Below are 57,671 nucleotides of genomic sequence, written 5' to 3'. Positions count from 1 at the left end.
CATCCGGTGGGGATACATTCCAATGGATTATTCCATCAAATTTTGCCTCAATAGAATCAGGGCAAGGTACAGGACACATTTCAATTTTAATAAATTATGATATAAGTAATCCACCTAAAGTTTTTACTATTTCGCTTAAAATTACAAGTAGCACAGGGATAGTAAAGCTTATTAATTACAATATTACGGCAATAAGAGGAAGAGGTTAGATTAATTTGAAAAGAGATTGTAATTCTATTAATTTTTGCAAAAAAATGTGATTTAGTAATAATTATTGAATAGTCCTAAGATGGATTAGGTATATATTAAAAAAATCCTTGTTGGTTTCAACAAGGATTTTTTTTCATGATACATATGTTGATTATTATTTCTTAACACGACGAACAAAACCCATCCAGAAATGTTAGAATATTAAACATGTAGTATGGCCAATATATTCTCTTCCCTAAAAAATGCCTATCAACTTTTTAAAAATGTAGACATCGGCAAACTAAACGAACTTTCAAAAAAAGTAGACTTGCCAAAGCTATTGAATGACGCAACACATTTAGATGAACAGCAATGGCAAGGTTTAATGAAATTGATGTCGTCAAAAGGTAAAAGCAAACCTTTACCCGCTATAGAAGGAGACTTTTACCATCTGGGTGATGAGGCCTTAAAAGATGAAGACAGAGCCTTACAGTTAAAAGTTAGGGCGTTTTTAGAAAAAGAATTGAAACCAATTGTTAATCAATACTGGTTGAAAGCTGAATTTCCTTTTGAATTAATCCCGAAAATTGCCGAATTGAATATTTGCGGATTGACCTACCAGGGTTATGGTTGCGCAGGTAAATCTAATTTAATGGAAGGGATTTTAGCCATGGAAATGGCTAGAATTGATACATCCATTTCTACATTTTTTGGTGTGCAGAGTGGTTTGGCTATGGGTTCTATTTATTTGCTGGGCTCTGAGGCCCAGAAACAACAATGGCTGCCTACTATGCAACAATTTAAAACCATTGGCGCATTTGGCTTAACCGAACCAGAAGTTGGCTCTGGGGCAGCTGGAGGGCTCGGTACAACTGCTAAAAGGAAAGGTGACCGATGGGTGTTAAATGGTCAGAAGAAATGGATCGGAAATGCACCATTTGCAGATGTAACCATTATTTGGGCAAGAGACTTGGACGATAACCAAGTAAAAGGCTTTTTGGTACGGAAGGGGACCAAAGGTTTTGCAGTAGAAAAAATGCACGATAAAATGGCCTTAAGAATTGTACAGAATGGATTGATCACTTTAACAAATTGTGAAGTAGAAGAAGCAGACCGTTTACAAAATGCCAATTCATTTAAAGATACGGCAAAGGTTTTACAGATGACCAGGGCAGGAGTAGCCTGGCAAGCTGTTGGTTGCGCAAGAGGAGCGTACGAAGCTGCATTGAAATATACACAGACCCGTAAGCAATTTGGTAGGCCGATTGCATCTTTTCAATTGATCCAGAATCATTTGGTTGAAATGTTATCGAACTTAACAGCCATGCAAACTTTGTGCTTTCGCTTGTCTCAATTGCAAGATCAGGGCTTGTTAACCGACGAACATGCCTCGTTGGCTAAGGTATTCTGTTCTATGCGAACACGCGATGTAGTAAGTAGGGCCAGAGAAGTAATGGGTGGTAATGGGATTTTGCTTGAATATGATGTAGCTAGGTTTGTAGCAGATGCCGAAGCCATTTACTCTTACGAAGGAACCAAAGAAATTAATACGCTGATTGTGGGCAGGGCAATAACTGGGTTTTCTGCTTTTGTTTAGCTATTTGAAAGGATTTCTGATTAATCCAAAATTGCCCATTGCCCCTTTTTCATACATCGCAAAACACGAAGCATTGTATTGCTGATCGAAATTTTCTGCCCCAGCGAATAATTTTGTAGGGGTATTTTTACCTTCTAAAAAGAAATAGACCTTGGTATTGCCATACTTGGTATGTGGCATTAAATTGCCATATTTTACTAATTCGGCTCCGGTGGTATCTTTAACAGTTACCGCATAAACTCTTTGGATAGGGCCAGTGTTATTGTCATTTCTATAGGTGGCTTTTTGTGTAAAACCGCCTTTTAGATCTTCAATGCCCGATTGCGTAAAAGTATCTTTTAGAATCCAGCCAACCAACACAAGTACAAGTAGGGCAAATATAATTTTGGTGGTTTTATGCTGCATAAAGAATAGTTGATGTAGATAAAATTTGAGGTCGAGGTTAGAGACCTAGACCTTAAAGGGTTGTCAGTCTGAGCTTGTCGAAGCATTTTTTACATTGGTCTTCGACAAGCTCAGACTGACATTCTATTTATTGTAACAGTTGGTCGGGATTTCAAATCCCGACCAACATTTGTATAATTATATCGTTGGCAAAATCTTTTCCATAGCTTCCATACCTTGGTCTATATGTTTTTTCTCGATACATAAAGCCGGACGGAAACGAATGGTCTGATTACCACAGCCTAAAAACATCACATTGTGCTCCATTCCTTTTTGGATAAAATCATTGCGCATTTCCTTGGTTGGAAAATCGAAAGCACACAATAAGCCACGACCACGTACATTGCTCATTTTGCTATGTTTTTGAGCCAATTGTGCTAAATTTTGTTTAAGGTATTCGCCAACTTCTGTTGCATTTTGACAAAGTTGATCTTCGTGCAGGATGTTTAAGATCTGTGTAGAACGTACCATATCTACTAAATTACCACCCCAAGTCGAATTGATACGCGAAGGCACCTTAAATACATTGCCTTCAACTTCTTCTACTTTTTTACCCACCAAGATACCACAAACTTGCATTTTTTTACCAAAAGCAACAATATCTGGTTGTGCCTGCTCGCTAAAGTGTTGGTGGCACCAGAATTTCCCTGTTAAACCTACACCTGTTTGCACTTCATCAAAGATCAAAAAGGCTTCATTTTCATCGGCCAATTGACGAAGTTTAATTAAAAATTCTTCGCGTAAGTGGTTGTCTCCACCTTCAGATTGGATGGGCTCTACCAATATGGCACAGATTTCATCTTTATTTTCTGCAAAGGCTTTTTTAATTTGTGCAATAGAGGCAATTTCTGTTTCTTCAGCTGTTGCTAAATTGGCATCAATTAATGGGAATTTAACCTGTGGTACAGTTACTCTAGGCCAGTCGAATTTGGCAAACCACTTGGTTTTATCTGGTAAGGTATTGGTTAAACTTAAGGTATAGCCCGAACGACCATGGAATGCTTTTTCGAAATGCAATACCTTGAAGCCTTTTTCTTCTTTATATCCTTTTGCGAAATTCTTTTGTACTTTCCAGTCCATAGCCACTTTAAGGGCATTTTCTACTGCTAAAGCTCCACCTGCAATAAAGAAAGCGTGTGGTAGGTACGAAGGAATACCAACTTTAGAGAAAGTAGCTACAAACTCTGCATATTGTTGTGTATATACATCAGAGTTTGATGGGTTAGCTAAAGCTGCTAAAAGCAAGTTGTGTTTAAAAGCTTCATCATTGATCATTTTTGGGTGGTTATAACCCAATGGTACTGATGCAAAACAAGTAAAGAAGTCTAACAGTTGGCGGTTATATTTTGAGTCATAAATATAAGCACCATTACTTTTTTCCATATCATAGGTAAGGTCGAAACCATCTGCTAAAATATGTTGCTGTAAAGTTTGGTTTACCTGATCTGGTGCTACACTAAGTTTGTACATAAATTTTATATTTTGGTATTTTCAAAAGTAGTAAAATGTGCCTAATTATCAAATTTAAGCACTATTTGAGCTTTTTAGGTAAAAACTAGGTTTAAACGATTTAAAGTTACTTTTTGTTAAAAAGATGTGTAGTTTTTAAGAATTGTGGAAAAATAAAAACATTAAAAACTGTCAGATTTCTTCTTTTGGGCTCATTTTATTTTAAAAAATCCCCAATAAATAATGCCTACCTTACCCTACATTTAAAAAACAGGATGATGAGATATGGAGTAGTAATTAGTTTCAATTCTATTAAAGGAATAGGAAACATTAAGGATAGTAGTACGAATATAGAATACGGTTTTTTAAAGGCAGATTGCCCTCACGAAGTAGAAATTTTAGATGAGGTAGCGTTTGAGGTGGTGACAGAAAATCATAAAATGAGAGCTACTAAGGTAAAGTTATCTTAAAACTGCATTCAATTGATCTTGCATTCCCAAAATCCCCAGCAATCCACCAGTGTGGATGGCTAAAATTTTTACGTCTTTTTTGAAATGGCCTTTTTGAGTTAAATCTGTAAGGGCATAAAACATTTTTGCAGTATAAACAGGATCAATTAGCATTCCCGTTTCGGCGGTGAATTTTTTAATAAACTGAAGCAGTTCTGGTGTTGTTTTGGCATAACCTCCAAAATGATAATCGGTGTGGAGTGTTAACTTGGTTGTATTGTTTTCGTAGGTAAGAATTTCGTCTTTGATGAAACTCCCCCCTTTTAAAACTGGCACAACATGAAGTTGGGTAGCCAAACTTTGAGCATTGATGCCTTTCAATAAGCCTGCAGCAGTAGTGCCAGTTCCGGCGGCACAAAAGATATGATCGAAATGTGTGGGCAGTTCTTCTATCACTTCTGCACAACCCAGTACAGCAGCTGCACTTGCCCCACCTTCATCAATAAAATAGGCTTCTTGGGCTGAACCAAAATGGGTATCGAAGAGTGCTTGTTTATTTTTGTATTGCTCGCGATCTGTAAAAATCAAATTCATGCCAAATAAGCGGCAGATCAATAACATTTCATTGGTTACATTTTCACCACGTACAAATGCTGTAGCTGTTAAATTGTTTCTTGCAGCTGCAGCAGCGGTAGCTACCAAATGGTTAGAATAGGCACCACCAAAGGTAACCAAATGTGTTTTGCCTTTTGCTTTTACATCTGCTAAAATGTACTTGAGCTTACGCCATTTATTGCCCGAAATATAAGGGTCTATCAGGTCGTCTCTTTTTACAAAAACTTCATTTAATGGAGTGAAGTGAACCTGATGGATGGGACTAAAAATTTGCATCTATAAAAAAAGCTTCCCCAAAGAGAAGCTTTTTAAATGAAGTTTTAAAATATTATTTACCGAACCCAAATCCTATTCCAGCATTTGCGTAGCTGTATTTTGAAACAGTGTAAGAGCCATATAATTTAAAAAATGCAAATTGAAGCTGAAAACCTAAAGCGGCTTTCATTCCCCCTACATCAGTTTGTTTAATGCTTACCGGGTCTACATAAGTTTTCTTTCCAGTTGGTGTGGTAGGGGTAACTGGAACATCAAACTCATAACTGCCCAAAGCCTTTAAGCTAGAGGTTGAAGAGTTGTAACCAATGCTAGCAAAAGGAGTAAAGAACAAAATCTTTTTAGATACGATTGCCTCAGCACTAAAACCATTCAATTCGATATCGACATGTTGGTTAGAAGTAGATTGATTGTTAATATCTAATGGAATATTATATTTTACCTTGGTGTAACCGAAAGCCACAGCAAGATCTATGGGGTTAATTGTCGGCTTTTTACCCATAAACAGGGGAATTAACTCTACTTTTGCGCCCACCCCAAAAAGGTTTAAACTACCAGCATCATCACCTAACTTAATTTTTGGAACATACCTAAATGCAACATCTACATTGTTTAAAATACCAACGGTTAATTGTACTTGTGGAGATGGAACAAAATTAAGACCAGAACCTTTTGGTAATCTAAAGCTTCCACTAGAGATACCATTGCTATAAAATTCCATTTCTGCACCTTCTTGATCTTTACCAAAAGCAGTAGGACCCGTGCTTTCAAATTTGTTTACAGGTCTAATGTCTTTTAAGCCAAGCTGGTTTACATCATAAGAACGATCGGAAGTAGGCACAAATGCTGCGGTAGCTGTAATTCTTAAATCGAATCTTAAAGGACCTTTTGTTTTCGCAGTATTGGTCCACCCAGAATTTAAACCAACACCCAAACCTTTAAAAAGTGGATTAACATAAGCAGAAACTAGCTTTGTGGCATCCTCAGGGCCAGATTTGAACAAATCTCCTATATCATTTTGAGCAAATAAGGAAAGGGGTAATACAAAAAAACTCAGAATCAATGAAGACCTGAGTATAGCTGATTTTATTTTCATTTTCTTATATCTGTTTGGTTATCAATGACGAAAGTATATCTTTCTGATCAGATAAGGAAAAAAATTGAATAAAATTTTAATGTTTTGAGTAAGGTTTTTCATGGGTAGATAGATTAGAACCACCACATTGCAAAAAAGGGGCCAATTTCTTTTTTTTTAAATTATCAATTTGTTAATCCTATTTTTGCAGCATGGAAAACAATATTATAGAGCAGGAAGAAGAGCAGGATTTATTTGAACATTTTAATATTGTCGTAGATAAAGGACAGTCGCTATTAAGAATCGACAAGTTTTTAATGCACCGTATAGTAAATGCTTCACGAAACCGAATCCAGAATGCAATTGACGCAGGGAATGTTTTGGTAAACAAAGCGACTATAAAAGCGAGTTATAAGGTAAAACCTTTTGATGAGATTTCTATTGTTTTTGCGCATCCACCTCGTGATACTGAAGTTTATCCAGAAAATATTCCATTGAGCATTGTCTATGAAGATGCCGATCTGTTAGTGGTGAATAAGCCTGCTGGTATGGTTGTGCATCCTGGTTTTAATAACTACACTGGTACATTAGTTAACGCCTTGGCTTACCATTTTGAACAATTGCCAACTTTACCAGGTAATGATGGTAGACCTGGCTTGGTACATCGAATTGACAAGGATACTTCTGGTCTTTTGCTGATCAGTAAAAACGAAATTACGATGACCAAGCTGGCCAAACAGTTTTTTGACCATAGCATTACCAGAAAATACGTTGCATTGGCTTGGGGCGATATAGAAAAAGATGGTAGGGTAGAAGGTTACATTGGTAGAAGTTTAAAGAACCGTATTGTAATGGATGTTTATGATGATGAAGAGAAAGGCAAGTGGTCTGCAACCAATTATACGGTATTGGAGCGTTTGGGCTATGTAACCTTAATCAGTTGTCAATTAGAAACAGGTAGAACCCATCAGATTAGGGCGCATATGCAACATATTGGTCATCCGCTTTTTAGCGATGCCAATTATGGTGGAGATAAGATTTTAAAGGGCACAACATTTACCAAGTACAAACAATTTGTAAGTAATTGTTTTGAATTAATGCCACGTCAGGCATTACATGCACAAACTTTAGGTTTTATTCATCCAACAACTAAAGAATATATGGAGTTTCAAGCGCCATTACCTACAGATTTTGATGCTGTTTTAACGAAATGGAGAAATTATTCATCACAACCGCAATAATTTATGCCGCAATATATTTTATTAAATGATGAATTTTTTGCTGCAGATGAAGCAGTAATTAAGGCAAGCAACCGTAGTTTTAAATTTGGCGATGGTTTGTTTGAATCGATGCGGATGTGTAATGGGAAATTGCAATTTGCCGAGCAACATGCCGATCGGCTGCGTGCGGGAATGAAAGCCTTGAAAATGGAGGGTTATGCATTGCTCGATGAATATTTTTTAAGACAAAAAACAGCCGAACTTTTTAAGAAGAACAGGTTGAATGGGAATGTCCGTTTCCGATTAACTATTTATCGTGATGGAGAAGGATTATATACTCCACAAAGTAATAAGGTTGGTTATTTGTTGGAGGCTATGCAATTGGAACATGCTGAATACGAATTGAATCAAAAAGGATTGATCATTGATGTTTACGACGAAATCACTAAACCGATTAATAAACTATCAAATTATAAAACCAGCAATGCCTTATTGTATATCATGGCAGGGTTGTACCAAAAACAACACCGCTTGGATGAGGCTTTGATCTTAAATCAAAATGGGTTTTTGTGCGAAAGTACCAGTTCGAATGTTTTTGTTGTTTATCAGAAACAGATTTATACACCAGCACTTTCAGAGGGCTGTGTAGCTGGAGTAATGAGAAATGTAGTTTTGAAATTGGCTAAAACACATCATATTCCTTTAATAGAGGCACAAATCAATCCAGAAATCTTAAATGAAGCCGAAGAGGTTTTTGTAACCAATGCCAGTAGCGGAATTAGATGGGTAATGGGTTACGGTAGAAAACGTTATTTCAATGAAGTAGCTAAAACTTTAAATGCCAAACTGAACGCCTTGTAGGGGTTGTGGGTTGCGAGGGTTGAAGGTTATGGGTTGTGAGTTACGAGTTATGGGCTATAAGCTATAGGTTGCATACTAGGTGCCTTAGGCTTTTAGCATTAAGCTTTCCGCTTTAAGCCTTGGGCTTTCTACTTTCTGCTTTGAACTTTCTACTTATAACTTTCAACTCCTTACCCTCCCAATTGTATTTTATTACTTACAAAAGACTTTAGGAATGAAATTTGTGTGTTATTGCGTACACACAAATGTAAATCGATATGAAAAAATTATTCCTCATCGTTATGGCTTGCTATGCCCTTAACGCTCGTTCGCAAGAGAACGAATCCAGAAACTTTCTGTACCTCTATTCAGACTCTACCATCTATGCACAAAAGGTTAGGCTGCGGCCCGATGTGATGGGGTCTTGGACACTGAGAGCCGATTCTCGAAGAGTATCTACTCAAAAGGTTAAGTTCTTTAATAATGAAGATGGTTTCTATGCCAATACACGAAAATTGAACTTTTTGGGAGAAGTATCTTTTGCCGAAAGAATTATAGATGGAAAGATCAATCTTTATCAAGAAGTAACTTACAACCCTATTCCTTATGAGATAGATTATTACAGGTTTAGTGACAGAAGAAGGCAAGCTGTTGATACGCGGATGTTTTATAACAAAGGCTTATCTGACCTTAAAAAGGTAAGTTACAAAAACCTAAGTAAAGATATGGCCGACAATCAGGAGAGTTTGGATCTGTTAAAGAGTTATCGGAAAAGTAGAACAACAGGCACCATTATGTATGTAGCGGCTGGAGCTTCAATTATTGCCAGTGCAATAACGCTTCTTTCGGGTAGTGGACTTAAGCAAAATGGCTTTACCCCATATGGACACATGCCCAACTATGAAACGACGAACGATACTGGGAGTTTTGTGTTAATGGGGCTTGGTGCTGGTTTAGGGCTTGGTGGTTATTTAATTCAAAGCTCTGGCTCAAGAAAAATAGAAAGAGCTGTTGAAGCCTATAATCGTAGATAGGTCATTTAATGAAATAACAGGCAGTGCTGTAATGGCCTGCCTGTTTGTAGTAACTTATAAACGCATTCCTCTCAGAAATTCATCAATCAACATTCTTTTCTTCCCTTCAAATTGTACATCTATCAGCTTGATGAAACCATCTTTCGCGGCAAATTTTAAATAAGTTTTACCATCGGTTAAAAAAGCACCTGTAGAAATTCCAGGTTCTCTATCTTCAAGCTCTGCTTTGAATATTTTTAAACTTTTATCATTTAAAGTGCAAAATGCAGTAGGGTATGGGCTTAAACCACGAATAAGGTTGTAGATCACTTGGCTAGGTTGGTTCCAATCAACTTTGCAGAAATCCTTAAATATTTTCGGTGCAGTTTTTAATTCATCGCTCTGGGGCTGTGGTACTTCATTATAGTCATCGGCTTCAATGGCCTTCACTGTTTTTACCAGTAGATTTGCACCAACAACCATTAATTTGTCGTGTAGGGTACCAGCAGTTTCATCATCGGTAATTTCTATGGCATCAGAAAAGATGATGTCGCCAGTATCAATTTCCTGTTTTAAGAAAAATGTAGTTACGCCACTTTCTTTTTCTCCGTTGATAATGACATGATTGATGGGAGCAGCACCACGGTATTGGGGCAATAAAGAACCATGAAGATTAATGGTACCTTTTGGTGGCATGTTCCATACTATTTCTGGCAACATTCTAAAAGCAACTACAACAAAAAGATCAGCTTTTAACGATCTCAGTTCGTCAATAAATGCAGTATCTTTTAATTTAAGGGGTTGTAAAACCTTTATACCCTGCTCAACAGCATATTTTTTTACGGCGCTTTCGTTCAGTTTCTGACCACGTCCGGCAGGCTTATCTGCGGCAGTTACTACGCCAACAATATCTAAACCTGCTTGTTTTAAGGCGCTTAAAGAAGCTACAGCAAAATCGGGCGTACCCATAAAAACTATTTTCATGTGATGTTGTTTTAAAGAACAAAATAACTAAAAATTTCACTGATATTTTTCCTTAAATAGAGATGGTTCCAGTTGCAGAAGTGATCAATTCGAGTAGTTTAGTATATGTTCATCCGGCTATGCCAGGAATTTATAGAAAAGGAAAGCCAGGCAATTTCTATTATGTGGATAGCAAAAGCGAGCGAATAAAAAGCAATACAGATTTAGAGCGGATCAAGAAGTTGGTATTGCCGCCAGTATGGCAAGATGTTTGGATTTCGCCTAAGAAAAATGGTTACCTGCAGGCCATAGGTATTGATGCGGCAGGTAGAAAGCAATACCGTTACCACGAAGAGTGGACTGCAAGAAGAGCTGACCATAAATATTTTAGGTTGTTAGAATTTGGAAAAGCATTGCCAGCTGCCAGAAAACAGATTGCAAAAGATTTAAAAAGGAAAGCACTCGACGAAAGAAAGGTATTGGCCATTTGTATGCAGGTAATGCAACAAACGTTAATCAGAATTGGCAATGAAACTTACAAAACAACTTATGGCAGCTATGGCTTAAGTACATTAAAAGATCAACATTTTAAACAATTGGAAGGCCAATCTATTTTAAGTTTTGTAGGTAAAAAAGGTGTAAAACAAGAGGTTAAATTGAATGATAGAAATTTAACCAGATTGGTTAAAAAATGTAAAGATATTCCTGGTCAAGAACTGTTTCAATTTTATACCAAGGGCAGGGAGCATAAAGCGGTTGACTCTGGTATGATTAACAACTACATTAGAGAAATAACAGCTTGCGATTTTACAGCAAAGGATTTTAGGACATGGGGCGGTACTTTAGAAGCACTGAGGCAGTTGGCCTATTGTGCCCACCAAAATCTTGATGAACCTAAAAAAAAGGTTATTGTAAAAGTTTTAGACTGTGTAGCCAATAAATTGGGCAATACCAGGGCAGTTTGTAAAAGTGCTTATGTGTTTCCGGCACTATTAGAAAGTTACGAAAATGATGAATTGCACAATTATTTAAAGAAAGTAGCTACGGCAAATGTAAATAGTTTTACCGCTTTGCAAAATGACGAAAAGGTTTTACTGTCTTTTTTAAAACGAATGAAGTCGAAAAAGTAACTTACTTTTTGAGTAGCTGTTGATAGGCTTGCCTAAATAATGGAATAGCTAAACCTAATGCATCAGACTCTTTTACCACATAACCTGTTAATGAACTAAGTTCTGTTTTGGACTTTTGGTGACTGAAATCGCGATGCATGGAAGATGTAGCATCGTAGGGTAAGGTTTCATAATGTGCCATGGCTTTGGCCTTGATTTCAGGATCGACTTTAATTTCTTTCTTTAAGGCCAATGCAGTAACCTCATCAAGTAAAGTTGTTAAGGTATTGCGATCTTCTGCTAGCAATTGCCCAACACTTTTATCGAAGTAAGAAGTTGCTGTGGCAATACAAGAAAGAAAGATGAATTTTTCCCACACCACTGGTAAAATATTTTGAGCGTAGGTAGCTTGTATGTTCGCCGCTGTTAATAGTTTTTCAAGTTGTACCAAACGTTCATCATCGGCATGATCTAATCCGAAATGGATTTCTTGCCGATTACCCATATTGGCAATTATACCAGGTTCTTGCAAAACAGAAACGATGTAGGCACAACCATAAGCAACTAAATTATTGGGCAGGTGAGTTTTGATCTTTTCAACGGCTTCTACACCGTTTAATAAAGGGATGATTACTGTTTGCCGATCAATGCAGGGTTTCAATTGATCTAGAATTTCTTCTAGGTCATAGTTTTTGGTACAAACAATAATGTAATTGGCTATGCCAACTTCATTTGGATCATTGGTAGCGAGATGTGGTTTTGCAATAAAGAAATCTTCGCCCTTAATAACTTTTAGGCCATGCTCTTGGATGTGCTTTAAATGTGCACCTCTGGCAATGAAGTGAATGGCTACTTCCTTGCTATTTTGGTATGTCTTTGCTAACAATCCGCCGAAATAGCCTCCAACACCACCAATTCCGGCAATAACGATTTTTGTTTGATCAGCCATTAAATTTTTGATATGTGCATCATTCATTAATCAGTAGGCTCCTTTTTTATCGGATGAACAGGTTGCTCACTTTCTTCCCTGCGCTTTGCAGGGTTTGGGTCTTTGATAATAGCAGGATCTTTTTTATAGCGTTTATCTTCAGCTTTTTTAACAGCTTTATCTCCTTTGTCAACTTTCCCTTTTGGCTGAGGTTCTAAATAATTACTGGCGGGTTTTTCGCTTTTTTTATTTTCTTCCTTGTTCATACGTATCCATATTATGGATAGAGCAAATACTTTTTACGCATTTGTTTGTACTGGCTCAATCCTGGTTCCCAGCTGGCACGAATCTCTTTTTCAGATTTTCCGTCAATTACCTGCTGTCTAAATGTATCTACGCCGACTAACTTTTCAATGCTACCCATTTCTTTGCTCAACTTAGAGTTAAAGAAATCTTCTTTTTTAGGAGAAGCTTTGTACAATTCGAGTAACCAGCTTAAGTTTAACGTTTTTGTCTTCCTAAAGTTTGAAGTATCGTAATTTCTTAAGTCTAAACCATAACAAACTTGGTCTTGGAACAAAGGTGTTTCAGACATGCCCTTAATGCTTTTGGGTACGTAAGAGAAATCAAATTTGCCTTTTAAATACGGGGCACCCACTAAGGTAAATGCAAATTGAGTACCACGACCGTGATTTAAATAAGTGCCTTCAAACAGACAGGTAGTTGGATACAATAGAATTGATTGTGCCGTATTTAGGTTTGGCGATGGCTTTACCGGTAAAACGTAAGGCATGTCATGCGTATAGTTGGCATTTTTGATCACAGTGATCTTACACTTTAACTTATCTTTTAACCAGCCCTGTCCATTTAACATTTGGGCATACTCGCCAACCGTTAAACCATGTACAATTGGAATAGGTTGTACACCAATACCTGATTTAAATCGAGGGTCTAAAATTGGTCCATCTATATAAAAACCATTCGGATTTGGTCTATCCAAGATCATTACTTCTTTGTTGTTTTCTGCACAAGCTTCCATTACACGTTGCAAAGTGTTGATATAAGTATAAAAACGAACACCAACATCCTGGATATCAAATATCATAATATCAACATCGGCTAGGTCTTCTTTGGTTGGTGTACTGTGCTTACCATATAAAGAAATAGCCTTGATGCCTGTTTTAGCATCTACCGCATCATCTACATGTACACCAGCACTTGCATCGCCTCTAAAACCATGCTCTGGTCCAAAAATCTTAACAATGTTTACCCCTCGTTTTAACAAACTATCTACAACAGTTTGGTTACCAATAATTGAAGTTGGATTAACCACCATGCCAATTCTTTTTCCTTTCAATAAAGGCAGGTACTTTTCTGTTTGCTCGGCACCAGTCATCAATTTGGCTACGCGGGCATTAATTTTGGCTTTAGCTTTGGTCTTAGTTCCTTGCCCACAAGCATTCAGGGCAAAAAAAATAAGTAAGGTCTTAATCACAACTAGGGATTTGTTCATGGTTAGGTTTTTTAAAAGTATTATGTGTTAAATCGAAATCGAATTAGCATTTTTGCTAAGTTACAATTTATTGCAAAATTTGAATATAGAATATTTCATAGCGGGGCGGATAGCCATCAAATCTGAGCGAACATTTTCTAAGCTCATTGTGCGGATTGCCATTGCGGGTGTAATGTTGAGCCTAGCTGTGATGATCCTTTCTATAGCCATCATTAAAGGTTTCAAAACAGAAATACAAGATAAGGTTCGAGGCTTTATTGGCGATGTACAAGTGTATCGGTATGATTTGAATGGATCTTTTGAAAAAGCACCATTTGTACCTAACGATACCACCATTAACGGTTTTAAGAGTAACCCCAATATCAAGTCTTACTATCCATTTGCCTCCATACCAGCCATTATTTCTGCAAATAACGAAGTAGAAGGCATCAATTTTAAAGGGATAGACAAAACCTACGATTGGGATTTCATTAAAAAACATTTGCTTGCTGGGCGAATTATCAATTTTGCAGATAGCACCAAAGCAGCTCAAGAGATCTTAATATCTGATTTTACGGCTAAACGTTTACAACTTAAGGTTGGAGATAGTTTTTTAATGCATTTTATCAAAAACCCACCAAAGCGAAGAAAGCTGCATATTGTTGGTATTTATAGTGTAGGTATAGAAAACATAGATAAAAGTTTTGTGCTGGGAAGTATTGACCTGATTAGAAGTTTAAACAATTGGCAGCCCAATCAGGTTGGAGGGATAGAAATTAGAATCAATGATTTTCCGAATCTTAAGCCAATTGCAGATCATATTTATGCCAATTTAGAACTCAAATTGCGCTCTAGGTCTGTAATGGAAAGCACCCCTGAAATTTTTACTTGGCTTTCTTTATTAGATGTAAATACAAGGGTATTGTTAGTTTTAATGATGATAGTTGGGGTAATTAATATGATTACAGCCCTAATGATTATGATATTGGAACGGACCACCATGATTGGCATGTTAAAGGCACTAGGCATATCGAACCTGAGTGTAATGAAAATTTTCCTTTATAACGCCATTTATTTGGTAGGTATTGGTTTGGTTTTAGGAAACATACTTGGCCTAGGTTTAGGCTATCTACAACAATATACGCAGGTTTTTAAATTAGATCAGACCAATTATTACCTGTCATACGTACCTATAGAAATCCATTTCTTTGATGTGCTGTTGTTAAATATTGCCACCATTGTGGTCTGCTTTGTGGTACTCATTATTCCCTCTATGTTGGTGAGTAGGATTAGCCCGTTAAAAGCGATTAGGTTTAAGTAGCCTGAAAGTTCAAAGTTAAAGGTTAAAGGTTGAAAGTGTGGAATATCTAAAGTTTGAAGTAAAAAATTGAAAGTGTGGAACGCAGAAACTTTGCAATTATCAGCTCAGCTTTTTAACTGATATGATTAAAGTTTAAAAGATACTCGACACTCTGATGAGCAATTAACCAGTTAAACAATTCATCAATTAACCTATTCCCTATACTAAGTCACTAGCTATTCATCAATTAACCAGTTAAACAATTGAACGATTAACCTATTTTCTATTTCCTATTCTCCATTTCCTAATAATAGACCAACAGTTAACCAGTTAAACAATTGAACAATTAACCTATTCTCTATTTCCTATTAACTATTCACCTAATTAGATCTCTATCCAATCTTTTTGTTGAAGGCCAGAAAACTCCGTTCTCAAAGGTAAATTTAAATAAGGGTAGGTTACCTTAGAAAGGTACAGGCCAGTAGGGTGGGCAATTTCTAACATGCCGGGGGTGGCTTTGGTAATGAGCAGATTTTCAAATTCATCAACGCTCATGTTGCCAGTTCCAATTTTTAAAAGATTTCCGGTAATGATCCTAATCATCTTCCCTAAAAAACGGTTAGATACAATATGGAAACGGTAATGATCGCCATTGGCAGAGGTATACAAACGAGCATCCATTACATTGCAAATGGTGTGTTCATTTTTATCTGGCGAGGTACAAAAAGCACGGTAATCTTTATATTTTGGCAATAAGGCAACGGCTTTTTTCATTTCTCCCAAATTCAATTCGCCGAGTGCATAATAAGAGCTCAATTGGTTTAGAAAAGGATTTTTGTAAGTATGCAGGTAATAATCGTATTTCCGCTGTACCGCATCAAAGCGGGCATGCTGTTTTCCATCCATAGGGATGATGTCAAAAACAGCAATGTTATGTGGCAATACTTTATTGAGCCTAAACAAAAGATCAAAATCCCATGGCTGTTCAATATCAACATGAAAGAAGAACTGGCTAGCATGTACGCCAGAGTCAGTCCTTCCACAGCCGTTAATGGCAATGGGGGTTTTAAAAATCTGACTGAGCTTTACTTCGATTACTTCTTGCACACTGTTTACCTTGGGCTGTCGCTGCCAGCCACTGTAGGTATGTCCGTTGTAACCAATATGAAAGAAATATCTCAAAAGAATGGGTTTTAGCCCGCAAAGGTAATCGTTTCTAGCCTTCTTTTAAGCATTCAGTTTCACCAGTTTCTTTAAACCTAAACTACAGCCATAATGTAAACCATCATGCGATACGATAAAGGTAATGGCATCTTGTACGTTTTCTAATTTTAAACCGGGGTAAGTAGAGATGGTATAGGGTGTGTAATTGTCGAATATACCTTTGCTCAAATCAATTTCCAGTTGATCTATGGTACTTAATAGATAACCTTTCATTTGATCTATCTCTGCCTCTGTAAAAGCCCTTTCAGGTTTAGAACCATTTTTGTACAAGTCAATCAACCCTTCTTCTATGATAAATGGATTGCCCGATAAGCGGTAGCATAAAATTTGTTGGCTAACTACCAAATGCCCAATTTGCCAGGCTAGGTTATTACTAAAGCCAGTTGGGATATAGTTTAATTCTTCTGTTGTAAGTTCTGCTACTAAACTGAGTAATTTGTTTCTAGAGGCTTTGATTACCTCGATGATTTTTTTCATGAGTTATATTAGTTATTAAGCATGGGTTTAAAACGGTTATCTTTATTTCTGAGGTCTAAGCCACCTTCGTATACTGATTTAAGATTGATCAAATAAAATGACCAACCATTGTGGCAACCTAAACGGATATTTCTTTTGCTATCATCGTCTGTAGGGATGTTACTTTGGGTCAGTGTAACCACAGTATGTTCATGTTCTTCGCTGAGCTTAACAGTTACCACGCAATTGCCTGCAAAGGTAAAAGCAAAAGTGTTTTTGCCATTGGCTTCGGTTATTTTGCCAGATTCTGTTTCAGCATATAAAAACCAACGCCAGAAATAGGTGTCGTTTAACGAAGCTAATTGGTTGTTGTCAATCTTATTTCCAGTGGTATCCTGGTAATCAGCTTCGCTCAAAAACCATTTTTCTATAGCGCCCGTGGTGGCCCAAGCTTGATATAAATCTTCAATATTGGCTTTTACCGCAATCTTAATCGTAAAAGAAGTCCAATCAAAATTTTCCATTCTAAGTTATTTTTTAATGTTCTTTTTATTGTTTCCCAACCATAACAGCCCATCGATAATCATTTTATTCTGTTGCTCATTCTCAAAAGTCTGAGACAGAGAGGTAGTTGTCTTTCCATATTTATGCTCATAGTCCATATCGTTATGGCCCATATTTACATAAATCATTTTGTATTTTTTATTGCTCCAAACCACAGGATAATAGCCACTGTGCCAAATCTCGTGAGCCTTTGGTCCAGTACCCAGCGGGAAACTGGTAGAATCTATGGACAATAAAATATCAATATCTGGATTTTTTCTGAGATCTTTTTCCCATCTATACCATTCGTTTGGTTGTGATTTAAAAGTGCCAGGCAAGTTTTTTGTAGCAGGATGCTTTTGATTGACTCTTAAAATGGCAGAAGTAGGTCGCCAAGTATTGCTGCCATATTGCCCAGCGCCTAAAAACTGATGATGGTACCAATCCCAATTTTGTGGATAAGCAGAATTTTCCAAAGCAAAAGCTACAAAATGGAAACCCATCCAAGCCCCACCATTTTTCATATAAGTTTCAAAGGCAACCCTTTGCTCGGGCTGTTCTGGTCTGGTATCTAAAAACAGTACCACTTGATATTTTGCTAAATATGCAGCATTTAGATTGCTCCAATTGGAAGTAGAATCGTAACTAAAGCCATGCTGTTTGGCCATTTTAGGAAACCATTGATTGGCTTCGTGTACATAACTTACATGGGCCTGATCGTTCTTACCCGTATAAAAAGCAATTACCTTAAACTTTGGTGTTTTTTGAGCATAGCTGATGTGAGCCATAGCAATCATCACCATTAAGATTAGAGCCAGCTTTTTATTGAAATGGAACATTAGTTTGAATAGGGTTTAAACAAAGATAGCAGTTCAAGTGCTGAACTGCTATCAATTTATAAGCTAAATATTTTTTTATTTTGCTACTGTTGGTTTAGCATTTTTTACATAAGTATTTAACCAAGTATTCATTTCCCAAAGCATGTGCAAAATGTTTTCTTTTGCTCTGTAACCATGGGCCTCGTAAGGAAGGAAAACAAAACGACTAGTACCACCGTTACCTTTTATCGCATTGAACAAACGCTCGCTATTGATAGGGAAAGTACCTTGGTTATCATCCATTTCTCCGTGGATCAATAAAATTGGGGTTTTAATTTTATCTGCATAGCTAAATGGACTCATCTCGTAATACAATTGAGGTGCTTGCCAATAAGTACGGTCTTCGTTCTGGAAACCAAAAGGAGTAAGGGTTCTGTTGTAAGCACCACTACGAGCAATACCAGCTTTGAACAAGTTGGTGTGCGCCAATAAGTTTGCGGTCATAAAAGCACCATAGCTATGGCCACCAACTGCCATACGGTTTCTATCGCCCACACCCATATCACTTAATTTGTTGATTGCGGCTTCTGCGTTTAATTTCAATTGTTCAACAAAAGTGTCGTTTGGTTTTTTACCTTCTTTAGCAACGATAGGCATTTCAGCATTATCTAAAACAGCATAACCTTGCGTTACAAAAAATAATGGACCACCAGAACTAATGGTTGTAAATTTATCTTGAGAGCCTCTAATCTGAGCCGCATCGGCAGCAGAGTTAAACTCACGTGGATAAGCCCAGATCAATACAGGTAATGGACCGTCTTTTTCTTTGTTGTAACCTTTTGGTAAATATAAATCGCCAGTTAAATCAATTCCATCAGCACGTTTGTAAGAGATTTTTTCTTTTTTAACGCCTTCTAATTGTGTAAATGGATTGGTAAAGTTGGTAATCTGTACATCAGCTACACGCAATACCAAGTTCTTGATAAAGTAGTTTGGTACATCTTTTTGGCTTTCTTTACGGGTTAAAAGCACTAATTTTTGTGGGTCTAAAACATCAGTTACCATTTCGAATGAACCTTCTTTACTGCGCCATAAAATCTCAGATTTTTTGGTATTCAGGTCAAACTTAGCCAAGAAAGGCAAATCGCCTTTGGCAGAAGCTCCAGTAGTGTTGTTCAGTAATAATTTGGTGCCATTGTCTGTAGTTAAGATCACCTCTCTGCCAAACTTGTTTTTTTCTGTTAACGGATTTCCCGGATTGTTGTAAGCATCTGTTGTATTCAACTCGTATAAGGTTTCCAATGAACCAGATGTAGGGTTGTAACGGCTCAATTTAGAAGTTTGGTTAATTCTTGAGTTTTCTCTTACCAAAGCCAATGTAGCATTACCCCAACTTGTGCCACCGTAACGCATTTTGGTTTTGAAAAGTTCTTTTGGCTGTCCACTAAAAGGAGCAGCTAATTCTAAAACTTCATCATGAAACTCAACATTCTTTTTGATCAATCCACTATCTAATGGTTTTGCCCAAACTACAGTAGCAGGCATATCATCACGCCAGTCGAAACCTCTAGGTACATTTTGTACGTTATCATAACCAGAAGGTCTAACCTCTGTTGAAGGTAGGTCTGCCAACATTTTTACTACTTTACCTGCTCTATCTGTAATGTTTAAAACCGAAGGGAAACCACCTGCAGATACTAGATAAGAAAATGGTTTTTTAATGGTACGAACCATCATGTAGTTTTTATCTGGAGATAAAGCTACACTACTATAAATAGCTGGTTTACCAATTGGTGTTTCTACACCACCTTTATTTTGTACCAATTGAGAAGTTGCAAAAAACTCGAATAATTGCTCATCATATGGCGATTTGATCAAATCCTGTAAAGTTGCACTTGGTGCAGTTTTACCTAAACTTTGCTGAATAGTTGGTCCTTTTGGTGCCAATGGGCGAGGAGGGGCTGCACTAGCTGGTTTGGTAGCTACACGGTACAATAGGGTATTGTCGTCTACCCAAGTTGCGCCACCACCCATAATTGCATTGAGAGGTTGTTTATTAATTTTGGTTGCCTTACCTGTAGCAATATCAATTACATAAAGGTCAACTCTGTTTTGTGTAGTTTGGGTAAAAGCAATTTTGGTTTCGCTAGGGCTGCGGCTTACACTACCTGCATATAAAGGACTTGGCAAACCAGTTACCGGTAACACCTTGCCCGTTTTAATATTCTTTAAGCTAAAGTTATTGATAAAAGTTTGGCGACTTGGCGAATAGTTGTTAGGATTGATACGCATACCAGCAATACGGTATTCTGGCATTGCCAACTCTTCTACCGAAGGGTAAGAATTTCTTTCGCTAAATAACATCCATTCTGCTTTGCTATCTATACTTACACCCGGTGTAGGTTTGGCTAACAAAAGATCTGCAATTGCCTTTGGAGGCATTTGGTAATTTACTGCATCTTGAGCGAAAACACTGCCGCTAAGCGCAATTAAAAAGAGGTTTAAGACGATTTTTTTCATTTGATTAGGTTATAAATTTTCCCGTAGGGATAAACTTACACATACTTTAAATGAATTTTTCGTTTGTATCAAAAATTTGATAGACTAAGGGCCAACTCTAGTTACTGTGATCTGTAGTTTTGGAGATCCTGTTGCTTTTTCTGCGCTGATCACATCCGTTAGTTTTATATTATACCTAACGTCATTTATGGTAATGATGTCTTGTGGAGGTATTGAAGAAATGGTACAGGCACCTATACAAAGTTGTAGCTCCTGCTCTTTGGTTGCATCTTTAAATTTGATTTTCACTTTTGAGTAACCTCCAGATATACAATTTACATTTGGAGGGCATGTTACAATTTCGAAGTTTGTAGCAGTCAGCTCTACCTGTTTGTTATATGCTGTCACCTTTTTAACCAGGTCTTTTTTCAATAAATGGGTGCCAATCAGATCTAAATTTTCATTGTCACGCTCATTTTTTTTGCAAGCCTGAATAAACAATAAGATCGTTAAAAGTACAATTAAACCTAAGAGTAAGCTTTTAGTAGTTTTGATGGCCATGATATTTTAGTTAATTCTTTTCAAGCGATATTGGTAATAATTATATTCGGGTAAGGCTAAAGGACCGCTAGGGGGGTATTTGGTTAAGATCAAACTATCTCCCTTAACTTCAGTTGTATAGGTTCCGTTTAAAAGTACATTCCAATTAAAATCTGCCGTCCACATATTTTGGTCTGTAAAAGATAATTCACTTGTTTTGCTTCTTTGATAGGACCCGCTCCCTTTTTTATCGCCTTTGGTTACCTTAAACTGTTTAGATTGTAAGGAAACATCAAAATCGCTCATTACTAATTTTCCATTAACAAGGGTTCTAAAAGAGCCACTGTAATTGCCAATTAAGTCTTTGGTGTCGTCTTTTTTGCAGGCAAAAAATAGGCTGGCCAATAAAGAGAGGTAAATCAGGTTTTTCATGCAACTTGGTTTATACTAATACGTAAGCAAGGCCTCAAACGTTACAACTACCATTAAAAAATAATATTTAAGCCACTATTAGTGATGGATTTACCCTAGTCCCTTATATTTTCCGTAAATTTGCAACATTATCCATTAAGAAAGAGAAAAGTGTCTTTAGAACAATTAAAATTAAGCAAACCTTTGGTGTCTGCCATGACAGCGGCGGGTTACCTCAGTCCGAAAGAAATTCAAGCTAGAACAATGTCACGCATTTTAGGCGGACAAGATATTATTGCAGTAGGCCCAGAAGGAAGTGGAAAAACTACAACATATGTTTTAGGAGTTTTGATGCGCTTAAAATATGGTTTTGAAGAAGCACCGAGAGCACTTATTCTTGTGCCTACCAAAGAACGCGTTTTAGAGGTAATAGAACAGTTTAACTTGCTCAATAGAAACAATACCATTCGTATTGTTGGCATACATGCCGACGGAGGAATGGAAGCTCAGATTAATGAGCTGACCGATGGTGTTGATATTGTTGTAGCTGTACCAGCAAGGGCAAGAGCTGTTTATTTGAAACTGGGTTTAAACACCAATAAAATTCAAATGTTTATTGTTGATGATGCCGCCGAAATGGTGAAATTGGGTATGCAATTGCCAATTAACGAACTGGCAAACAGTATCCAGAAATGCCAGCACCTCATTTTTACAGATGTGCTGCACGATCGATTGTCGTTAATGATCGAACCTTTTATGAAATTACCTACGCTAATAGAAGTAGAAGATTTGGGCGAAGGACAGACCGAAACGTACACGCAGCTTTTGTACCATGTACCCAATTTTAGAACTAAGCTTAACCTGCTCAACCTGTTGTTAAAAGATGCAGAAGTTTTTGATAAGGTGGTTGTTTTTGTAAATACCAGATTAACGGCACAAACTTTATCTAAAGATCTGTTTGATGGAAAGGCAGATGATATTTTTGTATTTAAACCTTTGTTTTTTGATGAGGCAGGATTTGATGATATTGAAGATTTTAAAGCGGTAGACGAGGCAAGGGTTTTAATTGTTGCCAACGAAGGTTTAACCAATATGAACCTTGAGGGTATTCCATTTATTTTCCACTTTGAGCTGCCTGTACAAAAAGAAACGTATTTAAATCGTGTCATTAAACAAGGTGATGAAGATGTAGTAGCCATTACATTTACTACCGACTTAGAATTGCCACAAGTACGCAAGATTGAACAAGCTATTGGTCAAAAAATAGAAATGGCAGAGCTACCTGAAGATTTATTGGTAGAGCAAGTAACCAAAGCTGCATTGCAAAAAAGTAAACTGGCAAAAGAGCAGGCAGAAGAAGAAGCCTATCAAGATGCAGCCTTTCATAAACGAAAAGAAAGTAATGCCAAAACAACCAATTATGGCATTGGTCAGAAGGCAATTATGAACAAGAAGAAAAAACATGGCTAACCTGTAATTTATGCCAATCAGTAACTGATATAATTAATTTGTCTAATGGAAAATATAGAAGAACCAATTCAAGAAGATCAACAACCTACACTTGTGGTTACCGAAGCCATGAGAAGTTATTTTTATGATATGGCTAAATGGGCTAATTTTTTGGCTATTGTAGGTTTTGTATTTACAGTGTTTATGATTATCGGAGCCTTTACAGTTGGCTCAGCTATCGGTACAAATCCAGAAATGGCTAAGCTGGCAGGTTCGTTAGGTACATTAGGTAGTTTTGGTTTTACAGCCATTTGCCTAGTTTATGCCTTTGCCATATTCTATCCTAGTATATTGTTGTTCAAATATTCTACCAGGGCTAAAATTGGTATTTTGTATGGTGAACAAGCCAGTTTGGATGAAGCCCTTAGCAAACTTAGGTCTCTTTTTAAGTACTGGGGGGTAATTGTCATTATTTTCATCAGCTTGTATGTGTTTGCGCTCTTATCCACGGTGATGATACCAGTGAAAAACTAAACTCATTAATTGTATTTTTCCATCCCAGCTGCCGGTTGCCAATTAGATCGGGGCTCAAAATATTGCCATAACATTTTACTGAGTTTACGAATCAAGACATAACCTTCGTTATTGCTTTGCCATGAAGTATCTTTTTGGTTATTGGTGGCAATGCAGAATACATAATCACCATGTGGTGCATTCACCAGAACAACTTCGGACCTAGCTGCATTTACAGCACCAGATTTTGAGGCTGCCTGTATATAGGGTGGGATTTGGGAAAGGGCTTCGTGGTCAAAATAGATCCTAATCAGGTTACGGTAAATGCGTTCTGAAGCCGCGGGGTTGATCATTTTTCCATCACGGATTAAAGTAAGCAGTGTGGCCATTTCTCGTGGAGTAGTTTGCCCCCAGCCATATTGTTTCTGGTTGGCTTGTCTGCCCGGCGTTCGCGAATTTACACGGGTATATTTTAATCCATTTTGTTCCATCAATTCGTTAATGGCAGTTCCGGTACCCGCTAAACTCTGGCTCCATAAACTAGCGGTATTGTCGCTGGTAGTAATCATGAGCATTAAAACTTTACTGAGCCAGATTTTCTCTCCACTTTTAAAAGAACCTAAAATATCTTCACCTGCATATAACAAGCTATCCTTATAGGTAAGTTGGGCATGGTAATCCAGTTCGCCCTTCTCAATTTTATTAAAAATACCACAAGTAATGGGCACTTTAACCATGCTGGCCGTAGGAAAAATACTATCAGCGTTGAGACTTGCCACTTTACCAGTTTTTAACGATTTTACATAAATACCTACATCTCCATTAAACCCTTTGGTTAACTCAGTAAGCATTTTAGTAAGTTTAATATCTACTTTTTCTTCTTGTGCAAATAGATGTGCACTTATGGTGATCAGTAATAAAATTAAACGAAATGTTTTCATGGTTAAGGTATTAAGGTTAACTAAGATATCAAAAGGGAAGTAGGTTTTTTAAAAATAGGGCATAAAAAAAAGTCCCCTAAGTGGCTCAGGGGACTTGGTATGCTGTCAATTCTTTAGAAAGAAAAATCGTCGCTATCAGCTTTAGGGCTATGATTGTATTCTGCATTTTCAGAATACTCGTAACGTTTTTCTACTACTTCTTGATGAGATTTAATGTATTCTACAGTTTCAGTTAAGCCTTCTGTAAATTTCTCAAAATCTTCTTTGTATAAAAAGATTTTATGTTTTACAAATACACCATCTTCTAATCTTTTTTTACTTTCCGTTAGGGTAAGGTAGTAATCGCCTGAACGTGTTGCTTTTACATCAAAAAAATAAGTACGCTTACCAGCCCTTACTTTTTTAGAAAAAACCTCTTCTCTCTCTTTGTTGTCAAAATCTCCCATTGTTGTGTGTAGTATTAGTTTAAGGTTGGGGTAAATATAAAGCAATAATTATTAAAGTTCAAAATAGAAAATACGAACATTTTCCATTCAATTAAAATGTATTCGTATATTTTGGGTTAAAATGATGGATTAAGGTAGGCTTAATTATCTGTTTTCTTCTTCTAGTAATTGGTTGTCGTACATTTCTGCATAAGCACCGCCATTATTTAACAATTCTTGATGGGTGCCTTGCTCAATCACTTTGCCATCATCTAAAACAATAATTTTATCTGCGTTTTTGATGGTAGAAATGCGGTGTGCAATCAGAATGCTGGTTTTGCCATTCATAATCTCGCCCAAATTGCCCAATATCTCTTCCTCCGTTTTGGTGTCGACAGCAGAGAGGCAATCATCAAATATTAAAATCTTTGGTTCTTTAATTAGGGCTCTCGCAATAGAAACACGTTGTTTTTGTCCACCAGAAAGCGTAATGCCACGTTCGCCCAACATTGTTTCAAACTTGAGGTCAAAATCTATAATGTTGTGATAAACTGCGGCATTTTTGGCAGCTTTTTCAACCTGACCGGGTTGAACTTCACTTAAACCAAAGGCAATGTTGTTCTTAATCGTATCAGAAAAAAGGAAAACCTCTTGTGGTACAAATCCAATCTGATTTCTATAATTGTTAAGGTTTAGGTTTCTGAGTTCTTTGCCATCAATTTCAATCTGCCCCTTATCTGCATCGTACATGCGCATAATGAGATTGGCCAAGGTAGATTTACCAGAGCCAGTGCGCCCTATAATGGCCAAAAACTGTCCTCTTTCAATTTCAAAGCTCACGTCTTTTAAGGCAGCTATTCCAGTATCTGGATAAGTAAAACTTACATTTTTAAAGCTAATCTTTCCATCTAGAACAGGTTCTTCGGTATTTGTAGATTTGATATCTGGTTGCAACTGTAAAAATTCGTTGATCCTTTTTTGCGAGGCTGCGGCTCTTTGAATCAATGTAGTTACCCAACCCAACATGGTAACAGGAAAGGTCAATTGGTTAACATAAACAATAAATTCGGCAATGTTACCAGGGGTAATGGCACCCTCCATTACCTGTTTACCACCAATGTAAACCGTTAATATGGTGCTTAAACCCACCAAAAGCAACATAGAAGGGTAAAACAGGGCTTGAACCTTAACCAAACCCATCGCATTGTTTTTATAAGCAATACTTTCTTCGGCAAAAACACCTTGGGTCTGTTTTTCTCTTACATAAGATTTGATAACCCTAATGCCAGAAAATCGCTCTTGCACAAAACTCGATAACCTTGATAATTGCTCCTGAATTTTTTCGCTTTTTTGATTGATGATGGTATTTACGTAATAGATGGTAACGACCAATATCGGCAAAGGCAATAAACAATAAATGGCTAACGTGGCATTAACCGAAAACATAAAATAAATGATCAATAAGAATAAAATAGCCGTATTAATGGTGTACATAATGGCGGGACCAACATACATCCTTACCCTATTTACGTCTTCGGTAGCGCGATTCATTAAATCTCCCGTATTGTTTCGGCGGTAAAAACCTAAGCTTAATCTCTGGTAGTGGGCATAGATTTCATTTTTCATATCGTACTCAATATGCCTCGACATGAGAATAATCGTTTGTCGCATAAAGAATAAAAACAAACCCCTAAGTAGGTACAGTACAAGAATCAATGCGCCAAAAAAGAAGAGGCTGTAACTGAAAATATCGTAGATCACCTGTTGACGATCAAAACCATTAAAGAGCTGGTAGATTAAGATGTTTTCGGTAATTAGATTAAAGGCATGGCCAACAACTTGAGCGGGTACCACACCAAAAATATTGGAAATAATTACGAAAATAATCCCTGGAATAATCCACCATTTATATTTATAAAAGTATTTGTTTAAAAATAGGAGGTGCTTCATCTTTGGTAAAGTTAGCCAAAAGAGTTTCTTTTTTAATAAAAACAAAGTAAAATAATGGTTTTTTTATCTTAATTTTGCAGTATTATTTCAACAAATTTATATGTCTGGTAATAGTTCTCTCGTCACTTCTGTTTTAGATCAATTAAGTGCATCAGGCCATAAAAAAGTGGTTTTTTGCAACGACCCCGATACTGGATTAAAAGCAATCATCGCCATTCATGATACCACATTAGGGCCTGCTTTAGGTGGAACTCGCATGTGGAACTACAATTCTGAAGCCGAAGCTTTGGAAGATGTGTTGCGTTTATCTAAAGGTATGACCTATAAATCGGCCATTACTGGGTTGAATTTAGGGGGAGGAAAAGCGGTAATTATTGGTGATTCTAGAAAAATGAAAACTGAAGCACTAATGCGCAGTTATGGTCGTTTTATCAAGAACCTGAATGGAGAGTTTATTACAGCCGAAGATATGGGCACAACCACCAGAGACATGGAGTTTATCCGTATGGAAACACAACATGTAACAGGTGTTCCTGAGTCTTTGGGTGGTGCAGGTAATCCGGCTCCATATACAGCTAAAGGTGTGTTTTTAGGTATTAAAGCTTGTGTTAAAGAAGTTTTTGGTACGGATATGTTAGCCGGAAAGTCTGTAGTGGTACAAGGCATTGGAAATGTTGGAGAGCATTTGGTTGAATTGTTGAGACATGAAAATGTAGAGGTTTACATTAGCGATATTAACCAAGACCGTTTGCAAGAAGTGGCACGCAAATACAAGGCAAAACCAATTGATGCAGATAAAATATTTACGATTGGTGCAGATATTTATGCCCCTTGTGCTTTAGGTGCAACCGTAAATGATAAAACAATTAAAAACATGAAATTCTCTATCATTGCTGGTTCTGCTAATAACCAGCTGGCAGATGAGGAAATTCATGGACAATTGTTGTTAGACAAAGGAATTTTATATGCGCCAGATTATTTAATCAATGCTGGTGGTTTAATTAATTGCTACTCTGAATTAACTGGTTTTGGTAAAAAAAGAACCATGCAGCTAACAGAGCATATCTACGATGCCACACGTGAAGTAATCAAATTATCTAAAACAGAAAAAATACCAACCAATATGGCTGCTGCCCGTATTGCAGAAAAAAGAATAAGCGATATCAAGAAAATAAAATCATCATATTAAATCATTTATAAACGGTATAATTACCAATCGTTCTTACATTCATGTTAAATAGAAGGCACCTAAGAATCAAAGCTTTGCAAAATATTTTTGCTTGGCACATGACAGAAAAAAAAGATACAGTAAGCAGTCAAAAAACTTTGATGCAAAGTATTGACAATGTTTACGAAATGTATATCCGCATGCTTGCCTTATTGGTAGATGTAACTGAATATACCGCAAACGACGCCATAGAAAGAGCAAATAAATACTTGCCAACAGCTGAGGATTTAAGCCCAAATCAAAAATTATTGCACAATAAATTTGCCGAAGTTTTAAAGCAAAATCCAGAATATAGTGCTGCAGTAAACAAATACCAGGTTAACTGGCATTCAGATCCAGAATTGGTAAAGTCGATTTTTATCAAACTAAAGGATACTAAGGAATATGCCACTTATTTAGCTGAAGAAGAAGAAACCTTAGAAAGTTCTAAAGAGATCATCAAATTCATTTTCCGTAAAATCTTACTTAAAAACTTGAACATCATTCAGGCATTTGAAGATCGGTTTATCAATTGGCCAGTAGATAGAGAAGTAATGCAAGGGATGATTGCCAAAACATTGAAAAATTTCACTTCAGAAGATCCTTTCAAAAACAAGCTAACACCAATTAGTGCTGATTGGGTAGAAGACAGCAAATTTGTGAAAGATTTGTTCGTTTATACTTTAAAAAACGATGATGCTTATCAAGAACTGATTGCTGAACGTACCAAGAACTGGGAGTCGGAAAGGATTGCCTTAATGGATACTATTTTGATGAAGATGGCCATTTGCGAGTTGATGAATTTTCCTTCAATTCCGGTTAAAGTAACCATCAACGAATACTTAGAGCTATCAAAAGATTACAGTACGCCTAAAAGTAATTCGTTTATAAACGGTATCTTAGATAAGATTTTAAGTGATCTTAAAAGAACAAATAGTATTAAAAAGATAGGCAGAGGCCTTATTGAGGATTAAAAAGATAAAAACAACATGATGAAGAGATTATTAGTAATTACGTTAGCTGTAATAGGGCTTTCAGCTTGTAACCGAAATGCATCTGATAAAGTAGAAGATAAAACACAGGTAGTAGGTGGAACTGAAACAAAAGCGCCTGCAGTTTTGGCTGAAGATGCACCGAAATTTGAATTTGATAAAGAAATCTATGATTTCAAAGTAATTGACGAAGGTGAAAAAGTACAGACGAGTTTTAAATTCAAAAATGTTGGTAAAACACCATTAATTATTACTGATGCAACAGCCACTTGTGGTTGTACCATACCAGAATATCCAAAAACACCAATTAAACCTGGAGATGAGGGTGTAATTACAGTAATCTTTGATAGCCATGGTAAAATGGGCTTGCAAGATAAAGCGGTTACCATTACCTCTAACGCCAATCCAGAATCGCCAAAACTACACTTAGTTGGCGAAGTAAAAGCTAAAAAATAATTTAGCCTAACCTAAAAGAATCATCAAATCATCAAATAAAATAAAACATAATGACATCAACAGTATTATTACAAGCAGCAGCAGGAAGTAGTTTATACAGTACAATTATACCTATGGTATTAATTATGATTGTTTTCTATTTCTTTATGATCAGACCACAAGTTAAAAAGGCAAAAGACCATAAAAAATTAGTAGAAGATCTTAAAATTGGAGATAAAATTGTAACTACTGCCGGCATACATGGTAAAATTGTAGGTGCTAACGATACCACATTTTTAATAGAAGTTGAAGGTGGAACAAAAATCCGTTTCGATAAATCTTCTATCTCTTTAGATGCAACTAAAGCAGCTACTGCAGCAGCAACACCTAAAGCATAAGTTTTTTAAAAGAATAATAGCCGTTCTTTCGTGATTTCGAGAGAGCGGCTTTTTTTTGTAATTTTACAATATGCCCTTCATTAAATTAACCAAGGTAGAACGTAAACGTTTTCTAGTGCTGATTACTTGTTTGGTAGGAGCTATAGCTGCCTGGTTGTTTTTGGCATTGAACAACAAGTATATTTATACTGCCAAAACTGAGTTGATCTACAAAGATGAACCACAAAAGAAAGCTTTTAAGCCCTTACAGCCAGATATTGTAGACCTACAGGTAGAAGGCACTGGCTGGCAATTGCTTTTTTCGCGGTTGCGTATCAAACCGCAATCCATTACAGTAAGCCTACAAAAATTAAACAACCGCAGTTTCATTTTATTTTCAGAGCAACTCTTTCAAATCAATAAACAGTTAGAAACATCGCAAAAAGTAATTTCTGTTAAACCAGATACCTTATATTTCGATTTTTCGAAAAGAACCAATAAGCGGGTGCGCATTAAGTTAATCCCAGACATAAGTTTTGTAAAACAATATGGCATCTCCAATCAGATCCAGTTAACGCCAGCTTATGTAAATATCTCTGGGCCGCAAGAAGAATTGGCCAAAATTGATGTGTGGTATACCGATACCTTAAAATTAACCGATCTTCAAAAACCAACCCATGCTCGTGTTGCCATTAGGCAGAATAGCTCCAATAACATTAGTATTTATCCAAGTAGTGTAGGGGTAAAAATTCCTGTTGATGAGTTTACAGAAAAAACGGTTGAAGTACCCTTGAAGATTATCAATAACACAGATTTTTACGATGTGAAGCTCTATCCTAAAAAGGTAGCCGTTACTTTTTTGGTGGCATTGTCAAGCTACCAAGAGATAGATGAAGATTTTATTGAGGCTGCCGTGGATATGAATGAATGGAAAAAATTAGGACATCATAAGTTTACAGTTAAAATTACTCGTTTTCCTGATTATTGTAAGCTGTTGAATGTAAGTCCCAATAAAATCAATTTTATTATAGAGAAATAATGTTAAAGATCGGTATAACAGGAGGCATAGGAAGTGGAAAAACTACAGTTTGTAAGGTTTTTGAAATACTGGGGATCCCTGTTTTTTATGCTGATACCGTAGCTAAAGAATTAATGGTAAGTGATCCGATACTGATCGCTGGTGTTAAATCTGCCTTTGGTACTGTAAGTTATACAGAAAGTGGAAAACTCAACAATCAGCATATTGCAAGTATTGTATTTAACAACCAAATAGAACTCGAAAAGTTAAATGCACTTGTTCATCCTGCTGTATTTAGGGCTTTTGATAGCTGGGTAAGTACTATCCCCAAAAAAGTACCTTATACCTTGAAAGAAGCTGCACTCTTATTTGAAAGTGGTTCGTACCAAATGTGCGATTATACGATTTTAGTTACTGCTCCAGTAGCTTTAAAAATAGCCCGTGTAATGGAACGCGACCAAGTGAGTGAGGCACAAGTTATGGCAAGGATGGATAAACAGTTTACAGATGAACAAAAGGCTAAAATGGCCGATTATTTTGTGCAGAATACAAATGATACTTCAGTGATCCTGCAAGTTTTAGAATTACACCAGCAGTTTTTAAGTCTATAACTGCTCAACCAGAATGATGTTAGACCAAAAAGAAATTATCGACGATTTTATCGTTCAAACAAAAATAGGACTGTTTTGCAGTTATGGCAATTTTTACTTAGATCCAAAAGAGCCAGTTGTTGAAGCAGTGATTTCACATGCGCATGGTGATCATGCTGTTGGAGGTAATCAAAACGTTTACTGTACCGAAGCTACTGCAGTTTTTATGCAGCATCGTTATAAAAAGTTTGCAGCAGCAAATTTTTACCTCAAGCCTTATCAATCAACATTTCAATTAAATGGGGTAACAATTAGTTTTTACCCTGCTGGCCATATTTTGGGTTCTGCATTGGTTTTAATGGAGTACAAGGGCGTTAAATACCTTTATACAGGCGATTATAAACTAGAAGCAGATACAACCTGCGAGCCAACAGTATTGGTAGCCGCAGATGTGTTGATTACCGAAACCACCTTTGCAAATCCAGAGACAGTACATCCAGATGCGGTGGCGGAAATTGAAAAATTGAATAACGTTAAACCAAACATCATGTTAGGAGCCTATGCTCTGGGTAAAAGTCAACGGTTAATTTCGCTCATCAATAAACACTGCCCCCAAAAGAGAATATTGGTGCACCATAGTATTGTACCTTTTGTTAAAATTTACGAACAAATGGGCGTTGATTTAGGTAAATATGAAGTTTACGATAGAAAAGTGATGAAAAACAATGCAAATGACATGATCTATATTGTGCCTCCTATGGTTTTTCATAGCTATTTTAAAGCCATAAATGTAGTTAGGATTTTTGCTACCGGATGGAAACATATACAAAGTAACAATCAGGTTCAATTGTACATTTCGGATCATGTAGATTGGAAAGCAATTTTAACAACAATTGAAACGGTGCAGCCTCAACAAGTTTGGACTACACATGGAAGCGGAACACATTTGCAAAATCATTATAAAGATAAGTTGGTAGTTAAATTGCTTAACTAATGGAAGAGGGAGTTGATTACTATTTGAACGAAGATGGATTAATGGTGTTTACAGCAGCATATCACCTCAAAAGGGGCTACTGTTGCAAGAATAAATGTAAACACTGTCCGTGGAATTTCGGGAAAGATGGTGGTCGTAAAACCTCAAAAATCCAAACCAAACCTAATTCTAAATGAGGCAATTAAAGAAACAAACTAAAGTTTCAAAATTTGAAAATGTATATCAACAAACCGTAGTAAACATCTGTTTTACCTACCATTGGGGCAACAAAAAAGTAAAAGATGCACTTGTACCTTATGATGTTACACAACAACAGTATAACGTATTAAGAATTCTGAAAAAACAATACCCAAGCCCATCTACCATTAATTTGATTAGGACCCAAATTCTAGACAAAATGAGCGATGCTTCTAGGATTGTGGAGCGCTTAGTTCAGAAAGGTCTTGTTGATAAAACAGAAAACAATTATGATAAACGTGCTGTAGATATTATGATTTCTGAAAAAGGTTTAGCCCTATTAAAGAAATTGGATAAAGGGATCGATCTTTCTAAATTTATTGCTAAGCACATTACCAAAGAAGAAGCTACTCAATTGAATGTTTTGCTAGATAAATTGAGGGGATAAACTAGTGGCCTGCTGCGTAAAAACCCAGTAGGGCAACACCAATGCCTAACAATACTGCAAGCATTTTGCGCTTATTTATCCTGTGGTCTGCACTAGATTCAAAAAGAATGGTAGTAGAGATATGTAAAAATATACCAATAACTATTCCCATTACCTTGTTAAAATAAGGCTCCATACCACTTATGCTACCATTGCTTAAGCTAATGCTGAAATAATAGCCAACTGGTGCCATGATGGCAAAAATAATCAAGTAAAAAACAACACCTTTAGGTTTGATGTGGTTTTGAATTAGAATGCTTGCCAAAGCAAATGCAGCAGGAATATGATGTAAGGCTATTCCAAAAATCAGCTCATTATTTTGGTCTTTTGCCAATGGCATACCCTCTAAAAAAGCATGTAAACATAAACTAATCATAATCCCCAACGGAAAAGCATGTCCATCAGCGTGTTTATGGATATGGCCATGTTCTACACCTTCAGAAAATTGTTCTAAAAATATCTGTAGCAGAAAACCCAATAAGATAAAAAAGCCAATCTCACTTTTGTCGGTTCCGCTATAAGCATCTGGAATTAAATGCAGCACCGTAATGGCAAATAGATAGGCACCACTAAATGATAAAATGAGTTTCAGTATTTGCGATTTATCGTTCTTAACTAAAAAAATAGCTAAACCACCAAAAAAAGCACAGAAAAATAAAACAAGAAATTTCCAGATTTCCATTTAAGCTTTGGGTTTTATTCTTTGATAAATATAAAAAGTAAATAAGCCAACACAGGTTCCAAGTATGGCGCCTACAAAAGTATCAATAGGGTAATGTACACCAACATAGATCTGAGCAAAACTAATCAGAAATGCCCATGCCAAACCAATGGGTAAAATTGCTTTCCACTTGCGGTAGAATAGGCAAATTAAAAAAACTGCAATGCCAAAATGATTAGTTGCATGTGCCGATGGGAAGCTATAACCAGTGCCACAGGGTACACGATGGATAATCTGGTCTTGCAAGGTAATTTCATTGCATGGCCTAATTCTGGCCACATTGGGTTTGATAATTCTCGAAGCAACCATGTCGCCAATAGCAAAGGTTACCAAAACCATCAAAATCATATAATATCCCTGTTTTTTATATTGCTTAATGCAAAAGATAACGATGAAAAGATAAAGTGGCGACCAGAAGAAACGATTTCTTACCAATGGCATTAGCCAGTCAAAAAAACCATTGCTTAATCCACGATGGATTTTTAAAAACAATTCAGTGTCAAATTGTTGCAGTTCTGCTATCATGCTTTTTTACAAACAAGTATTAAACGATCTGATTTGGCCTCATCAAATGATTCGAGTGCATAACTTCCAAAAGTTTCGGTAATCACCAATCCACTTTTGGTTAACATGCGTTCAAAATCTGCCAATAAAAATGCTTGCACACGTTCTTCAAATGCATAAGCCTTCATTTTATGTTCAAAATTGATATGCTTGATAATTTTTCCTTCAGCTACAAATTTATGCAAATGAAACTCTATTCCATCAACCGTTTTGGTTTCCTGATTGGTTAGGTTTTTGATAATTTTTTGGGTATTGAAATAATCAATCACCAAAGTTCCATCTTCCTTTAACCCCTTTCTAAATGCCTTTAAAGCATTTACATGTTCTTTTTCGGTATCAAAATATCCAAAACTTGTAAATAGGTTTAGTGCAATGTCAAAGTAGTTGATGTAAGATAGCTTGCGCATATCATGCACATAAAAATGGAGGTTTTTCTGCTCAAATTGCTGTGCATATTTAATGCTTTGCTCAGAAAGGTCTATTCCAGTAACATCGTAACCTTTTTTGTTCAGGTAAATGGCATGTCTGCCTCTGCCACAAGCAATATCCAAAATTCTGCTGTTGATTTTTGGCCTTAAATAAGCAGAAAGGTTGTCAATCAAAAATTCTGCCTCCTCATCATTACGTTGGCTGTAAAGTATGTGGTAGTAAGGAGAGTTAAACCAATGTTGAAACCATTTTCGCTGCATTACCCTAGTATATTAACATTTTTGTAATGGGCAAATATAGTATTTTGTACTGCAAGAGTAAGGATAAAATTTATTTAGATGCAGGTCAGTTGCGTTTAAATGCAGAGATTTTAAAGCTGATTTTTTGAACATATTGTTGCCGTGCTTGGTCAATAGCTGAATTTTGCGTTGTTTTTATTGTAATTCTATCTATTTAGTAGATAAAAATAATTTGGATAAAGTTTGCAAAAATTACGTTTTGATGGTGTTTAAAGACTATTCTTCCTCAAATTTTTATTATTTTTGAAAAAATATAAGAAACTTGACTTTAATAAAATCTATATCTGGAATTAGAGGTACCATTGGCGGAAAAGCTGGCGATGGTTTAACCCCAATCGACATTGTAAAGTTTACTGCTGCCTATGGCTCATGGGTGATCAATAAAACCCAAAATAAAAAGATCGTTTTAGGCAGAGATGCACGTATTTCGGGAGAAATGGTCAATAATTTAGTAATTGGTACTTTACAAGGACTAGGTGTTGAAGTAATCGATTTAGGTTTGTCTACCACGCCAACAGTAGAAATTGCTGTTCCTTTAGAAAAGGCCGGTGGTGGTATTATTTTAACTGCAAGCCATAACCCGAAACAATGGAATGCTTTAAAACTATTGAACGAAAAAGGAGAATTCATTAGTGATGCAGATGGAAAAGAGGTTTTAGAAATAGCAGAAAATGCTGATTTCTCTTTTGCAGATGTAAACGAATTGGGTAAAGTAACTGCCAACGATACTTATTTGCAAAAGCACATCGATTCTATTTTGGCCTTGCCATTGGTAGATGTTGAAGCCATTAAAAAAGCGAATTTTAAAATTGCAATTGATTGTGTAAATTCAAGTGGAGGTATTTTTATTCCAGCTTTGTTAAAGGCTTTAGGCGTAACAACCATGTACGAGTTGTATTGTGAACCAAATGGTGAGTTTCCACACAATCCAGAGCCTTTACCAGAAAACTTAACTGAAATTTCGAAGGTAGTACAAGCCAAGCGAGCTGATTTAGGAATTGTTGTAGATCCAGACGTAGATCGTTTGTGTTTTGTTAACGAAGACGGAACCATGTTTGGCGAAGAATATACCTTGGTGGCTGTGGCTGATTATATCCTTAAAAATACACCTGGTAATACGGTTTCCAATCTTTCCTCAACCAGAGCTTTAAGAGTAGTGACAGAAAAAGCTGGGGCAACCTATAATGCTGCCGCAGTTGGAGAAGTAAATGTGGTGAACCAAATGAAAGCGACAAACGCCATTATTGGTGGCGAAGGTAACGGAGGGATCATTTATCCAGAATCGCATTATGGTAGAGATGCCTTAGTAGGTATTGCGTTGTTTTTATCGCATTTAGCTAAAGCGGGTACTACAATTTCTGTGTTAAGAAGTACTTATCCAGCTTACCATATCTCAAAAAATAAAATCACCCTTACACCAGAAATGGATATTGATTCATTATTGATCAAGGTGCAAGAAAAATATAAAGACCAGCAAATTAGTACAATTGATGGTTTGAAAATAGATTTCGAAAATGAATGGGTACATTTACGTCGTTCCAATACAGAGCCAATTATCCGTATTTATAGCGAAGCGGAAAATGAAACAATTGCTGAAAATCTGGCAAACAAAATCATCTCTGACATTAAAGAAATCCTAAAACTGAATTAAAACCAAATCAATGTTTACATTGATGTAATCTACTTTTTATGAAACGTGTTTATTTAGATAACGCCGCAACCACCCCATTAGATAAAGAAGTTATTGCTGAAATGAGCAACGTAATGGAAAATTTCTATGGTAACCCCTCTGCAATACACTCTCTTGGACGAGAAGTGAGAACTTTGGTAGAGAAGGCCAGAAAGACTGTTGCAAACTTGTTAAATGCTTCTCCATCTGAGATATTTTTTACCTCTGGGGGTACAGAGGCTGATAATACTGCCATTCGTTGTGGTATTTCTGCCTACGGAATTAAACATGCCATTACTTCTAAAATAGAGCACCATGCTGTTGAGCATACTTTAAATATGATGCTTAAAGATGGTGTGATTGATAAATTGAGTTTTGTAAATATTGACGAAAAAGGTAAGATAGATTACAACCATTTAGAAGAATTGTTGCAAAACAATGAACGTACTTTTGTTTCATTGATGCATGCCAATAATGAATTGGGTACTTTAACTGATATGGAGATTGTAGGCAATATTTGTGAAAAGTACAACGCAATTTACCATGCAGATACCGTTCAAACAATGGGCCATTACACACATGATGTACGCAAATTGAAAGCTCATTTTATTGTTTGTGCAGCTCACAAATTGCATGGACCAAAAGGTGTTGGCTTTTTATATGTAAACAGCAATATCAAAATACCACCAATGATTTATGGTGGTGCACAAGAACGCAATATGCGTGGTGGTACAGAAAATGTGTATGGAATTGTGGGCTTGGCCAAAGCTTTAGAAATAGCCTATGCAGAAATGACTGAACACCAAAACTACATTCAGGGGCTTAAAGATTATTTAAAAGAGCAGTTAATTGCCGAAATTCCAGGTATTGGCTTTAATGGAGAAACCGATGCAGATAAAAGTTTGTATACGGTGTTGAATGTATCTTTCCCAGAAATGGATATGGCTGATATGTTATTGTTCAATTTAGACATTAATGGCATCTGTGCTTCTGGTGGTAGTGCTTGTTCATCAGGTTCTAACATTGGTTCGCATGTATTAAATGGAATAAAAGCAGATCCAAATCGTCCATCGGTACGTTTTTCTTTTAGCAAGTACACTACTAAAGAAGATTTAGATTACGTATTAGAAAAAGTTAAAATGGTAGTAAAGCAAAATGCTTTAGCTTAACCAAATTATTCAATAAACCCTATTTTCTGCTTATAAAGTAGTTGGATAGATTAAGCTTGAATCTTTTTTATAACTTTTTTATAACAAAATAGATGTTATAGGTTAAAAAACCTTGACTAGATGGTCAAGGTTTTTTTATGAATTTGCTGAGCTGTAGGGCAATTTTTCAAGCTAATTTCTACATATTCATATATTCTAAAACTGTCTTTATATATGTTTAAACATCGATTTTTAAGTAAATGTAACTGAAAAGTTACTAAATAAACGAATATGTTTAGTTAAGTTTGATAGTGCCAAATCTATTGGCACAATTAGGTAATTGGAGTTTTAAGTTTAAGCGGTTCTTATTACAATTAATGTACTCGATGCCACGAGTTTGTTAAAAAGGGTAGATGTTTATTTGTTACGCTTATTTTTAACCAAGTGAAAAGCCTTAGCCTTAGTGCTAAGGCTTTTTTGTTGCTATACTTTATGAAACGCTAATTAAAACAATATTTTCTGTGAATTGTTAAAACAAGACATCTCTTAAAAAAAACAATCGTATGGAAACTAAAAATGAAAAAAACAGCGCTATAAAAAATGATTTGATTGATATAGGCAATGAAAAAGAGGAAGTGAGGCATGAACAAAATGTAGAGAAAAACTCTTCTTCAAAAATAACCAGTCGGTTTGAAAAAAAACATGGACGTACCCACAATTCGTTTGGCGATGGTCACGAACCTGGTACAATTCCGGGAACTGGAGTTTAGTAAAACATCAAATATTTCATTACATTTAAACCACGGTATCCTATCGTGGTTTTTTAATTTTCGTGATCATGCAAAGAAGACAATTTATTCAAAACTCGGCCTTGGCCATGGCAGTACTTTCTTTTTATAAAGCTGATGCTTTTGCCAGCCCTAATTTAGCTAGGGCCTATCAGTTTAAGCTATTGCGCAACGATGTTGGTATTTTTACCGAACAGGGCGGTACTATAGCTTGGTTAAATGGTACAAGTGGATTTGTGGTAGTCGATTCGCAATTTCCAACCACTGCACCGCATGTAATCGAAGAATTAAAAGGCTTGAGTGAGAAACCATTCAAATATCTATTAAATACCCACCATCATGGCGACCATACTGCAGGTAACATTGCATTTAAAGGTTTAGCAGAACATGTGGTTGCTCATCAAAATTCGCTGGTTAACCAAAAACTGGCCGCAGAAAAAGCCAAAAATGAAGACAAGCAACTCTTTCCTGACATCACCTTTGGTAAAGGATGGAAAGCGCCTGTAGGCAAGGAAAAAATTAGTGCCACTTATTATGGATCTGGACATACCAATGGTGATGTGGTTTACCATTTCGAAAATGCAAATATTGCACATGTTGGCGATTTGGTATTTAACCGTCGCTATCCATTTATTGATAAAGCGAATGGTGCACATATTGGCAATTGGATCACAGCGCTTGAGCAAATTCAAAATCAATTTGATAAGGATACTTTATTTATCTGGGGGCATAGCTTAGATCCAGAAAAAGTAACCGGAAATAAAGCCGATATCAAAGCCTTTCAAAATTATCTGCAATCATTGTTGGCTTTTGTAGGTGCCGAGATCAAAGCGGGCAAAACAAAAGAAGAAATCTTAAAGGCAACAAGTATTCCCGGTGCGCCAGAGTGGACAGGTGATGGGGTAGCAAGAAGTTTAACGGCAGCATATACTGAGCTTACAACGGGCTAGTTTTTGGTAGATTGTTCATAGTCCATGGTTTATAGTTAATAGTCCATGGTCTATAGTTGATAGTTCATGGTCCATTGTCTATAGTTTGAGGTTTTGTTTTTTTGAATGTAATCCAAAGTTATTGAGGGGTGAATATTGATTAAACAATTCATACAACAACTAGTAATTTTTCTATAATTTATAAACGTTCTATATTGAAAAAATAGTAGCTATTTTATTGATAGTTAAATAATTCCATAATTCTATAGGGTATATTTGTGTAATTAATTCTTAAGCTTATGGACGATTTCTTAGCTGCCCGTTCACAAATGGCCCTTTCCTTGGGCTTTCATATCATTTATGCTTGTATTGGTATGGTGATGCCATTTTTTATGGCTGTATCGCATTACAAATGGCTTAAAACAAATAACGAAGTCTATAAGCACATTACCAAAGCTTGGAGCAAAGGAGTAGCCATCTTTTTTGCCACAGGTGCAGTTTCTGGTACCATGCTTTCTTTTGAGTTGGGTTTGCTCTGGCCTAAGTTTATGGAGCATGCCGGGCCTATTTTTGGAATGCCTTTCTCTTTAGAAGGAACAGCCTTTTTTATCGAGGCCATTGCCTTAGGTTTCTTTTTGTATGGCTGGAATAAACTCAATAAATGGTTTCATTGGTTTACAGGGGTTGTGGTTGGAGTAAGCGGTTTGGCCTCGGGTATTTTAGTTGTGGCAGCAAATGCCTGGATGAATAGTCCTGCAGGATTTGATTTTGTAAATGGTCAATATTTAAATATAGATCCGATACAGGCCATGTTTAATAAAGCTTGGTTTACACAGGCCCTACACATGTGCTTGGCAGCATTTACGGCTACCGGTTTTGCCGTTGCAGGGGTACATGCCTTAATGATATTAAGAAAACAAAGCCAAGACTTCCATTATAAAGCCTTTAAGATTGCAGCTACTTTTGCTACCATTTGTGCCATATTACAACCCATAAGTGGAGACATTTCGGCAAAAGATGTGGCCAAAAGACAACCGGCTAAATTAGCAGCGATGGAAGCGCTGTACCATACACAAAAACCAGCGCCTTTATTAATTGGAGGAATTGTAGACGAGCAAAAGAAAGAAGTGAAAATGGCCATTGAAATTCCAGGGGCCTTAAGTTTTTTAGCACATGGCGATTTCAAATCGGAGGTGATAGGTTTAGATAAGATCCCAGAAAATGAACATCCGCCAGTTGCGATTACCCATTATGCTTTCCAGATTATGGTAGGGATAGGGAGCTTGCTGGTGATCATCTCGCTCATTTATTGGATTACCCTGTGGCGTAAAAAATCCTTGTTGGGCAGGCATTGGATTTTAAAGTTGTTCGTATACGCCATCCCACTAGGTTATATTGCTTTAGAAGCGGGTTGGGTGGTTACAGAAGTTGGTAGGCAGCCCTGGATCATCTACGGGATTATGAGAACCAAAGATGCGGTAACACCAATGCCGGGTATAGCTTGGTCGTTTTACCTGTTTTCTGCTATCTATGCTTCGCTTAGTATCATTGTGATCTTTTTGTTGTATCGTCAAATTAAAATGGTACCCACTTTGTACAGTCAACCAGAAGATCCTAAATCTCATTAGTTATGGAATACGTTGTCATTACCTTTCTTTGTCTGGCCATTCTACTTTATTTCTTGTTGGGTGGTGCCGATTTTGGTGCAGGGATTATCGAATTATTTACGTCCTCAAAAAATAGGAGTAAAACACGTAACACCATGTATCATGCTATTGGCCCGGTTTGGGAAGCTAACCACATGTGGCTGATCATTACCATTGTAATTTTGTTTGTGGCTTTTCCAACCATTTATACCACCATGTCTGTTTACTTGCACATTCCATTAGCCATTATGTTGATAGGGATTATTGCTCGAGGAACAGCATTTGTATTTAGACATTACGATGCGGTTAAAGACCAAATGCAGGAAGTGTACAACAAGGTTTTTATTTATTCTAGTTTCATTACGCCACTTTTTTTAGGAATTATTGCAGGGAGTGTGCTCTCAGGGCAAATCAATACACAAGCAAGCAATTTTGTTGATGCCTATATTTTTAGCTGGCTCAACTGGTTCTCTATTGCAGTGGGTTTATTTACGGTTGCCCTGTGTGGGTTTTTGGCAGCCATATATTTGATAGGAGAATGTAAAGTTGAAGCAGATAAAAAGCGCTTTATCAAAAAGGCAGAATTTATGAATATTGGAGCCGTAGTTTGTGGTGCATTAGTTTTTATAGCTGCGGGCAACGAAGATGTACCCCTGGTCAGTTGGGTGTTTCAAAATCAAGTGGGTTTAGTTGCGGTTATTCTGGCAAGCCTGTCTCTGATTTTACTGTGGTATCTGTTGTTAAAAGGTAAAACAAAAGTATTACGGATTTTAGCTGGCTTTCAGGTAACGATGATTCTTTTAGCGATCAGTTATGCCCATTTTCCTAATTTTATCCGTTTAAAGAATGGGGATGCGATTTCACTATTTGGAAGCATTGCACCAATTAAAACAGTAGACAGTTTAGGTTGGGCCCTAGTATTAGGCAGCGTTTTGATTTTGCCTTTTTTAGGTTATTTGTTTTATAAGTTCCAGCAGAAAGAAGAATAGTTTTTTAAGTATAAAGTATAAAGTATAAAGTATAAAGTATAAAGTATAAAGTATAAAGTATAAAGTATTTTTCCCCTAAAAGCTACACTTTCTATTCCCTATTCTCTATTTCCTATTCACTATTACCTATTTCCCATTCCCCATTTCCTCTCTAGAAAAACTTAAAACTTATATTTCCCTATTTTATCGTCGGCTTTTAAATATTCGGCAAGTGCGGCAGAACCATACCAATTAAACAATTCTGCATCCAATAGTTTTGCTTTAACCGCAGGGTCTGTTGCCAATAATTCTTTGGCTTCTTCAATAGATTTGGTGTTTAAGATAAATATGCCTCTATAGGTCTTGTCGTTTTTAGCCAATGGGCCAGCAACAATCAATTTGTTAACTTTTACCAATTTGCCCATGTTCTCCATATGGCCTGCAAATAAGCTGTCTGTTTTGGCTTTGGTTTCGCTGGTATTGGATCCCGTTTTTAAGATCACTAAAACATACATTTTCATGCCATAATCATCAGCGCCGTATTGTTTAGCTAGAGAGGCATCGTAGTTTGGATTTGTTTTTTTATCCTGAGCTTTCAGCATAAAAGCCATGGATAGAAAGAGCGAAAGAAACATTAATTTTTTCATGGTATTTTTTATTTAAATATAATCATCTGAGGTCAAACAGCATCAAAGTTCGTTCAATCTTTTGCCCAAGTACCTTTTAAACCTAGCATGTTTCGTTTCGCCAATCATTTGGTGGGTGTAAATACTTGTGTGGCCAGATAGCAGATAAGCAACTACACAGGCAATAGCTACATAGATACCACAGGTACTCCCAAATAATTCCATAGCCATTAAGGTGCAGGCCAGAGGTGTATTGGTTGCGCCTGCAAATACAGCTACAAAGCCCATTCCTGCCAAGAGGCCCATGGGCAGGGGGATGAAGTAAGAAAGTGCATTGCCCAAAGCCGCACCAATAAAAAATAGGGGGGTAACCTCTCCACCTTTAAAGCCTGCAGCCAAGGTTACAATGGTAAATGCCATCTTTATCATAAAATCATAGCTGGGTAATGGAACATCAAATGAAGCTTCAATGGTTGGAATACCCAATCCAATATATTTTGTGGTACCAATGGCTAAAACGGCAAGTGCTACTATTATTCCTCCAACAAATGGACGTAATGGCGGAAATGCAATTTTCGCTTTAAAGATGGAACTAGTGAAATGAAGTGTTTTGCTAAACAATGCTGCACAGAGACCAAATGCCAACCCTGCAAGAATAGCGTAGACAATATAGACTAGAGAAACATCAGGTATATGATTAATCGCATAATGGGTGTGATTGGTTTTCCATAATTTGGTTACCAGATCGGCTATAATGGCAGCAGTAAAAGCAGGGAAGATAGCGGTGTAGCTTAATCGACCAATTAAAAAAACTTCTAGTCCAAAAACGGCTCCGGCCAAAGGAGTGCCAAAAACAGAACCAAAACCTGCGGCTATTGCTGCAATCATTAAAGTTTTTCTGTCTGTTGCAGTTAATCTAAAAGGTTTGCTAAACTGGTCTGCAATGGCGCCCGCCATTTGTAGGGCTGTTCCTTCTCGTCCGGCAGACCCGCCAAAAAAATGGGTAACTAGGGTGCCAATGTATATAAATGGTGCCATTCTGAATGGAATGGTTTTTTGAGGATTAAGGATCGTATCAATAAGCAGGTTGTTGCCAGGGGCAACACTTTTACCAAAATAGTGGTAAAGTAAGCCTACGGCTAGGCCTCCTATTGGTAAAAGTGCAATTAGCCATAGGTGATTTTCTCTATATTGAGTTACCCATGCTAACGATTGTAAAAATCCGGCAGAGGTGGTACCAATGCAAACGCCAATTACCAAGCTGATCAGTAACCATTTTAATAAATAGGGAATTGCAGGGAAACGACCAAAAAATAAAATTAATGCCTGTTTAGTTTTTTTTAAGATTGATTTTTGATTTTTACTGGACATGATCCTCCTGATTAAATGTTTTTACATTAATAACCAGGCGTCATCAGCTTTTTAAGGCGGTTCAAGTAGGAAGACACCATTTCCTTTTTGTCTATTACAAATGTAAGCATAGTTTTTAATTCTGCAATAGCGGGCAAATTGCTGCTGTTTGAGTAGTTATTTTCACTTTTTTGGTGTACTTATTTTATTTTTTTAAAAAGTTTATCATTCTTATAAATATATTTTATATACTTGTGCTGATAAGTTAAGCAATAAGGTTTGATAACTATGGTAAGATACTTTTTGATAGTTGTATTTTTTATGTTGGGATTAAACGCCAATGCGCAGGATGTGTTGGTGATAAAATCTACATATTTAAAGACAAATGACTCTGTTTTAGTTTATAAACCAATTACTTATCAAAAAAGTCAAAAATATCCGGTGGTGTATGTGCTGCATGGACATTCTGCCAATTACAGGTCTTGGAGTAAACTTGCTGATTTTCAAGGTTTAGCCAATCAATATGGTTTTATCATCGTTTGCCCCGATGGGTTGAAAAAGAGTTGGTACTTAAATTCGCCTAACAAAGATAGCGTACAATATGAATCGTTTTTTATAAAGGAGTTGTTGCCTAAAATTAGCAATTCGTACAGTACAGATGCCAAAAAATATTTTATCACTGGAGCAAGCATGGGTGGTTTTGGAGCCATGAGCATTTTGATCAGCTATCCTCAACTGTTTTTGAGTGCTGGCAGTACTTCGGGTGTGTTGAACCTGCGCCATTCTGGATTTAAGAAAACAACTTTGGCTTATATATTAGGTGAGTACAGTGAAGAAAATAAACTTTTTGATGAGTATAGTCCGATAAATCGGCTGCATTTGATTAAAGACCTCAATAAGAAATTGATTTTCGATTGTGGTACCGAAGATTATTTATACAAGGCCAACAACCAATTTAGACAGCAATGCGATTCCTTAAAAATCAAGGCCACTTATATTACACAACCAGGTGCACATACAGGAGGCTATTGGTCTAAAACAATTCATCAACACTTTAAATTTTTTGATGAGTTGGCAAAAGAAACTACAAAATAACCGAATATAAATTTTTAACAAAACACAAGTGAAAAAATTAAAAACATTACTGAGTGGTATAGTTGTCACGGCATCGTGTATGCAATTGCAGGCACAGGTTTTACAACCTGGTTCTGATAAGGCTATACTTCAAACCAAACAGGGGAGTATTGTGGAGCTTCCAGGATTCTTGACCGAAAAAATCGATAAGATCAATTACCAGAAAATTGTTTTGCCTGGTCCACAGTTTATCATTTCTGACGATCCTGAATACATTCGTGTGCCAGAAGCTATTGCATTGAAAGAGGCGGTAGTGCCAGGAGCTGTACGTTTATATCTTTATAATGTAAATGGAGTAAAGGAACCTGCCAAGATTGACCGCAAAATTATTGCAGTATTAAAAAATACAGGAAAGCAAACCATGCATTTGAGAATGCTGAAATATTCTTCTCAAAAACCAAGCTTAAATTATTTTCAGATTGGAAAACAAGGATTGGCAGATTATTTTGCGTCAAATGGCAGTGTGGTGATTAGAAGTATTGCACCGGGTAAATCTATTTCTATAGATGAAAAATTAGATAAACACATTGTTAAATACGATGAGTTGGTGCATGGATTTTATGAATTTGTGATTGATCAGCCAGGAGAAATTTCTGTTGTGCAGGCAGCGCCGGGTACACCAGTTCAGGTAGCTGCAGACAAGATCAAGAACATTATTCCCTTTGGTCATGCCAATGCTGGAAGAGGTATTTTTGGTGTAAGCAATTATAAAGTGTTGAACGATAAAGTAGTAGATACCAAAGATGGTGTGGTTCAGTTAATGCTGGCAGATGGGGCAACAGATCCTTGGGTAGTTGGCAAAGAAAGCCATAGTGGTAAGATTGCTAAATTGGCAGGTAATTATGGGGTAATGTACGATGTAGAGCTGAAATGGAAGAGTACGGATGGCAAGGGCTTGGCATTGGTAACTTGGAACTCTAGATCGGCAGATAACCAGTGGTGTGGCGGTATGGCGGCAAGTATTGTGGTTAGCGGGGGGCTTTTTCCTGAAGGCATCATTCAATTGCCAAAAGATAGATTGGTAACCAAAAAAGCACCAGAAGCGATATTGATTCAAGTATTTAAGCCTTCGGCTGATGGAAGTGAGCAAACGATCAAATTGAAGTATTCTCCTCCGGGCGCTTCATGTTTACCTACACCATTGATCTTTATTCCTATAGATTTGAAATAATTGATTTTGTCTCGAAGGTGAAATTTACTTTCGAGACAAAATTTTAATTAATAGAGGTTCAGTAGTCTATTTCTTACCAACAGGCAAGCGCCAATTACTCCGGCCTTTTCGCCAAGTTTCGAGAACTTCAATTGCGTGTCGCTGCTCACTAAACTTAATGAGTATTTGTTAATGGCACTCAATATCGGTAAGCGGATGTATTCGCCAGTAGCAGCTAAGCTGCCTCCCAAAATGACCAGTTCCGGATTGAAGATATTGATCAAGAGCGCAATTCCCCTTCCTAGCTTTTCTCCAATTTGTGCAATCAGTTCAATAGCTAACACATCATCGTATTGTACGGCTTTAATGATATCGTCTAAAATAATATCATCAATTTTTAGTTTCTGTTGAGTGATCAAAGAAGTGGATGAGCCTTGAGCTACTTTTTCTTTGAATAATCGGAGTAGCGCCTGTCCAGATGCTTCGGTTTCTAAGCAACCCTTTTTCCCACATTTACAGATAATCTCGTTGTTAAATAATGGGATGTGGCCAAATTCGCCGGCAAAACCAGATTTGCCATAGTATAGATGACTATTGATCATGATCCCCATACCTAGGCCATAATCCATATTTAAAAACAAAACGTTTCTTTCATCGCGTACTACGCCAGCATTAAATTCTCCATAGGCCATTGCCCTCGAGTCGTTTTCTAGAAAGGCTTTAACACCTAGCTCCGATTCTAAGAATTTGGTTAAAGGTTCTTCATTAAAGTGGAAGAAACTGTAGCTGTAACCAGTAGAGTAGTTAATTCGGCCAGAAAGGTTAATGCCGATACCTAAAATCTTGTCTTTGCCAACGCCAGTAGTTTTAATGAATTTTTTAATGGCGTTACATAGTTCGATTAAAGATTCTTGGCTATTATTTAATTGGTAAGGTACATTTTCAGAAATGTTGACCAAGTTTTTCTGCAGATCGGCCAAGCCAATATTCAAATGTGTGTATTTCACATCTACCCCAATAAAAAATACAGAATTGGAAATCATTCCGTAGATGTTGGGTTTTCTTCCTCCCGTAGAATCCAATTTGCCCAAGTCTTCAACTAATCCATCGTTTACCAATTCGGCTACTAGGTTAGTGACTTTGGGTGTGCTTAAATTTAATTCTTTGCATAGTTCTGCAATAGTAGAGTTGCCATTATTGCATAAGAGTGAGATGATGTTTTTTTTGAGGTGGATATTTTTGAATGCTACCCCAGATATATTTTCGTCGTTTAATTCTTCAAAAAATGTCATAATTATTGATTAATAATTACTAAAGATGATTTAATAATTAAAATTATTTAAAAACATGCCATAATTGCAGTACGGTTTGCATAATAAAATGTAAAGATATGGTATGATTTCAGCTAAATGGCGACTGTAAAATTAAATTAAAGATACATATAATCACTAAACTTTGTAAAAATTACGTCTCAAAGTAACTAATTAAATTCTGTTATTTTTTAAATCATTGATTATTAGATAGTTGTATTTGTTGTAAATATACTTAATAAAAAAAATTAATAATTGTTCATGAGTTATTAAAAAAAAGATTACTTTCGTTATTGCCAAATAGCAATATGAATTATCTAAGACATCTTTTTTTAACTTATGTTTTATGTACGACTGCAATTTTAGCGCAAGCGCAGTCAGAGATCAACACCTCATTATTAATTATAGGTGGTGGTGCAAGTGGTACCACTGCGGGTATTCAGGCATCCAGAATGGGGGTACAGACTATTATTGTTGAAGAGACAGATTGGTTAGGGGGCATGCTTACAGCTGCTGGTGTTTCTGCCATAGATGGTAACCATCAGATGCCAGCTGGTTTATGGGGAGAATTCAGACAAAAACTCTATCATTATTATGGTGGTGCAAAAGCTGTAGAAACCGGATGGGTAAGTAATACCTTATTTGAACCCTCGGTAGGGAATAAATTATTGAAAGAATTAGCTAAAGAAGCTAATCTAGCTATCTGGTATCAATCGCAATGGCTAAATGTTCAAAAAACCACCAATGGTTGGACAGTAAGTGTTAAAAAAGCCAACAAGACCTACAAAATTAATGCTCAACTATTAATTGATGCTACAGAACTAGGCGATGTAATGGCCGCTGTAGGGGCTCCTTATCGAATTGGTATGGACAGTAGATCAGTTACTGGAGAGAGTTATGCTCCAGAACAAGCCAATGATATTATCCAAGATTTGACCTATGTAGCGATCTTGAAAGATTTTGGTGCAGGTGCCGACAAAACCATTAAAAAACCTGCTGGTTATGATCCTACTATATTTGAACACAGTTGTGATGTAGCAGATCCAGCTGCTAAAGACAATACGCCAATTATAGATTGTAGCAAGATGATCACCTATGGTAAACTGCCAAATGGTAAATACATGATCAACTGGCCAAAAAATGGAAATGATATCTATTTAAATATTATTGAGAAAAGTCCAAAAGAGCGTTCGGAAGCCTTAAAAGAGGCAAAGTTGCATACTTTAAGGTTTATCTATTACCTGCAAACGGTAATGGGCTTTAAGCATTTGGGCTTGGCTGATGATGAATTTCCTACAGCAGATCGTTTACCCATGATTCCTTATAATCGCGAATCTCGCCGTTTAAAAGGTCAGGTAGATTTAACTTTGCCCTTTGTAGCACAACCTTATCAGCAAAAAGAAGCTTATTATAGAACAGGCATAGCCGTAGGCGATTATACCATAGATCATCACCACCTTAAAAATCCGGCAGCACCTGCTATTGATTTTGTAAAGATCAAAGTTCCAGCTTATAATGTGCCATTAGGCTCGTTGGTACCAGAAAATACCAAAGGACTAATTGTGGCCGAAAAAAGTATCGGTGTTTCTAATATTGTTGCTGGTGCAACCAGGTTACAGCCTGTGGTATTAGGTATTGGACAGGCAGCTGGAGCCTTGGCCGCTGTAGCCATCAAAAATAATGTAGACCCTGCAGCGGTAAATATTCGCGAAGTTCAGCAGGCGTTATTGAGCAGTAAGGCCTACATTATGCCTTTTATCGATGTAAAACCTGAAGATTCTAATTTTGATGCTATCCAACGCATCGGAGCAACCGGTATTCTTCAAGGTACAGGTATTTCTTACAAATGGGCAAACCAAATGTGGTTTTATCCTCAGCACCCCATTAGTGAAGCAACTTTTATACAGGGTTTAAAAACCTATTATCCGGCAATTGCCGAAGTGGCCGCATCTGGAAAAGACCTGGATGTTGATTTCTTTGCCACAGTTATTCCAATGTTGAACAAACAGATTGGAAAAGAAACCATTGTAACCGATTTGGCTTCGCTCAAAAAACAAGATCAAAAACCCAATAGCCCTACGATTAATCGTGGCGAATTGGCTGTATTATTAGATAAATACCTTAAACCATTTGCCGTTGAAGTGAACTTTAATGGCCGTCTAATGCAATCAAAAATAACCAAATAAAACAAAGTAAACTTAACATGATGTTGAAATTTTTTACCAAAAAAGAAAAGCTTCCATGGATGATTTTATCTCTGGTGCTTTGTATGTTCTGTTTTACCACCGTTGCCTTTGCGCAATCGAGGGTAGTAACAGGTTCCGTAACAGACAAGCAGTCCATGCCTTTACCCGGTGTATCGGTAACTGTAAAGGGGACGCCAAAAGTAGTTCAAACAAACAATGAAGGAAAGTTCTCCATTACTTTGGAGCAAAATGAGCAAGCACTTGTATTAACCTATATCGGGTTTACCACAAAAGAAGTAACTGTAAAAGGAACAAGTGTGAACATTGAACTTGAAGAATCCAATTCACTATTGAACGAAGTAGTGGTAGTGGGTTATGGTACACAGAAAAAATCTAATGTATTGGGGTCGGTAGCACAAATTACCAGCGACGATATTAAACAGGCGCCTACCATGAACATTACCAATATGTTGGCGGGTAGATTGCCAGGTATTACCACCGTTCAATCTTCTGGCCGACCAGGTGCTGACGATGCCACCATCCGTGTAAGGGGTACTTCTACCTACCAAGGTGGACAAGGACCAATTGTAATTGTTGATGGGGTAGAGCGTTCTTTTTCTCAGTTAGATCCGAACGAAATTGAAAGCATCTCTGTACTAAAAGACGCATTGTCTGCTGCGGTATATGGTTTACAGGCAGCAAATGGGGTAATTTTGGTTACCACTAAAAGAGGTAAAATATCTGCACCTCAAATCACTTACGATGGTGCAATTATGCAGAACTCTAATACGCGTTTCCCTAAATTTTTAGATGGTCCAGATTATATGGACTGGTTCTCTAGAGCAGAAACGTTAGATAATGATTACCGTATCAATGTAGGGATGGACCCGAGTCCGTTAACTTATACCCAGTCGCAGATCGATGCTTTAAGAAATGGTACCAATACCAACCCTCTTTTGGGCAATACCGATTGGGTTGGTCAATTGTTAGGCAAAAAGAGTTATTCTCAAAGCCATGGTATTACGGTAAGAGGTGGAAGCGAAAAAGTAAAATATTTTTCGAGCTTAGGCTATCTTGATCAAGATGGAGTTGTAGAAAATACAGGTTACAAAAGATTTAACTTAAGAACCAATATCGATGCACAGTTGAACGAATTGTTATCAGTAACATTCGACATTGGTGCTAGGTTACAAAAAACAAATACACCAGGTATCTCTCCAGATAACTCGGCTTACATGAACCCATTCTATCAGGCAGTTAGAACTTTACCTAACATGCCAATGTATGCAGAAAATGGATTGCCAACAGCCTATCAAAGTAATGCAGGTTATGTAAACCCTATTGCTTCGGTAATGCAGTCTGGTTATCAGAATGGCGAAACAAATGTTTTCCAAAGCTCCCTTACTTTCAATGTAAAAGTGCCTTGGATTAAAGGTTTAACCGGAAAAGTATTGACTTCATTTGATAAGAATGCTACAGAGAACAAAAACTGGACTACACCTTATTCGTTAATGGGTAGGTTTAGAGGACAGACCACAGGTAACTTTACTTTAATCTCGAATCCTCCAGGTATTACTGTAAATACACTTCGTCAAAATTACAGTCAAAATAACAGATTAACATTCCAACCAAGTTTAAATTATACCAAAACATTCGAAGGTGGACATAGCGTTACTGCCTTGGCTTTATACGAATGGTCTAGGTATCGTTCAAATGTGTTCTCAACTGGTGCAAGAAACTTTGCCCTTTCAGAATTACAAGAGATCGATTTCGGAAGTACAGCTACAAACGATTTTATTAGCCCAACAGGAAGTAGTGGTTTAGGGGCCAGACAAGGTTATGTGGGTCGTATCAACTACTCGTACAAAGATAAATACCTGTTTGAGGTGGCGGTTAGAGCCGATGCTTCTTTAAGTTTCCCTGCAGAAAGCCGTTGGGGTTATTTCCCGGGTGTTGGTTTAGGATGGGTAGTAAGTAAAGAAGGGTTCTTCAGCAAAATGTCGAATACCATTAACTTCTTAAAAGTAAAAGCTTCTCATGGAGTATTGGGTAAAGACAATACGGTAACTTCTTTCCCTTATTTACCAGGGTTTATGTTAACGGATAGTCCGGTGGCTATTATTGGTGGTGTGCCAGTTTCAGCACTTTATACTACAGCTCCACCAAACAAAAACTTAACGTGGGAGCGTCACAATACCACAAACGTTGGTTTTGAAGCCGAATTCTGGAATGGAAAATTAGGTGTTGATTTCGATTATTTCTATACGGTAGTAAACAATATCCTTACCGGAAGAGGTAGCCTTTATCCACCAACATTAGGTGGTAACGTACCTTCTACATTTAATGATGGTATTACCGATAATAGGGGTTTTGATTTACAGTTGAGACACAAAAACAGCATTGGTAAGTTTAACTATTCAGTTACAGGTAACTTTAACTGGGCTAGAAATAAAATCATCTTAATTAATGAGAATGAAAACTTACCAGCATGGCAAAAACGTACTGGTAGGCCAATTGGCGAAAAAATTGGTTTTATTGTAGATGGCATGTACCAAACATGGGAAGAGGCTAGAAATGGTTCTTCACCAAGTAGCGGTTTCTTGGCACCAGGTTATTTCAAATATAGAGATCTAAATGGTGATGGACGTATTACCAGAGATGCAGATATGACTTACATTGGCAGAAGCAATTTGCCAGAAATCATGTACGGTATCAACCTACAGGCTAGTTACGGAGGTTTTGATTTTTCAGCCTTATTTCAAGGAGCAGCATTGTCTAGTTTAGCTTTGGGCGGATTGTACGAAGGTTCATCAGGTACATCAGGTATTGAAGACAATAGTCCTTTTACCAAAACTTTCTACGGCTACGGAAACTCTCCATATTATTTGGTAGAGCAATCGTGGTCGCCAAGTAACCCAAATGCAAAATATCCTCGATTAACATCAGGAGGGGTATCACTTTCTCCACACAATGCCAATCAGAACTCTGGGTTTATTGTGAATAACGATTATATCCGTCTAAAATCGGTACAGATTGGCTATACCTTACCAAAAAGTGTATTGAAATCGAAAATTGAAAGGGTACGTTTTTATGTAACTGGCTTCAACTTATTTACATGGGACAAGTTGAAATATCTTGATCCTGAAATGCCAAACGTAAATAATGGATTCTATCCACAACAGAAAATGATCTCCGGAGGAGTAAACCTTACCTTTTAATTAGAAGTCATGAAAAATTATATAAAAATAACAAAGAAATCATTCCTAGTTTTAGGGGCCGTTTTGGTAATGGGTTCTTGTAAAGTAGATTATGATCCACTAGATAGATATACAGATGTTGCCGTTTATCAGAACCCAGCCAACATCAGGTCTTATATTATTGGGATGTACAGTGAGTTCAATACTTTCAAGTTTGGTACTTTCCCAATCGGATACGACAATGCCACAGATGCACTAACCGATGTAATGAAATATTCGTCAGGTGTTTCTGGAAATGGTACCGTTAACATTTTAGCTTCAGATGCATCGAGGGTTAACGCCGCCGGACCACAGTTAAACTATTGGGCTACTGGTTACGCTCGTATCCGTCGCCTCAATGAATTTTTAGAAGGATTAGATACCAAGGCACAAGGTCTTGACAACAATTCAAAACTACAATTTCAGGCCGAGGCCCGTTTCATTCGTGGTTATGTGTATTTCTGGTTGGTAAAATTACACGGTAGTGTGGTTTTGCTAGATAAGTTGGTAGATCCAGACAAAAAAGACAATCCACGTTCTAGTGAAGAAGATTGTTACAAGTTTATTGCAGCTGATTTTGCATTTGCGGCACAAAATTTACCAGCCAACTGGGATTCTGGAAATACAGGTAGAGCGACCAAAGGTGCAGCTTATGGCATGTTGGCCAGAACTTGGTTATATGCAGCTTCAATTGCCGAATACGATAAGAAACAATTCAATGCAGATCCTTTAACGGGTATCCCACAAACAAAAGCTACAGATTATTACACCCAAGCTTCTAATGCTGCAGACGAAGTGAAAAAATTAGCTGGACAGGGAATTTATGCTTTAGACGATTTTGGAACAATGTTTACCAATAAAAACTCTAAAGAGGCAGTATTTAAAATTGCTTATTTAAGACCGCAACTTACGCATCAATATGATTTAGGATTTGTTCCGCCAAGAGATGTACCAGGTCAGGCTTTAGTTTATGGTGTACCAACAGCAGAATTGGTTAATGAGTTTGAAATGAACGATGGTTCTACTTTCTCATGGGCCAACCCTACAATGGCTGCTAATCCTTATGCCAATAGAGAGCCAAGATTTTACGCTACAGTTTTACACAATGGCTCAGCTTGGAAAGGACGTACTTTAAATACAACTACAACTGATGATATTGAAGGCATAACAGAATACGGGGCTACAGAAGCCAAAAGAACGGTAACGGGTTATTATGCCAAAAAGTTATTAGATCAGGCCAATACCAATATTGTGATCAACAAAAGTGACCAGACCTGGATGGAGATGCGTTACGCAGAGGTATTGTTAATTGATGCCGAGGCAAAAACGAAAATCAACAACATTGCTGGTGCCAAAGCTTCTTTAAATGAATTGAGAACCAAACGTGGCTTGCCAAATACACCTTCTCAAACTCCTGATGAAATGATGAAGGCTATTGAGCACGAAAGGATCATTGAATTGGCTTTTGAAGGTCACCGTTATTGGGATTTAAGAAGATGGAGAAAAGCACATACTAAATTGAACAACATCAGGTTTACCGGACACAAAGGTACACCTAGCGGTTCTAGTGTTACTTATACAACGGTAACGGTAGATAATGCCAATAGACAATTTACACCTGCGCTCTATTATATTCCAATTCCGTTGGATGAGATTTTAAGAAATAAAGCAATTACCCAGATTCAAGGCTGGTAAAAATGGCTATTCACCTAAAAATATTCGTAATGAAAAAAATATCATTAATTGTAGTTACAGCATTCACTGTTTTAATGCTTAACTCCTGCAAAAAGGCCGAGCCGGTTGTGAGAAACCAGAGCAATGAGCTTGCAGATATTTATGCCACTTTAGAGGGGCAGGGCGGCAGTAGGCTGTTCGAAGCAAGGATAAGTGCCAATAAGGATACCATCTATTTTGATATTCCTTATTATTATCCAGCTAATTCTGATAATGAGGTAGACCTTTCTAAAGTAATTTTAAGATCGGTAGTTCCTTCTGATGCCATTGTATCGCCAGCATTGGGTTTGGTGCAAGATGTATCTAAACCTTTTAAATTGACTATTACCTCAGGTTCTGGTGCAACAAAATCGTTTGTTGTAGTTACCCGTAAAGTAGGCGATGTTTCTATTACCAGTGCCAATGTAGAATATGCAGCTGGTGCTAGTACCCAAAAGGTAGAAGCGGTAATTAAAGACAGCGATGTATTGTTCTATATCTTGCCAGGTACCAATGTATCAACAGCTAAATTGAACTTAAACATCAATAAACACTCTACAAGTTCTATTGCAACTGGATCAACCATTAACCTTTCGCAAAATGTGCCATTGGTAATTACGGGTAAAGATGGTACTAAAAAAACCTATACCCTAAAAGCTACAGAGCCAGTTAAATTAGATTATGGTGTGGGGATTAACCGTAGGTTATGGAGCAAAACCGCTAGTGAACTTGGTTTTACCAGTAACATGGAATCTGCTTTGGCAGTGTCTGGCGATTACCTGATTACTGTGGTGCGTACCAATCCGGCTAAATACCGTGTATTCAATAGAAATACAGGAGAGTATGTTAAAGATATGGCATTGCCATTTAGTACCTTGGCTTTCCAAATTGCCAATGACTTAGACGGCAATATTATCGGTACAACCTATGCTGCTAAAGGTGGTAAGTTTATCGTATACAAATGGGCCAATATCGATGCCACTCCGGTAAAACTAATTGAATGGACCAATAGCAATCCAACCGGAATTACAGGTGATGGTGGTATAGGTCGTCGTTTAAATATTTATGGTAACCTAAATGGCGATGCTGTAATTACAACAACAGGTGGTCAATCTCAAATTATCTACAAATGGACACTTAAAAACGGTGCAGCGGTTAGTCAAGATCCTCAGGTGATCAAATACGAATCGGTTACTGGTGGTGCAGCTTCATTTATGGGCTATCAAGCAGATGCTCAACCTGTGTCTACAGATCCAAATGGAAATTACTTTATCAATTACCAATTTGAAATTGCACTGGTTAATGGCGTTAGCAATCAAAGTATGTTTGGTTTTAACAATTCAACCACTGTATTTGGTATTTTCCACTTTGCTACAGATTATATCGAATTTAACAATGCCAAGTACTTGGCTATCCAGAAATTTGTGAAATCATTTAGTTATAACAATGCAGTTTTGGGCTTGTTTGATGTTACAGAAAACTCTAAGATAAGCCTTGCACCATCAGATCCAAGATACAATACATTTAATATCTATAATTCTGAAGAATTCTTGGGTGCCAATGCCAATTCAAATGGTACTGGTGATGTGACAATCGGACTATCAGCAGATAAGCAAAGAATGCAGGTGTACATGCTCCTTACCAATGGAGGTATCATTGCACACGAATTTACTAAATACGCACCTTAATACTTATTTGATGGTTCTGCCTATTCACAGGCAGAACCATCTTTTTATTTAAACCCTAGTATAATGAAAAGATTAATTTATTCGATAGGTGCAACGGCCTTGATTGCCTTAATGGCCTTGAGCTCTTGTAAAAAAACGGTTACTCCTGATCCAGAAAAACCTGATCCGAAACCACCTGTGGTTAATGAGGAAAGAAGAAGAGAAGCCATAGTTTGGGTTGATGCCCGCTCTAATGTATTTGGTACCTATGGTCGCTTAAGTGATACGGCAATGATCAAAACCACCTTAGATACCTTGAAAGAAGTTGGTGTTACTGGTTTGGTACTCGATCTTAAGGGTTCTTCAGGTTATACCATGTACCCAAGTAATTATAGTCCTCAGGTTACTTCGCAAGATGGTAAATCAATTCCTGCAGGAGTTGATTATGCAGGTTACTTTATCAAAGAAGCTAAAAAAAGAAACTTTAAGGTATATGCCTCTATCGTAACCTTTGTAGAAGGCGAAACTTCTAAAGCAAGGGGAAAAGTATTTGAAGATGCGCAATGGAAAAACGAATACCAGTCTATTGTTTGTGATGTAAACGGAAACCGTGTTCCGGTAACTTCAACAGGGAAAAATGGTTTTGTTAACCCATCTATTCCTGCAGTTCAGGAAAGAGCCTTAAATATCATCAAAGAGATTGTTGGTAAATACGAATTGGATGGAATGCTGCTTGATTATGGTCGTTATACAGATGTAAGTGCAGATTTTTCTGATTTCAGTAAAAATGATTTCATCAAGTTCTTAGAAAATAAATACCAAGATTCTGAAGCTAAAAAAATGAGTTTCCCATCTGATATTGTAACCTCATGGAAAATTTCTAGCGATCAAGTGCTGCCAAATGCAACAGGTAAATACTACAAAAGATGGTTATTGTACAGAGCTACAGTAATTCATGATTTCTTTGTAAAAGCAAGAGCTGCGGTTAAAAGTGTAAAACCGAACATGAAATTTGGAACTTATGTAGGTGCTTGGTACACCACTTATTACCAGGTAGGGGTAAATTGGGCAAGTCAAGATTATGATCCGTTTAACGATACGGATCTAAAATTTGATTGGGCTTACCCAGATTATAA

Annotated in this window: 56 protein-coding genes and 1 riboswitch (2 of these 57 running past the window's edge); of the genes, 32 read left to right on the top strand and 24 right to left on the bottom strand. The window is 37.0% G+C overall.

Annotated elements, in window-relative coordinates; all coding sequences use genetic code 11:
* Together AQF98_RS22130 and AQF98_RS06295 are read left to right on the top strand one after the other, a co-directional pair.
* Window positions 1–209: part of a hypothetical protein coding region (locus tag AQF98_RS22130; RefSeq protein ID WP_055131068.1), annotated on the top strand (this coding region is incomplete at its 5' end). The annotated region extends 107 nt beyond the left edge of the window; the window shows 209 of its 316 annotated nt.
* A 215-nt stretch (window positions 210–424) separates the two neighbouring features.
* Window positions 425–1,786 carry an acyl-CoA dehydrogenase family protein gene (locus tag AQF98_RS06295; RefSeq protein WP_055131067.1) on the top strand — a complete coding sequence of 454 codons (1,362 nt, stop codon included), beginning with the start codon at window positions 425–427 and terminating at the stop codon, window positions 1,784–1,786.
* Here the strand turns inward: AQF98_RS06295 and AQF98_RS06290 are convergent, their stop codons facing one another.
* Both AQF98_RS06290 and lat read right to left on the bottom strand, forming a co-directional pair.
* A complete protein-coding gene (locus AQF98_RS06290) occupies window positions 1,787–2,191 on the bottom strand; it encodes a hypothetical protein (protein WP_055131066.1) in 405 nt (134 codons plus the stop codon).
* Between the two features lie 177 nt (window positions 2,192–2,368).
* Window positions 2,369–3,700 carry an L-lysine 6-transaminase gene (lat, locus tag AQF98_RS06285; RefSeq protein ID WP_055131065.1) on the bottom strand — a complete coding sequence of 444 codons (1,332 nt, stop codon included), beginning with the start codon at window positions 3,698–3,700 and terminating at the stop codon, window positions 2,369–2,371.
* Between the two features lie 113 nt (window positions 3,701–3,813).
* On the opposite strand from lat, the gene AQF98_RS06280 reads away from it, so the two are divergent.
* On the top strand, window positions 3,814–4,149 hold the full coding sequence (locus tag AQF98_RS06280; RefSeq protein ID WP_055131064.1) for a hypothetical protein: 336 nt from the start codon (window positions 3,814–3,816) through the stop codon (window positions 4,147–4,149).
* Here AQF98_RS06280 and AQF98_RS06275 read toward each other — a convergent pair.
* Both AQF98_RS06275 and AQF98_RS06270 read right to left on the bottom strand, forming a co-directional pair.
* Window positions 4,141–5,019, bottom strand: a complete 879-nt coding sequence (locus AQF98_RS06275; protein ID WP_055131063.1) for a 1-aminocyclopropane-1-carboxylate deaminase/D-cysteine desulfhydrase — start codon at window positions 5,017–5,019, stop codon at window positions 4,141–4,143. The two genes, AQF98_RS06280 and AQF98_RS06275, sit on opposite strands and share 9 nt — an antisense overlap.
* Window positions 5,020–5,071: 52 nt before the next feature.
* On the bottom strand, window positions 5,072–6,112 hold the full coding sequence (locus AQF98_RS06270) for a DUF6588 family protein (RefSeq protein ID WP_055131062.1): 1,041 nt from the start codon (window positions 6,110–6,112) through the stop codon (window positions 5,072–5,074).
* Window positions 6,113–6,303: 191 nt separating this feature from the next.
* On the opposite strand from AQF98_RS06270, the gene AQF98_RS06265 reads away from it, so the two are divergent.
* The 3 genes from AQF98_RS06265 (at window position 6,304) to AQF98_RS06255 (ending at window position 9,185) form a co-directional block, all read left to right on the top strand.
* A complete protein-coding gene (locus tag AQF98_RS06265) occupies window positions 6,304–7,332 on the top strand; it encodes an RluA family pseudouridine synthase (protein ID WP_055131061.1) in 1,029 nt (342 codons plus the stop codon).
* A 3-nt stretch (window positions 7,333–7,335) separates the two neighbouring features.
* Complete coding sequence (locus AQF98_RS06260) at window positions 7,336–8,172, top strand: aminotransferase class IV (protein WP_055131060.1); 837 nt, start codon at window positions 7,336–7,338, stop codon at window positions 8,170–8,172.
* Between the two features lie 257 nt (window positions 8,173–8,429).
* The gene (locus tag AQF98_RS06255) at window positions 8,430–9,185 is read left to right on the top strand and encodes a hypothetical protein (protein ID WP_055131059.1); all 756 of its coding nucleotides are present in this window, start codon (window positions 8,430–8,432) and stop codon (window positions 9,183–9,185) included.
* 54 nt (window positions 9,186–9,239) lie between these two features.
* On the opposite strand, the gene fmt is transcribed toward AQF98_RS06255, so the two are convergent.
* Complete coding sequence (gene fmt, locus AQF98_RS06250) at window positions 9,240–10,148, bottom strand: methionyl-tRNA formyltransferase (RefSeq protein WP_055131058.1); 909 nt, start codon at window positions 10,146–10,148, stop codon at window positions 9,240–9,242.
* Window positions 10,149–10,210: 62 nt separating this feature from the next.
* Between fmt and AQF98_RS06245 the strand changes: the two genes are divergently transcribed.
* Complete coding sequence (locus AQF98_RS06245) at window positions 10,211–11,257, top strand: DNA topoisomerase IB (protein ID WP_055131057.1); 1,047 nt, start codon at window positions 10,211–10,213, stop codon at window positions 11,255–11,257.
* A gap of 1 nt (window position 11,258) precedes the next feature.
* Here AQF98_RS06245 and AQF98_RS06240 read toward each other — a convergent pair whose 3' ends face one another.
* The 3 genes from AQF98_RS06240 to AQF98_RS06230 are packed head-to-tail and all read right to left on the bottom strand — an operon-like array spanning window position 11,259 to window position 13,677.
* Complete coding sequence (locus AQF98_RS06240) at window positions 11,259–12,185, bottom strand: ketopantoate reductase family protein (RefSeq protein WP_161805851.1); 927 nt, start codon at window positions 12,183–12,185, stop codon at window positions 11,259–11,261.
* A gap of 26 nt (window positions 12,186–12,211) precedes the next feature.
* A complete protein-coding gene (locus AQF98_RS06235; RefSeq protein ID WP_055131055.1) occupies window positions 12,212–12,430 on the bottom strand; it encodes a hypothetical protein in 219 nt (72 codons plus the stop codon).
* A gap of 11 nt (window positions 12,431–12,441) precedes the next feature.
* Window positions 12,442–13,677, bottom strand: a complete 1,236-nt coding sequence (locus AQF98_RS06230) for an exo-beta-N-acetylmuramidase NamZ domain-containing protein (protein WP_055131054.1) — start codon at window positions 13,675–13,677, stop codon at window positions 12,442–12,444.
* A 70-nt stretch (window positions 13,678–13,747) separates the two neighbouring features.
* On the opposite strand from AQF98_RS06230, the gene AQF98_RS06225 reads away from it, so the two are divergent.
* Complete coding sequence (locus AQF98_RS06225; protein WP_369816914.1) at window positions 13,748–14,977, top strand: ABC transporter permease; 1,230 nt, start codon at window positions 13,748–13,750, stop codon at window positions 14,975–14,977.
* Window positions 14,978–15,340: 363 nt separating this feature from the next.
* On the opposite strand, the gene truA is transcribed toward AQF98_RS06225, so the two are convergent.
* The 7 genes from truA to AQF98_RS06190 form a co-directional block, all read right to left on the bottom strand.
* On the bottom strand, window positions 15,341–16,138 hold the full coding sequence (gene truA / locus AQF98_RS06220; protein WP_055131053.1) for a tRNA pseudouridine(38-40) synthase TruA: 798 nt from the start codon (window positions 16,136–16,138) through the stop codon (window positions 15,341–15,343).
* 45 nt (window positions 16,139–16,183) lie between these two features.
* Window positions 16,184–16,657 carry a DinB family protein gene (locus AQF98_RS06215; protein WP_055131052.1) on the bottom strand — a complete coding sequence of 158 codons (474 nt, stop codon included), beginning with the start codon at window positions 16,655–16,657 and terminating at the stop codon, window positions 16,184–16,186.
* An 8-nt stretch (window positions 16,658–16,665) separates the two neighbouring features.
* Window positions 16,666–17,160 carry an SRPBCC domain-containing protein gene (locus tag AQF98_RS06210; RefSeq protein ID WP_055131051.1) on the bottom strand — a complete coding sequence of 165 codons (495 nt, stop codon included), beginning with the start codon at window positions 17,158–17,160 and terminating at the stop codon, window positions 16,666–16,668.
* 6 nt (window positions 17,161–17,166) lie between these two features.
* Window positions 17,167–18,018: a ThuA domain-containing protein gene (locus tag AQF98_RS06205; protein ID WP_082434923.1), complete on the bottom strand. Its 852-nt coding sequence runs from the start codon at window positions 18,016–18,018 to the stop codon at window positions 17,167–17,169.
* A gap of 75 nt (window positions 18,019–18,093) precedes the next feature.
* Window positions 18,094–20,517, bottom strand: coding sequence for a prolyl oligopeptidase family serine peptidase (locus tag AQF98_RS06200; RefSeq protein ID WP_055131050.1), 2,424 nt, complete (start codon window positions 20,515–20,517; stop codon window positions 18,094–18,096).
* A gap of 84 nt (window positions 20,518–20,601) precedes the next feature.
* Window positions 20,602–21,057 (bottom strand): hypothetical protein, encoded by a 456-nt coding sequence (locus AQF98_RS06195; protein WP_055131049.1) that lies wholly within the window; start codon window positions 21,055–21,057, stop codon window positions 20,602–20,604.
* A 6-nt stretch (window positions 21,058–21,063) separates the two neighbouring features.
* Window positions 21,064–21,468: a hypothetical protein gene (locus tag AQF98_RS06190; RefSeq protein ID WP_055131048.1), complete on the bottom strand. Its 405-nt coding sequence runs from the start codon at window positions 21,466–21,468 to the stop codon at window positions 21,064–21,066.
* Between the two features lie 150 nt (window positions 21,469–21,618).
* On the opposite strand from AQF98_RS06190, the gene AQF98_RS06185 reads away from it, so the two are divergent.
* Window positions 21,619–22,917: a DEAD/DEAH box helicase gene (locus tag AQF98_RS06185; RefSeq protein ID WP_055131047.1), complete on the top strand. Its 1,299-nt coding sequence runs from the start codon at window positions 21,619–21,621 to the stop codon at window positions 22,915–22,917.
* A 45-nt stretch (window positions 22,918–22,962) separates the two neighbouring features.
* Window positions 22,963–23,430: a hypothetical protein gene (locus tag AQF98_RS06180; RefSeq protein ID WP_055131046.1), complete on the top strand. Its 468-nt coding sequence runs from the start codon at window positions 22,963–22,965 to the stop codon at window positions 23,428–23,430.
* A gap of 5 nt (window positions 23,431–23,435) precedes the next feature.
* Here AQF98_RS06180 and AQF98_RS06175 read toward each other — a convergent pair whose 3' ends face one another.
* The 3 genes from AQF98_RS06175 to AQF98_RS06165 all read right to left on the bottom strand — a co-directional run bounded on the left by AQF98_RS06175 (window position 23,436) and on the right by AQF98_RS06165 (window position 26,725).
* Complete coding sequence (locus AQF98_RS06175; RefSeq protein WP_055131045.1) at window positions 23,436–24,350, bottom strand: serine hydrolase; 915 nt, start codon at window positions 24,348–24,350, stop codon at window positions 23,436–23,438.
* A 113-nt stretch (window positions 24,351–24,463) separates the two neighbouring features.
* Window positions 24,464–24,796: a DUF3276 family protein gene (locus tag AQF98_RS06170; protein ID WP_055131044.1), complete on the bottom strand. Its 333-nt coding sequence runs from the start codon at window positions 24,794–24,796 to the stop codon at window positions 24,464–24,466.
* Window positions 24,797–24,940: 144 nt separating this feature from the next.
* Window positions 24,941–26,725, bottom strand: a complete 1,785-nt coding sequence (locus AQF98_RS06165; protein ID WP_055131043.1) for an ABC transporter ATP-binding protein — start codon at window positions 26,723–26,725, stop codon at window positions 24,941–24,943.
* Window positions 26,726–26,825: 100 nt separating this feature from the next.
* On the opposite strand from AQF98_RS06165, the gene AQF98_RS06160 reads away from it, so the two are divergent.
* The 9 genes from AQF98_RS06160 to AQF98_RS06125 all read left to right on the top strand — a co-directional run bounded on the left by AQF98_RS06160 (window position 26,826) and on the right by AQF98_RS06125 (window position 32,963).
* Complete coding sequence (locus AQF98_RS06160) at window positions 26,826–27,914, top strand: Glu/Leu/Phe/Val dehydrogenase (protein WP_055131042.1); 1,089 nt, start codon at window positions 26,826–26,828, stop codon at window positions 27,912–27,914.
* 98 nt (window positions 27,915–28,012) lie between these two features.
* Window positions 28,013–28,906, top strand: coding sequence for a transcription antitermination factor NusB (nusB, locus tag AQF98_RS06155; protein ID WP_235524179.1), 894 nt, complete (start codon window positions 28,013–28,015; stop codon window positions 28,904–28,906).
* A 15-nt stretch (window positions 28,907–28,921) separates the two neighbouring features.
* Window positions 28,922–29,380, top strand: a complete 459-nt coding sequence (locus tag AQF98_RS06150) for a DUF1573 domain-containing protein (RefSeq protein WP_235524178.1) — start codon at window positions 28,922–28,924, stop codon at window positions 29,378–29,380.
* A gap of 50 nt (window positions 29,381–29,430) precedes the next feature.
* Window positions 29,431–29,757 carry a preprotein translocase subunit YajC gene (gene yajC, locus AQF98_RS06145; protein ID WP_055131039.1) on the top strand — a complete coding sequence of 109 codons (327 nt, stop codon included), beginning with the start codon at window positions 29,431–29,433 and terminating at the stop codon, window positions 29,755–29,757.
* Window positions 29,758–29,827: 70 nt separating this feature from the next.
* On the top strand, window positions 29,828–30,775 hold the full coding sequence (locus AQF98_RS06140; RefSeq protein ID WP_055131038.1) for a hypothetical protein: 948 nt from the start codon (window positions 29,828–29,830) through the stop codon (window positions 30,773–30,775).
* Window positions 30,775–31,365 (top strand): dephospho-CoA kinase, encoded by a 591-nt coding sequence (coaE, locus tag AQF98_RS06135; protein WP_055131037.1) that lies wholly within the window; start codon window positions 30,775–30,777, stop codon window positions 31,363–31,365. The genes AQF98_RS06140 and coaE overlap by 1 nt, the downstream gene beginning before the upstream one ends.
* A 13-nt stretch (window positions 31,366–31,378) precedes the next feature.
* Window positions 31,379–32,338 (top strand): MBL fold metallo-hydrolase, encoded by a 960-nt coding sequence (locus tag AQF98_RS06130; RefSeq protein WP_235524177.1) that lies wholly within the window; start codon window positions 31,379–31,381, stop codon window positions 32,336–32,338.
* Window positions 32,338–32,514 carry a DUF5522 domain-containing protein gene (locus AQF98_RS22125; protein WP_161805850.1) on the top strand — a complete coding sequence of 59 codons (177 nt, stop codon included), beginning with the start codon at window positions 32,338–32,340 and terminating at the stop codon, window positions 32,512–32,514. Before AQF98_RS06130 ends, AQF98_RS22125 begins: the two co-directional genes overlap by 1 nt.
* A complete protein-coding gene (locus AQF98_RS06125; RefSeq protein WP_055131035.1) occupies window positions 32,511–32,963 on the top strand; it encodes a MarR family winged helix-turn-helix transcriptional regulator in 453 nt (150 codons plus the stop codon). The genes AQF98_RS22125 and AQF98_RS06125 overlap by 4 nt, the downstream gene beginning before the upstream one ends.
* Window position 32,964: 1 nt before the next feature.
* Here AQF98_RS06125 and AQF98_RS06120 read toward each other — a convergent pair whose 3' ends face one another.
* Genes AQF98_RS06120 through AQF98_RS06110 form a run of 3 tightly spaced genes read right to left on the bottom strand, consistent with a single transcriptional unit; the run spans window position 32,965 to window position 34,976 of the window.
* Window positions 32,965–33,684 carry a ZIP family metal transporter gene (locus AQF98_RS06120; RefSeq protein ID WP_055131034.1) on the bottom strand — a complete coding sequence of 240 codons (720 nt, stop codon included), beginning with the start codon at window positions 33,682–33,684 and terminating at the stop codon, window positions 32,965–32,967.
* On the bottom strand, window positions 33,685–34,248 hold the full coding sequence (locus AQF98_RS06115; RefSeq protein ID WP_055131033.1) for a phosphatase PAP2 family protein: 564 nt from the start codon (window positions 34,246–34,248) through the stop codon (window positions 33,685–33,687). It lies immediately after the preceding gene.
* Complete coding sequence (locus AQF98_RS06110; protein ID WP_055131032.1) at window positions 34,245–34,976, bottom strand: bifunctional 2-polyprenyl-6-hydroxyphenol methylase/3-demethylubiquinol 3-O-methyltransferase UbiG; 732 nt, start codon at window positions 34,974–34,976, stop codon at window positions 34,245–34,247. Before AQF98_RS06110 ends, AQF98_RS06115 begins: the two co-directional genes overlap by 4 nt.
* A gap of 301 nt (window positions 34,977–35,277) precedes the next feature.
* Here AQF98_RS06110 and glmM point away from each other — a divergent pair, with 301 nt between their 5' ends.
* The 6 genes from glmM (at window position 35,278) to AQF98_RS06080 (ending at window position 42,184) form a co-directional block, all read left to right on the top strand.
* A complete protein-coding gene (glmM, locus tag AQF98_RS06105) occupies window positions 35,278–36,666 on the top strand; it encodes a phosphoglucosamine mutase (protein ID WP_055131031.1) in 1,389 nt (462 codons plus the stop codon).
* Window positions 36,667–36,704: 38 nt separating this feature from the next.
* Window positions 36,705–37,853, top strand: a complete 1,149-nt coding sequence (locus AQF98_RS06100; RefSeq protein WP_055131030.1) for a cysteine desulfurase family protein — start codon at window positions 36,705–36,707, stop codon at window positions 37,851–37,853.
* A gap of 542 nt (window positions 37,854–38,395) precedes the next feature.
* Window positions 38,396–38,602 carry a hypothetical protein gene (locus AQF98_RS06095; RefSeq protein WP_055131029.1) on the top strand — a complete coding sequence of 69 codons (207 nt, stop codon included), beginning with the start codon at window positions 38,396–38,398 and terminating at the stop codon, window positions 38,600–38,602.
* Between the two features lie 68 nt (window positions 38,603–38,670).
* Window positions 38,671–39,570 carry an MBL fold metallo-hydrolase gene (locus AQF98_RS06090; protein WP_055131028.1) on the top strand — a complete coding sequence of 300 codons (900 nt, stop codon included), beginning with the start codon at window positions 38,671–38,673 and terminating at the stop codon, window positions 39,568–39,570.
* 278 nt (window positions 39,571–39,848) lie between these two features.
* Window positions 39,849–41,177: a cytochrome ubiquinol oxidase subunit I gene (locus AQF98_RS06085; protein WP_055131027.1), complete on the top strand. Its 1,329-nt coding sequence runs from the start codon at window positions 39,849–39,851 to the stop codon at window positions 41,175–41,177.
* A gap of 2 nt (window positions 41,178–41,179) precedes the next feature.
* The gene (locus AQF98_RS06080; RefSeq protein WP_055131026.1) at window positions 41,180–42,184 is read left to right on the top strand and encodes a cytochrome d ubiquinol oxidase subunit II; all 1,005 of its coding nucleotides are present in this window, start codon (window positions 41,180–41,182) and stop codon (window positions 42,182–42,184) included.
* Window positions 42,185–42,345: 161 nt separating this feature from the next.
* Here the strand turns inward: AQF98_RS06080 and AQF98_RS06075 are convergent, their stop codons facing one another.
* Both AQF98_RS06075 and AQF98_RS06070 read right to left on the bottom strand, forming a co-directional pair.
* Window positions 42,346–42,810 carry a YciI family protein gene (locus tag AQF98_RS06075; protein WP_055131025.1) on the bottom strand — a complete coding sequence of 155 codons (465 nt, stop codon included), beginning with the start codon at window positions 42,808–42,810 and terminating at the stop codon, window positions 42,346–42,348.
* Between the two features lie 42 nt (window positions 42,811–42,852).
* Window positions 42,853–44,160 (bottom strand): voltage-gated chloride channel family protein, encoded by a 1,308-nt coding sequence (locus tag AQF98_RS06070; RefSeq protein ID WP_082434922.1) that lies wholly within the window; start codon window positions 44,158–44,160, stop codon window positions 42,853–42,855.
* A gap of 27 nt (window positions 44,161–44,187) precedes the next feature.
* A riboswitch (Fluoride riboswitch) is annotated at window positions 44,188–44,253 on the bottom strand.
* 207 nt (window positions 44,254–44,460) lie between these two features.
* On the opposite strand from AQF98_RS06070, the gene AQF98_RS06065 reads away from it, so the two are divergent.
* Window positions 44,461–45,234: an alpha/beta hydrolase family protein gene (locus AQF98_RS06065; protein ID WP_235524176.1), complete on the top strand. Its 774-nt coding sequence runs from the start codon at window positions 44,461–44,463 to the stop codon at window positions 45,232–45,234.
* A gap of 28 nt (window positions 45,235–45,262) precedes the next feature.
* On the top strand, window positions 45,263–46,444 hold the full coding sequence (locus AQF98_RS06060) for a copper amine oxidase (RefSeq protein ID WP_235524175.1): 1,182 nt from the start codon (window positions 45,263–45,265) through the stop codon (window positions 46,442–46,444).
* Between the two features lie 47 nt (window positions 46,445–46,491).
* Here AQF98_RS06060 and AQF98_RS06055 read toward each other — a convergent pair whose 3' ends face one another.
* The gene (locus tag AQF98_RS06055; RefSeq protein WP_055131022.1) at window positions 46,492–47,715 is read right to left on the bottom strand and encodes an ROK family transcriptional regulator; all 1,224 of its coding nucleotides are present in this window, start codon (window positions 47,713–47,715) and stop codon (window positions 46,492–46,494) included.
* 326 nt (window positions 47,716–48,041) lie between these two features.
* Here AQF98_RS06055 and AQF98_RS06050 point away from each other — a divergent pair, with 326 nt between their 5' ends.
* From AQF98_RS06050 to AQF98_RS06030, 5 genes are all read left to right on the top strand, one after another.
* The gene (locus tag AQF98_RS06050; RefSeq protein WP_055131021.1) at window positions 48,042–49,919 is read left to right on the top strand and encodes an FAD-dependent oxidoreductase; all 1,878 of its coding nucleotides are present in this window, start codon (window positions 48,042–48,044) and stop codon (window positions 49,917–49,919) included.
* 17 nt (window positions 49,920–49,936) lie between these two features.
* Window positions 49,937–53,137: a TonB-dependent receptor gene (locus tag AQF98_RS06045; RefSeq protein WP_082434921.1), complete on the top strand. Its 3,201-nt coding sequence runs from the start codon at window positions 49,937–49,939 to the stop codon at window positions 53,135–53,137.
* Window positions 53,138–53,146: 9 nt separating this feature from the next.
* Window positions 53,147–54,850 (top strand): RagB/SusD family nutrient uptake outer membrane protein, encoded by a 1,704-nt coding sequence (locus tag AQF98_RS06040; protein ID WP_082434920.1) that lies wholly within the window; start codon window positions 53,147–53,149, stop codon window positions 54,848–54,850.
* A 29-nt stretch (window positions 54,851–54,879) separates the two neighbouring features.
* Complete coding sequence (locus AQF98_RS06035) at window positions 54,880–56,556, top strand: DUF5018 domain-containing protein (RefSeq protein ID WP_161805849.1); 1,677 nt, start codon at window positions 54,880–54,882, stop codon at window positions 56,554–56,556.
* A 63-nt stretch (window positions 56,557–56,619) separates the two neighbouring features.
* Window positions 56,620–57,671 carry the 5' portion of an alpha amylase family protein gene (locus tag AQF98_RS06030; protein ID WP_055131017.1) on the top strand. 355 nt of this gene lie beyond the right edge of the window, so only the first 1,052 of its 1,407 coding nucleotides appear in the window; the start codon lies at window positions 56,620–56,622; its stop codon lies off the right edge, out of view.

Origin of the sequence: Pedobacter sp. Hv1 (assembly GCF_001412215.1) — a bacterium.
GTDB lineage: Bacteria > Bacteroidota > Bacteroidia > Sphingobacteriales > Sphingobacteriaceae > Pedobacter.
The sequence above is the reverse complement of the archived record's forward strand: the minus strand, read 5'-3'. Positions and strand labels throughout refer to the sequence as shown.

What these genes read in the sequence shown, in the direction of transcription:
- lat (WP_055131065.1), bottom strand. Translation starts at nt 3,700, where the DNA reads ATGTACAAACTTAGTGTAGCACCAGATCAGGTAAACCAAACTTTACAG.
- AQF98_RS06240 (WP_161805851.1), bottom strand. Translation starts at nt 12,185, where the DNA reads ATGGCTGATCAAACAAAAATCGTTATTGCCGGAATTGGTGGTGTTGGA.
- AQF98_RS06140 (WP_055131038.1), top strand. Translation starts at nt 29,828, where the DNA reads ATGCCCTTCATTAAATTAACCAAGGTAGAACGTAAACGTTTTCTAGTG.
- AQF98_RS06275 (WP_055131063.1), bottom strand. Translation starts at nt 5,019, where the DNA reads ATGCAAATTTTTAGTCCCATCCATCAGGTTCACTTCACTCCATTAAAT.
- AQF98_RS06190 (WP_055131048.1), bottom strand. Translation starts at nt 21,468, where the DNA reads ATGAAAAACCTGATTTACCTCTCTTTATTGGCCAGCCTATTTTTTGCC.
- AQF98_RS06065 (WP_235524176.1), top strand. Translation starts at nt 44,461, where the DNA reads ATGTTGGGATTAAACGCCAATGCGCAGGATGTGTTGGTGATAAAATCT.
- AQF98_RS06055 (WP_055131022.1), bottom strand. Translation starts at nt 47,715, where the DNA reads ATGACATTTTTTGAAGAATTAAACGACGAAAATATATCTGGGGTAGCA.
- AQF98_RS06175 (WP_055131045.1), bottom strand. Translation starts at nt 24,350, where the DNA reads ATGAAAACATTTCGTTTAATTTTATTACTGATCACCATAAGTGCACAT.
- AQF98_RS06130 (WP_235524177.1), top strand. Translation starts at nt 31,379, where the DNA reads ATGATGTTAGACCAAAAAGAAATTATCGACGATTTTATCGTTCAAACA.
- AQF98_RS06040 (WP_082434920.1), top strand. Translation starts at nt 53,147, where the DNA reads ATGAAAAATTATATAAAAATAACAAAGAAATCATTCCTAGTTTTAGGG.
- AQF98_RS06200 (WP_055131050.1), bottom strand. Translation starts at nt 20,517, where the DNA reads ATGAAAAAAATCGTCTTAAACCTCTTTTTAATTGCGCTTAGCGGCAGT.
- coaE (WP_055131037.1), top strand. Translation starts at nt 30,775, where the DNA reads ATGTTAAAGATCGGTATAACAGGAGGCATAGGAAGTGGAAAAACTACA.
- AQF98_RS06125 (WP_055131035.1), top strand. Translation starts at nt 32,511, where the DNA reads ATGAGGCAATTAAAGAAACAAACTAAAGTTTCAAAATTTGAAAATGTA.
- nusB (WP_235524179.1), top strand. Translation starts at nt 28,013, where the DNA reads ATGACAGAAAAAAAAGATACAGTAAGCAGTCAAAAAACTTTGATGCAA.
- fmt (WP_055131058.1), bottom strand. Translation starts at nt 10,148, where the DNA reads ATGAAAATAGTTTTTATGGGTACGCCCGATTTTGCTGTAGCTTCTTTA.
- AQF98_RS06120 (WP_055131034.1), bottom strand. Translation starts at nt 33,684, where the DNA reads ATGGAAATCTGGAAATTTCTTGTTTTATTTTTCTGTGCTTTTTTTGGT.
- AQF98_RS06295 (WP_055131067.1), top strand. Translation starts at nt 425, where the DNA reads ATGGCCAATATATTCTCTTCCCTAAAAAATGCCTATCAACTTTTTAAA.
- AQF98_RS06180 (WP_055131046.1), top strand. Translation starts at nt 22,963, where the DNA reads ATGGAAAATATAGAAGAACCAATTCAAGAAGATCAACAACCTACACTT.
- AQF98_RS06195 (WP_055131049.1), bottom strand. Translation starts at nt 21,057, where the DNA reads ATGGCCATCAAAACTACTAAAAGCTTACTCTTAGGTTTAATTGTACTT.
- AQF98_RS06095 (WP_055131029.1), top strand. Translation starts at nt 38,396, where the DNA reads ATGGAAACTAAAAATGAAAAAAACAGCGCTATAAAAAATGATTTGATT.
- AQF98_RS06290 (WP_055131066.1), bottom strand. Translation starts at nt 2,191, where the DNA reads ATGCAGCATAAAACCACCAAAATTATATTTGCCCTACTTGTACTTGTG.
- yajC (WP_055131039.1), top strand. Translation starts at nt 29,431, where the DNA reads ATGACATCAACAGTATTATTACAAGCAGCAGCAGGAAGTAGTTTATAC.
- AQF98_RS06110 (WP_055131032.1), bottom strand. Translation starts at nt 34,976, where the DNA reads ATGCAGCGAAAATGGTTTCAACATTGGTTTAACTCTCCTTACTACCAC.
- AQF98_RS06260 (WP_055131060.1), top strand. Translation starts at nt 7,336, where the DNA reads ATGCCGCAATATATTTTATTAAATGATGAATTTTTTGCTGCAGATGAA.
- AQF98_RS06080 (WP_055131026.1), top strand. Translation starts at nt 41,180, where the DNA reads ATGGAATACGTTGTCATTACCTTTCTTTGTCTGGCCATTCTACTTTAT.
- AQF98_RS06255 (WP_055131059.1), top strand. Translation starts at nt 8,430, where the DNA reads ATGAAAAAATTATTCCTCATCGTTATGGCTTGCTATGCCCTTAACGCT.
- AQF98_RS06165 (WP_055131043.1), bottom strand. Translation starts at nt 26,725, where the DNA reads ATGAAGCACCTCCTATTTTTAAACAAATACTTTTATAAATATAAATGG.
- AQF98_RS06245 (WP_055131057.1), top strand. Translation starts at nt 10,211, where the DNA reads ATGGTTCCAGTTGCAGAAGTGATCAATTCGAGTAGTTTAGTATATGTT.
- AQF98_RS06205 (WP_082434923.1), bottom strand. Translation starts at nt 18,018, where the DNA reads ATGTTCCATTTCAATAAAAAGCTGGCTCTAATCTTAATGGTGATGATT.
- AQF98_RS06050 (WP_055131021.1), top strand. Translation starts at nt 48,042, where the DNA reads ATGAATTATCTAAGACATCTTTTTTTAACTTATGTTTTATGTACGACT.
- AQF98_RS06085 (WP_055131027.1), top strand. Translation starts at nt 39,849, where the DNA reads ATGGACGATTTCTTAGCTGCCCGTTCACAAATGGCCCTTTCCTTGGGC.
- AQF98_RS06150 (WP_235524178.1), top strand. Translation starts at nt 28,922, where the DNA reads ATGATGAAGAGATTATTAGTAATTACGTTAGCTGTAATAGGGCTTTCA.
- AQF98_RS06235 (WP_055131055.1), bottom strand. Translation starts at nt 12,430, where the DNA reads ATGAACAAGGAAGAAAATAAAAAAAGCGAAAAACCCGCCAGTAATTAT.
- AQF98_RS06210 (WP_055131051.1), bottom strand. Translation starts at nt 17,160, where the DNA reads ATGGAAAATTTTGATTGGACTTCTTTTACGATTAAGATTGCGGTAAAA.
- AQF98_RS22125 (WP_161805850.1), top strand. Translation starts at nt 32,338, where the DNA reads ATGGAAGAGGGAGTTGATTACTATTTGAACGAAGATGGATTAATGGTG.
- AQF98_RS06115 (WP_055131033.1), bottom strand. Translation starts at nt 34,248, where the DNA reads ATGATAGCAGAACTGCAACAATTTGACACTGAATTGTTTTTAAAAATC.
- AQF98_RS06045 (WP_082434921.1), top strand. Translation starts at nt 49,937, where the DNA reads ATGATGTTGAAATTTTTTACCAAAAAAGAAAAGCTTCCATGGATGATT.
- AQF98_RS06075 (WP_055131025.1), bottom strand. Translation starts at nt 42,810, where the DNA reads ATGAAAAAATTAATGTTTCTTTCGCTCTTTCTATCCATGGCTTTTATG.
- AQF98_RS06070 (WP_082434922.1), bottom strand. Translation starts at nt 44,160, where the DNA reads ATGTCCAGTAAAAATCAAAAATCAATCTTAAAAAAAACTAAACAGGCA.
- AQF98_RS06035 (WP_161805849.1), top strand. Translation starts at nt 54,880, where the DNA reads ATGAAAAAAATATCATTAATTGTAGTTACAGCATTCACTGTTTTAATG.
- AQF98_RS06090 (WP_055131028.1), top strand. Translation starts at nt 38,671, where the DNA reads ATGCAAAGAAGACAATTTATTCAAAACTCGGCCTTGGCCATGGCAGTA.
- AQF98_RS06170 (WP_055131044.1), bottom strand. Translation starts at nt 24,796, where the DNA reads ATGGGAGATTTTGACAACAAAGAGAGAGAAGAGGTTTTTTCTAAAAAA.
- AQF98_RS06230 (WP_055131054.1), bottom strand. Translation starts at nt 13,677, where the DNA reads ATGAACAAATCCCTAGTTGTGATTAAGACCTTACTTATTTTTTTTGCC.
- AQF98_RS06265 (WP_055131061.1), top strand. Translation starts at nt 6,304, where the DNA reads ATGGAAAACAATATTATAGAGCAGGAAGAAGAGCAGGATTTATTTGAA.
- AQF98_RS06215 (WP_055131052.1), bottom strand. Translation starts at nt 16,657, where the DNA reads ATGAAAAAAATCATCGAGGTAATCAAAGCCTCTAGAAACAAATTACTC.
- AQF98_RS06270 (WP_055131062.1), bottom strand. Translation starts at nt 6,112, where the DNA reads ATGAAAATAAAATCAGCTATACTCAGGTCTTCATTGATTCTGAGTTTT.
- AQF98_RS06100 (WP_055131030.1), top strand. Translation starts at nt 36,705, where the DNA reads ATGAAACGTGTTTATTTAGATAACGCCGCAACCACCCCATTAGATAAA.
- AQF98_RS06160 (WP_055131042.1), top strand. Translation starts at nt 26,826, where the DNA reads ATGTCTGGTAATAGTTCTCTCGTCACTTCTGTTTTAGATCAATTAAGT.